The organism is Streptomyces coffeae (assembly GCF_016741875.1).
GTDB classification, from domain to species: domain Bacteria; phylum Actinomycetota; class Actinomycetes; order Streptomycetales; family Streptomycetaceae; genus Streptomyces; species Streptomyces coffeae.
The window spans coordinates 113595-171265 of the sequence record NZ_JAERRF010000016.1 but is presented as its reverse complement, the minus strand read 5'-3'; the positions used below and the strand labels follow the sequence as shown (position 1 = coordinate 171265).

Here is a 57671-nt window from a genome sequence, read left to right as displayed (position 1 = left end):
GGGCAGGCCGGCCGCGCCACCTCGATCGGGGTGGCGATGCTGATCGTCACCATGATCTTCGCGGTCATCGTGTCCAAGCTGGGCCGGCGTGAACGGCTGGAGTACTGATGCCCGGGCCATCCATCGCAGACCACGACCGCCGCCCGACCGCCGATCTGGGGGTATCGCAGTGACCTCACCAGCACAGCCCTCGGAGCTCCGCGGCGCCGCCAAGGACGACGCCGCCCCCCGTGAGCCCGCCGGGGACCAGCTGCCCCCGCGCTACACCCCCGAGGGGCGCGTCGGCAGCGAGGGCAAGGTCCTCAATGTCTTCTCCCACGGGATGCTGGTGCTCTGGGCGCTCCTGGTCACCATGCCGCTGCTGTGGGCGGTGATGAGCTCCCTGAAGACCGACAAGGAGATCTTCACCTCTCCCTGGGGGCTGCCCGGCAGTCTGCACTTCGACAACTGGTCGCGCGCCTGGAGCAAGTCCAACATCGGCGACTTCTTCGTCAACACCCTCGTGGTGGTGGGGTGCTCGCTGGTGGGCACCATGCTGCTGGGCGCCATGGCGGCGTATGTCCTGGCCCGCTTCGAGTTCCCGGGGAAGCGCGTCATCTACTTCATGTTCGTGGGTGGGATGAGCTTCCCGATCATCCTGGCGCTGGTGCCGCTGTTCTTCGTGATGAAGAACCTGGCCCTGCTGAACACCTTCCACGGGCTGATCCTGGTCTACATCGCCTATTCGCTGCCGTTCACCGTCTTCTTCCTGACCTCGTTCTTCAAAACCCTGCCGAGCTCGGTGGCGGAGGCGGCCCTGATCGACGGGGCCTCCCAGACCCGTACCTTCTTCCAGGTCATGCTGCCGATGGCGAAGCCGGGCCTGATCAGCGTCGGGATCTTCAACTTCCTCGGGCAGTGGAACCAGTACATGCTGCCGACGGTGCTGAACACCGAGGAGGACAAGCGGGTGCTCACCCAGGGGCTGGTGCAGCTCGCCGCCAGTCAGCAGTACAAGGGCGACTGGTCGGCGCTGTTCGCCGGGCTGGTGCTGGCGATGCTGCCGGTGCTCGGTGTCTACATCATCTTCCAGCGGCAGGTCCAGGCCGGTCTGACGGCGGGCGCGATCAAGTAGACCCGTCTCCGGCACCCGACCACGGGGCGTCCCCGCCGTTCGGCGGAGGCGCCCCGTACCCTTGCGGACAAGCGGCGCCCCGGTGTGGAACGTCGCACATCAGTGCACTGATCACATATCGGTGCGGCGCCGTGCCTGCCGTCAGGACCGTGAGCCGTCCGGAAGGTGTCAAGGACTTGACGTGGAACAACCGGGGCGGCTCATCTTAGAGTTCACATGTTGGAGACACTGTCGGGCCTCACTGCTGCGGCCCGGCCGGCGGAGCGGCCGTCGTGCCGCCCGTGAAGGCGGGAGTGGATGGCGTGGAGACTCCGGGATCGCAGTCGTCGCTGCACCGGGCCAACCTCGAGCGGGTGGTGCGGGCGGTGCGCATGGCGGGCTCGCTCACCCAGGCGGAGATCGCCCGGAGCACGGGGCTGTCCGCCGCCACCGTCTCCAATATCGTCCGTGAGCTCAAGGACGGGGGAACCGTCGAGGTCACGCCCACGTCGGCGGGCGGCCGCCGGGCCCGCAGCGTCTCCCTGAGCGGGGACGCGGGCATCGTCGTCGGCGTGGACTTCGGCCATACGCATCTGCGCGTCGCCATCGGCAACCTCGCCCACCAGGTGCTGGCCGAGGAGTCCGAGCCGCTGGATGTGGACGCGTCCGCCGCTCAGGGGCTGGACCGGGCCGAACAACTGGTCAGCAGGCTGGTCGCGGCCACCGGGCTGCGCCAGGACAAGGTGGTCGGCGTCGGGCTCGGCGTGCCCGCGCCCATCGACGTCGAGACCGGCACGCTGGGCTCCACGGCGATCCTTCCGGGCTGGGCGGGCACCAATCCGCGGGATGACCTCGCCCAGCGGCTCGGGGTGCCGGTGCACGTCGACAACGACGCCAACCTGGGCGCCCTCGGCGAGTTGGTGTGGGGCTCCGGGCGTGGGGTCGCCGACCTCGCGTACATCAAGGTCGCCGACGGTGTCGGCGCCGGTCTGGTGATCAGTGGCCAGATCTACCGCGGCCCCGGCGGTACGGCGGGCGAGATCGGGCACATCACCCTGGACGAGTCGGGCCCGGTCTGCCGCTGCGGCAACCGCGGCTGTCTGGAGACCTTCACCGCGGCCCGCTATGTGCTGCCGCTGCTCTACTCCAGCCATGGCATGGATCTGACCGTTGAACGCATGGTGCAGCTGGCCCGCGAGGGCGACCCCGGCTGCCGACGGGTGATCGCGGACGTCGGGCGCCATATCGGCAGCGGAGTGGCGAATCTGTGCAATCTGATCAACCCGAGTCGCGTGGTGCTCGGCGGTCAGCTCGCCGAGGCGGGTGAGCTGGTGCTCGCGCCGATCCGGGACTCCGTGTCCCGGTACGCCATCCCCAGCGCCGCACGGCAGCTCTCGGTGATGCCCGGGGCGCTCGGCGGCCGGGCCGAGGTGCTGGGCGCGCTGGCGCTGGTGCTGAGCGAGATGGGCGATTCGACGCTGCTGGACGGGGCTTCCGGCGCGGTTCCGGCCGGAGCGCCTGCCCTGACCTGAGCACCTTTGTCCGGTCACGCTGCGTCTATGCGGTGTCGTCCCGCTGCGTTCACTCAGATAACGAATGGCACCGTTGCCATCTCGTTAAGGATTTACTTCTTGACGCCATGCGGGCGGCCGAGTTGACTTCCAGCCACCTCGGCCGCTTGGACGCGGCCTCGTCAGGGAGGCACCCCCAATATGAACGCAACGATGCGCCGCGTCGCCATCGCCAGTGCTGTCGTGTCCATGGCGGTCTCTCTCGCCGCCTGCGGTTCGGCGAAGGAAGCCGACAACGACAAGTCGGACCAGAAGAAGAAGACCGGTCCGCTCACCATCGGCCTGCTCCTGCCGGAGGACCAGACCGCGAGATACGAGAACTTCGACCGGCCGCTGATCACCAAGAAGATCAAGGCGCTCTGCGCGGAGTGCAAGGTCGTCTACGTCAACGCCAAGTCCGACACCGCGCTCCAGCAGCAGCAGGTCGACTCGATGATCACCAAGAAGGTCGACGCGATCATCCTGGACGCGGTGGACTCCGAGGCCATCGCCAGCTCGGTCAAGAAGGCTGACGAGGCCGACATCCCGGTCGTCGCCTACGACCGGCTCGCCCAGGGTCCGATCTCCGGGTACACCTCCTTCGACAACGAGAAGGTCGGCAAGGTCCAGGGCGAGGCGCTGCTCAAGGCGCTGGGCAACAAGGCCAAGGACGGCAAGGTCGTCATGCTCAACGGCTGGGAGGCCGACCCCAACGCCGCCATGTTCAAGAAGGGCGCGCTCTCCGTCCTCAAGGGCAAGGTGGACATCGGCAAGCAGTACGACGTCGACCGCTGGCTCGCGGACAAGGCCAACGAGGCCATGAACGGCGCCATCTCCTCCCTCGGCAAGAACAACATCGTCGGTGTCTACTCGGCCAACGACACCATGGCCGGTGGCGCGATCACCGCGCTCAGGAGCGGCGGCGTGGACCCGCTGCCCCCGGTCACCGGACAGGACGCCGAACTCGCCGGTGTGCAGCGCATCCTGGCCGGTACCCAGTACATGAGCGTGTACAAGCCGTACGAGCCGGAGGCCACCGCCGCCGCCGAGATGGCCATCGCACTCGGCCGCGGTGAGAAGCCCAACGAGTCCAACACGGTGGACAGCCCGACCACCAAGGGCATCCCGGCCACCCTGATCACCCCGGTCTCGCTGACCAAGGACAACATCAAGGAGACCGTCATCAAGGACGGCCTCTACAAGGCAAGCCAGATCTGCACGGCCAAGTACAAGGCCGCCTGCGAAGAGGCCGGTCTCCTCAAGTAGCAGCCCCGGTGGGGCCGCCCGCGCCCTCGATGCGGCGGGCGGCCCCGCGACGGCCCCCTGACACCCCCCAGCCGAGGGGAGAGAGCGCTCTCCCCTCCGTCAAGCAGCAGGGCTCCCCCTGCCCGGAACGGAGATGGCCATCGTGCCGAACGAACCCGTGTTGGCGTTGCGCGGGATCTCCAAGCGATTCGGCGCTGTCCAAGCGCTGAGCGATATCCACCTGGAGGTCCATGCCGGTGAAGTTGTCGCCCTGGTGGGCGACAACGGCGCGGGCAAGTCCACCCTCGTCAAGACCATCGCCGGAGTCGGCCCAGCCGACGAGGGCGTCCTCGCCTGGCAGGGCAAGCCCGTCCAGATCAGCCGGCCGCACGACGCCCAGGACCTGGGCATCGCGACCGTCTACCAGGACCTCGCCCTCTGCGACAACATCGACGTCGTCGGCAACCTCTTCCTCGGCCGCGAGATCCTGCGCGGCGGAGTGCTGGACGAGGTCGAGATGGAGCGCCGCTCCCGTGAGCTGCTCCAGACCCTGTCGATCCGGATCCCCAGCGTTCGGATCCCGATCGCCTCGCTCTCCGGCGGCCAGCGGCAGACCGTCGCCATCGCCCGCTCGATGCTGGGCGAGCCCAAGCTGGTGATCCTGGACGAGCCGACCGCCGCCCTGGGCGTCGAGCAGACCGCCCAGGTCCTGGACCTGGTCGAGCGGCTGCGCGAACGCGGTCTCGCCGTGATCCTCATCAGCCACAACATGGCCGACGTCAAGGCCGTCGCGGACCGGGTCGCGGTGCTGCGCCTGGGCCGTAACAACGGCATCTTCGACGTCCGGTCCACCTCTCAGGAAGAGATCATTTCCGCCATCACCGGCGCCACGGACAACGCCGTGACCCGCCGCAAGGCGCGCACCGGGGAGGTCGCGAAGTGACCACCAACGTCCACAAGAGCAACGGCGGAAGCCACGCCAAGCGCGGCCCGGCCGACGCCAACCCGGTCGCGAAGGACGCGGTCACCGCGGTGGACCCGCGGCTGCTGGTGCGTCAGGAGGGCTTCAAGGGCTATCTGACCGAGTTTGTCCGCAAGATGCGCAGCGGTGATCTGGGCGCGGTCCCGGTCATCGTCGGCATCGCCATCATCTGGGCGGTCTTCCAGGCGAAGGACAGTGCCTTCCTCTCGCCCAAGAACCTCTCCGATCTCTCCATCCTGATCGGCGGCACCGGCATGATCTCGGTCGGGATCGTGTTCGTCCTGCTGCTGGGTGAGATCGATCTCTCCGTCGGCTCGATCAGCGGTCTGGCCGCGGCCACCCTGACGGTGCTCAATGTGAACCACGGGGTGCCCGAGGGGATAGCCGTGATCGCCGCCCTGGGCGCCGGTGCCGTCCTCGGTGCGATCCATGGTTTCTTTTTCGCCAAGATCGGCGTCCCGGCCTTTGTGGTCACCCTGGCCGGTCTGCTGGCCTGGAACGGACTGATGCTCCAGGTGCTGGGCACCACCGGCACCATCGGCATCGACGACGACAGCTTTGTCCGCACCCTCACCGATCACTACTTCAGCCAGCTGATCGCCGCGTACGGGGCGGCGACGGTCGCGGTGGCGGGCTTCTTCCTCGCCCAGTTCATCGACAGCAGGCGGCGCAAGGCGGCCGGTGTCCCCTCCCGGCCGCTAAGCGAGATCCTGGTGCGCACCGCGGTGCTCGCCGCGATCGTCTTCACCGCGGCGTGGCGGCTGAACGAGTACAAGGGACTGCCGCTCGGCCTGGTGATCTTCGTGCTGGTGCTGGTGCTGCTGGACTTCGTGGTCCGCCGCACCTCCTACGGACGCAAGGTGAACGCGCTCGGCGGCAGCGTCGAGGCGGCGCGCCGCGCGGGCATCAACGTCGAGGCCGTACGGATGTCGGTCTTCGCCCTCTCCGGGCTGATGGCCGCCTTCGGCGGGCTCATGATCGCCTCCCGGGTGGGCTCCGCCAGCCAGCAGGCCGGTACCGGCAACCTGCTGATGGAGGCCATCGCGGCCGCGGTCATCGGTGGCACCAGCCTCTTCGGCGGCCGGGGCTCGGTCTGGTCGGCGATGCTCGGCATGCTGGTCATCGGCTCGATTTCGTCCGGTATGAACCTTCTGGGGGTGGCCAACTCGGTGCAGTACATGATCACCGGTGGGGTGCTGCTGGCCGCCGTCGTGATCGACTCGGTGTCGCGCAGAACACAGCGCTCGGCCGGACGCGGCTGATCCGCCGCGCCCGCAGGACCTGGCCCGGCACCGCCCCGCGAGGCGGTGCCGGGCTCGTCCGTTCGCGTGACCGACATCGCATGGGCCGGGGTCTTCGGCACGGAGCGGAACACTAGACTCGTGCGGACGGCAAGGCTCGATGGAGACGCTCGAAGCAAGGAGGCACGGGTGCTGCTGACCGGCATCAGGGGACCGCGCGATCTGGACCGGCTCGCTCCGGAGGAGCTGAACCAGCTGGCCGCGGAGATCCGCACCTTTCTCGTCGACGCCGTCTCCAAGACCGGTGGCCACCTCGGCCCGAACCTCGGTGTGGTCGAGCTGACCATCGCCCTGCACCGGGTCTTCGACTCGCCCCGGGACAAGGTGCTGCTGGACACCGGCCACCAGTCCTACGTCCACAAGCTGCTCACCGGCCGCCAGGACTTCTCCAGGCTCAAGAGCAAGGGTGGGCTGTCCGGTTACCCCTCGCGCGCCGAGTCCGAGCACGACGTCATCGAGAACAGTCACGCCTCGACCGTCCTCGGCTGGGCCGAGGGCCTGGCCAAGGCCAATGAACTGCTCGGCAAGCAGGACCATGTGGTCGCCGTGATCGGTGACGGGGCGCTCACCGGCGGAATGGCCTGGGAGGCGCTGAACAACATCGCCGCCGCCAAGAACCGTCCGCTGGTCATCGTCGTCAACGACAACGAGCGCTCCTACGGCCCGACCATCGGCGGTCTTGCCAACCACCTCGCCACACTGCGCACCACCGACGGCTACGAGCGCTTCCTCGCCCGCGGCAAGGACCTGCTGGAGCGCACCCCGGTCGTCGGCAGGCCGCTGTACGAGACCCTGCACGGCGCCAAGAAGGGGCTGAAGGACTTCATCACCCCGCAGGGCATGTTCGAGGACCTGGGGCTGAAGTACGTCGGACCGATCGACGGCCATGACATCGAGGCGCTGGAGTCCGCGTTGCAGCGGGCCAAGCGGTTCGGCGGCCCGGTCATCGTGCACTGCCTCACCGAGAAGGGCCGCGGCTACCAGCCCGCCCTCCAGGACGAGGCGGACCGCTTCCACGCCGTCGGCAAGATCCACCCGGACACCGGGCTGCCGATCTCCGCGGGCGGCGCCGACTGGACCTCGGTCTTCGGTGAGGAGATGGTCAAGCTCGGTGAGGAGCGCGAGGACATCGTGGCCATCACCGCGGCCATGCTGCACCCGGTGGGGCTCACCGAGTTCGCCAAGCGGTTCCCGGAGCGGGTCTACGACGTCGGCATCGCCGAGCAGCACGCCGCCGTCTCGGCGGCTGGCCTGGCCACCGGCGGTGTGCACCCGGTCTTCGCGGTCTACGCCACCTTCCTCAACCGCGCCTTCGACCAGGTGCTGATGGATGTCGCCCTGCACAAGTGCGGGGTGACGTTCGTCCTCGACCGGGCCGGGATCACCGGGACCGACGGGGCCTCGCACAACGGCATGTGGGACATGTCGATCCTCCAGGTCGTCCCCGGGCTGCGGATCGCGGCCCCGCGCGACGCCGACCAGGTCCGCGCCCAGCTGCGCGAGGCGGTGGCGGTCGACGACGCGCCGACCGTGGTGCGCTACTCCAAGGGCGCGGTGGGCCCGGCGGTGGCCGCCGTCGGCCGGATCGGCGGGATGGACGTACTGCGCGAGCCCGCGCGGGCCGACCGCGAGCAGCCCGATGTGCTGCTGGTCTCGGTCGGTGCGCTCGCCCCGATGTGTCTGGAGGTCGCCGACCTTCTCGACAAACAGGGCATTTCCACCACTGTGGTGGACCCGCGCTGGGTCAAGCCGGTCGACGAGGAACTGCCCGCGCTCGCCGAGCGCCACCGCGTCGTGGTCACCGTCGAGGACAACAGCCGGGCCGGCGGTGTGGGTTCCGCCATCGCCCAGGCGCTGCGCGACTCCGGCGTCGATATGCCGGTGCGTGACTTCGGCATCCCGCCGCGCTTCCTGGACCACGCCTCCCGCAAGGAGGTCATGGCCGAGATCGGGCTGACCGCACCGGATATCGCCCGGCAGGTCACCGGTCTGGTCTCGCGGATCGGCAACCGCGACGACAACGAGGCCGCCGAGGCCGCCGGATCCACCGGAGCGGACCGGGACGCGCAGGTGACGCAGCCGACGTCCGCCGGTGAGCCGGTGCGCGACTAGGCCGGGCCCAGGCGCTCCGCGGGACGTGCCGCGAGGTGCGGTCGTTCGTCCGCGGCTGCGTCGTGGCCGACCGCGCCCACGCGGCGGAGCCGCACATCGACACAGCCCCGCGCCCCTTCGGGGCGCCGAACCGCACCGAGTCTCAGCGAGGCCGCCCAGGCCCTCGGACAGGGCCTGGGACCCGTCCGCCACTGCCTTTGCCCGCGACACCTCCCCGCCGGGCCGGTCGGAGCTTTCGTGCTCCGACCGGCCCAGCGCGTATCCCACGGGCCCGTCCCATCGGGTGAATCGGCGGGCGCCCGGAGTGTGCCCCACCCCGCTCCCCACCGGTTGGCTGAACCATGGGCCCGCACGGGGCACGGGCAGGCGTGGAGGTGGCACCGGTGAGCGAGCAGAAACCCGACCGCGGCTCCGGCGGCCGCGGTGCCGAGGCCAAGGCCAAGGCCCGGCCGGACTTTCTGCGGACCAAGTCCGTCGAGCAGTCCATCCAGGACACCGAGGAGCCCGAGCACGCGCTGACCCGGTCCCTCTCCGCCCTGGACCTCACCGTCTTCGGCGTCGGCGTCATCATCGGGACCGGCATCTTCGTCCTGACCGGAGCCGTCGCCAAGGAGCAGGCGGGCCCCGCGACCGCCCTCGCCTTCGTCGTCGCGGGCGTCGTCTGCGCGCTCGCGGCCCTGTGCTACGCGGAGTTCGCCTCGACCGTGCCGGTGGCCGGATCGGCGTACACCTTCTCGTACGCCTCGCTCGGCGAACTGCCCGCCTGGATCATCGGCTGGGACCTGGTGCTGGAGTTCGCGCTCGGCACCGCCGTGGTCGCGGTCGGCTGGGCCGGGTACATCCGCTCACTCATGGACAACGCCGGCTGGCACCTCCCGCTCGCCCTCTCCGGCCCCGACGCGGCCCACGGCTTCGCCTTCGACCTGCTCGCCTTTCTGCTGGTGCTCGTGCTCACCGCGATCCTGGTCCTGGGCATGAAACTGTCCGCCCGCGTCACCTCCGTGGTCGTGGCGATCAAGGTGACGGTGGTGCTGCTCGTCATCGTCGCGGGCTCCTTCTTCATCAAGGCGGAGAACTGGTCCCCCTTCGTCCCCGAGCCCGAGGGCACGGTGTCGGGCTCGGGCCTGACCGCGCCGCTGATCCAGCTGATGTTCGGCTACGAGCCGACGACCTACGGCGTCCAGGGCATCTTCGCCGCCGCCGCGGTGGTCTTCTTCGCCTTCATCGGCTTCGACATCGTGGCGACCGCGGCCGAGGAGACCCGCGTTCCGCAGCGGGACATGCCGCGCGGCATCCTCGGCTCGCTCTTCATCTGCACCGTGCTCTACGTCGCCGTGTCCGTGGTGGTCACCGGGATGCAGAAGTACACCCGGCTGTCGGTCGACGCCCCGCTCGCCGACGCGTTCAAGGAGACCGGGCACCCCTTCTACGCGGGCCTGATCAGCTTCGGCGCGGCCGTCGGCCTCACCACGGTGTGCATGATCCTGCTGCTCGGCCAGACCCGGGTGTTCTTCGCGATGAGCCGCGACGGGCTGCTGCCGAGGGTGTTCTCCAAGGTGCACCCGGAGTTCGCCACGCCCTACCGCTCCACGATCCTGCTGGGCGTGATCATCGCCATCGTCTCGGGCTTCACCAGCATCTCCGAACTGGCGTCGCTGGTGAACATCGGCACCCTCTTCGCCTTTGTCGTGGTCGCCCTCGGCGTGATCATCCTGCGCCGCACCCGCCCCGATCTGCACCGCGCCTTCCGCACCCCCTGGGTGCCGGTGCTGCCGGCCGTCTCGGTGGCGGCCTCGCTGTGGCTGATGCTCAATCTGCCCGCCGAGACCTGGCTGCGGTTCGGGGTGTGGATGGTCATCGGCTTCTTCGTCTACTTCTTCTACGGACGCGGCCACAGCCGGATGAACCCCCAGGCCCGCCGCTGACCCCTCACCTCCCGGGCCGGACCGCCCGCGGGCCGACGACCTCCGCGCCCAACTCCCGCACCCGGGCGCGCAGGCCCCGGTCGGCGGTCACCACCAGGCACCGGCGGCCCGGCTCCCGCTCCGCGACGACCTCCACGATCCGGTCGTCGCCGCTGCCCGGCGCGGTGTCCACCCGGACCCCCGCCACCGGCTCCACCCCGCGGGCCGCGCCCTCGACCACCAGGACGATGTCCAGCGGCGGGCGGGTCGCCCACGCGGGGCCGCCCGCGCCCTGGGCAAGCCCGTCGAGCGCGAGGGCGGCCAGCCGGTCGCGCAGCCGCTCGGCGGCGCCGCGGCGGTCGCGCCACCAGCCGTCGGGTACCGAACCGACCACATTGGCCGCGTCCACGACCACCAGACCGGCGGCCGGAGCGGGACCGGCGTCAGAACCGTTCATAGACCAGGCAAAATACTATGGACGGGGTAGGGGACACGGCCATGGGCCGGGGAAGGTTGGCGGCGGGCCATGGCGTTGCGGTTGCTCCGCGGCAAGGAAGGCAGGCTCACGGCCTACGCACCGGTGGCGGGAGGTGTCGCCCGCTGGACCGAGGACCGCCCGGGAGGGCCGTCGTGGACGGGCCCCTGGCCGATAGCGGCCCCCGAGGTCAGCGCGGTGACGGTCGCTCAGGGTGCCGATGGCTATGCGCATCTGGTGGGGCTGCGGCGCAAGCCCGGACCCAAGGGCGAGCCCCCACGGGTCGATGTTGTCCACGCCACCCAGTATCAGACGGGCCGTCCGCTGACCGCGTGGCACGCGCTCGGCACCCCGCACCCCAAGGACCGCGGCAAGGCGGCGCGCACCGGCGCCCCCGCCGTGGCCGTGGACTCCTCGGGCTCGGTGCACGTCTTCGTGCGCAACGCCGGGCGCGGAGTGAGCTGCCGCCGCCAGGACGCCAAGGGCAAATGGGGCGGCTGGACCGATCTGAAGGGCAAGGACGTGCTCGACGGGCTGTCGGCCGCCGCGACCGCCGACGGCCGGGTCGAGCTGCTCGCCCCGGCCGGTGCGGACGCGGCGCTGCGCTGGTACCAGCCGGAGCCCGGCGGCACCCTGCGGCGCGGCGAGGACATACCCGCGCGCGTCCAGGCGTGGTCCGCCTCCGCGGTGGAGAGCAGCCGGGACACGGTCACCCACTACTGGCGGGACGCGGACGGCGGCGGGCTGTTCTCCTGGCGCCCGGACACCGATGCCCTCGCCTCGCTGGGTGGCGAGGGAGGCGCGGGGCCGGTCGCCGTGCTCCGTGCGCCGGTGGACGGCCACGACTGCACCGTGCTGGCCCAGCGCGACACCGAGAGCGGCCGGGTGTCCGTCGCCGCCCATCCGACGGAGGACGAGGGGGCGGGCATGTGGTGGACGCCCTCGGGCGAACAGGGCGCCCACGACCCGGCGCTGGCCCTCGACGGGCTGGGCCGGGTGGTGCTGGCCGCCGTCTCCCTGGACGGCGCGCTGCTGGTGGCCCGTCAGAGGACCGATGAACGCGGACTGGCCCTCCGGGCCTGGACCCGCGTCGGCGGCCGCTGAGCGGGCCGCTGGAGGTCCGTCAGGCGCCCCGAACGCCGACGGGCGCCGGACGGAACGGACCGTCAGGGGTCCATCCGTCCGGCGCCCGTGGATCAGGGCCGGGGAAGCCGGGCCGCCAGGCCGCCGGGACTAGGCCGCCGGGACGCTGGCCACGCCCGGAGCCAGGAACCGCTTCCCGTTCACCCGCTCCGAGACGTCCTCACGGTCCAGGTACGGCGTGATGCCGCCCAGGTGGAAGGGCCAGCCCGCACCGGTGATCAGGCACAGGTCGATGTCCTGCGCCTCGGCGACGACGCCCTCCTCCAGCATCAGGCCGATCTCCTGCGCGACGGCGTCCAGCACCCGGGCGCGCACCTGCTCCTCGGTCAGCACGGTGTCGCCCTGCCGCATCAGCGCGAGCACCTCCGGGTCCAGCTCCGGCTTCCCGGAGTCATGGACGTAGAAGCCGCGCTTGCCCGCCTCGACCACGCGCTTGAGGTTCTCCGAGACCGTGAAGCGCTCCGGGAACGCGCCGTGCAGCGTCTCGGAGACATGCAGACCGATGGCGGGGCCGACCAGCTCCAGCAGCACCAGCGGGGACATCGGCAGCCCGAGCGGCTCGATGGCCCGCTCCGCCACGTCGACCGGGGTGCCCTCGTCGATGACGTTCTGGATCTCGCCCATGAAGCGGGTCAGGATCCGGTTGACGACGAACGCCGGGGCGTCCTTGGTCAGGACGGCGGTCTTCTTCAGCTTCTTGGCCACGGCGAAGGCGGTGGCCAGCGACGCGTCGTCGGTCTGCTCCCCGCGGACGATCTCCAGCAGCGGCAGTACGGCGACCGGGTTGAAGAAGTGGAAGCCCACGACCCGCTCGGGGTGCTTGAGCTGGGACGCCATTTCGGAGACCGACAGCGAGGAGGTGTTGGTGGCGAGGATGGCGTGCTCCGGCACGACCGCCTCGACCTCGGCGAACACCGTCTGCTTGACGCCCATCTCCTCGAAGACGGCCTCGATGACGAAGTCGGCGTCCCCGAACGCGGCGGCCTTGTCCAGGGAGCCGGTGACCAGAGCCTTGAGCCGGTTGCCCTTGTCCTGGTTGATCCGGCCCTTGAGCAGCAGCTTGTCGATCTCGCCGTGGACATAGCCCACGCCCTTGTCCACCCGCTCCTGGTCGATGTCGGTCAGCACGACCGGCACCTCCAGACGGCGGGCGAACAGCAGCGCCAGCTGCGAGGCCATCAGACCGGCGCCCACGACGCCCACCTTGGTGACCGGGCGGGCCAGCGACTTGTCCGGTGCGCCGGCCGGACGCTTGCCGCGCTTCTGCACCAGGTTGAAGGCGTAGATACCGCTGCGCAGCTCACCGCCCATGATCAGGTCGGCCAGCGCCTTGTCCTCGGCGTCGAATCCGCGGGCCAGATCGCCGTTGCGGGAGGCGTCGATGATGTCCAGCGCGCGGTACGCGGCCGGGGCCGCGCCGTGCACCTTGCTGTCGGCGATGGCGCGGCCGCGGACGACGGCCTCGTGCCAGGCGTCGCCGCGGTCGACCTCGGGCCGGGAGATCTCGATCTCCCCCTTGAGGACGGCCGCGGTCCAGATCAGCGACTGCTCCAGGAAGTCCGCGCCCTCGAAGATCGCGTCCGCGATGCCGAGTTCGTAGACCTGCTGCCCCTTGAGCTGCTTGTTCTGGTTGAGCGAGTTCTCGATGATCACCGAGACCGCGCGGTCGGCACCGATCAGGTTCGGCAGCAGCGCGCAGCCGCCCCAGCCGGGGACCAGGCCGAGGAAGACCTCGGGCAGCGAGAAGGCGGGCAGCGCGGCCGAGACCGTGCGGTAGGTGCAGTGCAGCCCGACCTCGACACCGCCGCCCATCGCCGCGCCGTTGTAGTACGCGAAGGTGGGCACGGCCAGCGAGGACAGCCGCTTGAAGACCGCGTGCCCGCCCTTGCCGATGGCGAGCGCGTCCTCGTGGCTCTTGAGCAGCTCCACGCCCTTGAGGTCGGCGCCGACGGCGAAGATGAACGGCTTGCCGGTGAGGCCCACACCGACGATCGAGCCGTCCGCGGCCTCCTTCTCGACCTGGTCGAGCGCCGTGTTGAGGTGGGCGAGCGAGGCCGGGCCGAAGGTGGTCGGCTTGGTGTGGTCCAGGCCGTTGTCCAGGGTGATGAGCGCGAAGCGGCCCGCGTTCCGGGGGAGGTCGAAGTGGCGGACGTGCGCCTGGGTCACGACCTCGTCCGGGAACAGCTCGGCGGCTCCCTTGAGAAGCTCTGCGGTGGTGGTCACTTGTTCCCCTCGAAGTGCGGGTTCTCCCAGATCACGGTGGCGCCCATGCCAAAGCCGACGCACATGGTGGTGATGCCGTAGCGGACCTCGGGCTGCTCCTCGAACTGGCGGGACAGCTGGGTCATCAGACGGACACCGGAGGAGGCGAGCGGGTGGCCGTAGGCGATGGCGCCGCCGTACTGGTTGACGCGCGGGTCGTCGTCGGCGATGCCGTAGTGGTCCAGGAAGGACAGCACCTGCACGGCGAACGCCTCGTTGATCTCGAACAGACCGATGTCGTCGATGGTCAGCCCCGCCTTGGCGAGAGCCTTCTTGGTCGACGGCACCGGGCCGTAGCCCATCACCTCGGGCTCGACACCCGCGAAGGCGTAGGAGACCAGCCGCATCCGCACCGGGAGCGCCAGCTCACGGGCGACGTCCTCGGCGGCCAGCAGCGAGGCGGTGGCGCCGTCGTTGAGACCGGCGGAGTTGCCCGCGGTGACCCGGCCGTGCGGACGGAACGGGGTCTTCAGCCCGGCCAGGTTCTCCAGTGTGGTGCCCGGGCGCATCGGCTCGTCGGAGGTGGCCAGGCCCCAGCCGGTCTCGCCGCCTTCGGGGCTGGTGCGGCGCACCGAGATCGGCACCAGGTCCTGCTGGATCTTGCCGTTGGCGTACGCCTTGGCGGCCTTCTCCTGGCTGCGCACCGCGTACTCGTCGGCGCGCTGCTTGGTCAGATGCGGCAGCCGGTCGTGGAGGTTCTCCGCGGTCATGCCCATGAACAGGGCCGACTCGTCGACCAGCTTCTCCGAGACGAAGCGGGGGTTGGGGTCGACCGCCTCGCCCATCGGGTGGCGGCCCATGTGCTCGACACCGCCCGCGATCACCGCGTCGTAGGCGCCGAAGGCGATGGAACCCGCGGTGGCGGTCACGGCGGTCATCGCACCGGCACACATCCGGTCGATGGAGTAGCCGGGGACGGACTGGGGCAGCCCGGCGAGGATGCCCGCGGTGCGGCCGAGGGTCAGGCCCTGGTCGCCGATCTGCGTCGTCGCGGCGACGGCCACCTCGTCGATGCGCTCCGGCGGCAGGTCCGGGTTGCGGCGCAGCAGCTCCCGGATGCACTTGACGACCATGTCGTCGGCGCGGGTCTCGTGGTAGATGCCCTTCGGGCCCGCCTTGCCGAATGGGGTGCGGACGCCGTCGACGAAGACGACGTCCCTAGCGGTACGAGGCACGTTGGCTCTCCTCCAGGTGCGGGATGGCACTGCTGCGGGCACGCCGGTGACGGCGTGTCTCCACACCCTCATGCTACTTATGAGTAACCACGGTGCCCAGTCCCCGCCGCCGGAGCGTCGAAGGTCACAGACCCGACCGGCCGCACACCCCCGCCGGTCCCCGTGCCCCACCTCAGGCCGGGGCCGCCTCCAGCGCCCCGGTGAGCACCTCGGCCACCTGGTCGATCTGCCAGGCGCGTGCGCCATGGCCGGCCAGAACGGTGGCAACGGCCTCCGTGGTGGACTCCGCCGGAGGCTCCCAGCACAGCCGCCGCACGGTGTCCGGGGCGATCAGGTTCTCCTGGGGCAGATTCAGCCGCTCGGCCAGCGCGGTCACCGCGGCGCGGGCCGCGGAGAGCCGCGCGGCCGCGGCCGGGTCCTTGTCGGCCCATGCCCGGGGCGGCGGAGGACCGGCCACCGGCTGGCCCGGCTGGGGGAGTTCCGTCTCCGGCAGGGCCCGCGCCCGGTCGACCGCGGCCTGCCACTGCTCGAGCTGGCGGCGGCTCATCCGGTGGCCGAAACCGTTCAGCGCCGACAGTGCCCGCACGCTGGTCGGCACCGCGAGCGCGGCCTCGACGATCGCCGCGTCCCCCAGCACCTTGCCCGGGGACACATCGCGGCGCTGGGCGATCTGGTCCCGCGCCGTCCACAGCTCGCGCACCACGGCCATCTGTCGACGCCGGCGGACCTTGTGCATCCCCGACGTACGCCGCCAGGGGTCCTTGCGCGGCGGGGCGGGCGGGGCCGCGGCGATCGCCGCGAACTCCTGGTGCGCCCAGTCCAGCTTCCCCTGGCGGGTCAACTCCTCCTCCAGCGCGTCGCGCAGGTCCACCAGCAGCTCCACATCGAGCGCGGCGTAGTGCAGCCAGGGCTCGGGCAGCGGGCGGGTGGACCAGTCGACGGCGGAGTGGCCCTTCTCCAGGGCGTAGCCGAGGATGTTCTCGACCATGGCGCCGAGCCCCACCCGGGCGAACCCGGCCAGCCGGCCCGCGAGTTCGGTGTCGAAGAGCCGGGCCGGGACCATGCCTATGTCACGCAGACACGGCAGATCCTGGGTCGCGGCATGCAGCACCCACTCGGCGTCGGCGATCGCGGCCCCCAGCCCCGAGAGGTCGGGGCAGCCGACGGGGTCGATCAGTGCGGTCCCCGCTCCGGCCCGGCGCAGCTGGACCAGATAGGCCCGCTGTCCGTAGCGGTAGCCGGAGGCACGCTCGGCGTCGACGGCCACCGGTCCGTGGCCCGCGGCGAAGGCCGCCACGATCTCGGCGAGGCCGTCCGCGTCCGCGGTGACGGGCGGGATGCCCTCGCGCGGCTCCAGCAAGGGGACCGGCGCCGGGGGGAGGTCGTCCGGAGGAGCGCCCCCGGTGGTTCGCAGTGTCGTCTCTGCTGCGGTCTCTTGGGCGTCGGTCACCTGTCAAGGGTAGCTGTGCACGCCGGGTACGCAGGGCGCCCGTCGACGGAACGTTCCGTCGACGGGCGCGGGAGCGGGTGGGGCGGCGCGGTGGCCGGGCGGGGGAGTGGCTCAGTGAATGATTCCGGTACGCAGTGCGACCGCGACCATTCCGGCCCGGTCGCCGGTGCCCAGCTTGCGGGCGATCCGGGCGAGGTGGCTCTTCACGGTCAGGGCGGACAGGCCCATCGAGACGCCGATGGCCTTGTTGGACTGGCCCTCCGCAACCAGCCGCAGCACCTCGACCTCGCGCCCCGACAGCTCCCGGTAGCCCCCGGGGTGGCCGGGCGCGCCCGGCGGGCGGCGGTGCATCCGGGCGGCGGCGCCGAGCGGGGCGGCGCCCGGACGGCCCGGGATGCCCAGGTTGGTGCGGGTGCCGGTGACGACATAGCCCTTGACCCCTCCGGCCAGGGCGTTGCGCACGGCGCCGATGTCGTCGGCGGCGGACAGGGCGAGGCCGTTCGGCCAGCCCGCGGCCCGGGTCTCGGACAGCAGTGTGAGGCCGGAGCCGTCGGGGAGGTGGACATCGGCGACGCAGATGTCCCGCGGGTTGCCGATACGGGGACGGGCCTCCGCGATGGACGACGCCTCGATGACGTCGCGCACCCCTAGGGCCCACAGATGACGGGTGACGGTGGAACGGACGCGGGGGTCGGCGACGACGACCATGGCCGTCGGCTTGTTCGGGCGGTAGGCGACCAGGCTGGACGGTTGCTCGAGGAGAACAGACACCAGGCCTCCTGGGGAAGTGGTGGGACGGGTCACCACGTCCTTCGGCACCGATACGGCCCGGCTTTAGAGAATGATCACGATTTGGTGAGTAACAATTCGGGCAATTAGGACGGCTTTTCGATCACGGGTGTTCTTTTTCGGAGGCTCGGCCCTGCCCGGCCACGGTGAGGTGCCCCGCCGAGCGCTGACGCCCGGCGAGTGAGCCGAAGGGACGTGCGGCGCCCCGGAGGTGAACCGGGCCCGGAACGTCAGCGCGGCTGCGGGCCGCGGCGCTGGGGCAGCGAGACGACGCCCGCCTCGGCCGCCCCCGCCGGGGGCAGCCCCGCGATCTGGCACAGCAGATCGCACCAGGCGGCCAGATGCGCCCCGGTGTCCGGCACGCCCGGCACCCCCGGCTCGCCCGCGTCCCCGCCCGCCCGCTCCTCCGGCCGACGCCCGGGGCGGGCCGGTTCGGGGGCCGGATGTTCCGAGGGGGTCCACGAGGCGCGGATCTCGATCCGGGTCGAGGGCTCCCGCTCGCTCATCGCGCCGAAGTAGTGCGAGCCGGCCCGGGTCACCGTGCCGCTGGGCTCGCCGTAGGTCAGCCCGCGCGCCTCCAGCGCGCCGGTCAGCCAGGACCAGCACACCTCGGGCAGCAGCGGATCGGCCGCGATCTCCGGCTCCAGATCCGCATGGACCAGCGTGACCAGGCGGAAGGTCCCCTGCCAGGCGTCGTGCCCGGCCGGGTCGTGCAGCAGGATCAGCCGCCCCTCGGCCAGCTCCTCGTCCTCGTCCGCGCCGTCCGCGGTGACCACGGCCTCCAGTGCGTACGAGAAGGGGGCGAGCCGACGCGGTGGTGGGGTCGGGTCGATCTCCACCTCGGGCCGCACCCGCACACCGCGCAGCCCGGCGACCGCACGCCGGAAGGCGGGCGGGGTGCCCTCCCCGCCCGCGTCCGTGCCGTCAGCGCCGTCAGCGCCGTCAGCACCGTCAGAGAGCTGTCCTTGAACCGCTGCCATGCCCGGAAGACTAGGCGCATCGAGGGCCGCAACCGGGGAGGAACACCCGGGTTGGCGGGTCACTCGTTCGGCCCGTGCGAAGATTTGGGACATGAGCGCCACAGAGCGGCCCTCGGGCCAGCAGCAGACCGGTCGCGACGCGGCCCGTGCCACCGCCGATTCGGCATTTCTGCGGGCCTGCCGGAGGGAGCCGGTACCGCACACGCCGGTGTGGTTCATGCGGCAGGCCGGGCGCTCGCTCCCGGAGTACCGCAAGGTCCGCGAGGGCACCGCGATGCTGGAGTCCTGTATGCGGCCCGACCTGGTCACCGAGATCACCCTCCAGCCGGTGCGCCGGCACCAGGTGGACGCGGCGATCTACTTCAGCGACATCGTCGTACCGCTCAAGGCCATCGGTCTCGATCTCGACATCAAGCCCGGCGTCGGCCCGGTCGTGGAGCAGCCCATCCGCACCCGCGCCGATCTGGAGCGGCTGCGTCCGCTCGAGCCCGACGATGTGAAGTACGTCACTGAGGCCGTCGGGATGCTCGTCGGCGAGCTCGGCGCCACCCCGCTCATCGGTTTCGCGGGCGCGCCCTTCACGCTCGCCAGCTATCTCGTGGAGGGCGGCCCCTCGCGCAACCACGAGCACACCAAGGCCCTGATGTACGGCGACCCCGAGCTGTGGGCCGATCTGCTGGACCGGCTCGCCGACATCACCGCCGCCTTCCTGAAGGTCCAGATCGAGGCGGGCGCCTCGGCGGTCCAGCTCTTCGACTCCTGGGTCGGCGCCCTGGCCCCGGCCGACTACCGCCGCAGTGTGATGCCCGCGTCCGTGAAGGTCTTCGACGCCGTCGCCGGATACGGCGTACCGCGCATCCACTTCGGTGTCGGCACCGGTGAGCTGCTCGGGCTGCTGGGCGAGGCCGGGGCGGATGTCGTCGGCGTCGACTGGCGGGTGCCGCTGGACGAGGCCGCCCGCCGGGTGGGCCCCGGCAAGGCGCTCCAGGGCAATCTCGACCCCGCGGTGCTCTTCGCCCCGCGCGAGGCGGTGGAGACCAAGGCGGCCGAGGTACTGGACGCGGCGCAGGGCCTGGAGGGGCATGTCTTCAACCTCGGCCACGGGGTGCTGCCCACCACCGACCCGGACGCCCTGACCCGGCTCGTGGAGTACGTCCACACCCGCACCGCGCGCTCGGTCTGACGGTCCGACGGCCGGAACCACGGCCGGGGTGCCGCGCGTCGTTGTGATCATGAATGACTTGGACGCCGCCGCCGTCGAGGAACTCGCGGACACCTGGGACGGGATCCGCGAGGACTACGACACCGTCGAGAACGACGACTACGACCGGGCGGCGCTGGACTGCGCCGCCCGGCTCGCGGCCGATCCGGGCGGTCCCTCGGCGTACGTCTGGACCCTGGGCCTGGTGATGATGGCGCCCTATGTCGGCTATCTGCCGGGCAAGGGGGTGGCCACCGCCGTGACGGACGCCCTCGCCGCCACCGACGGCGCCCTGCGGGACCGGCCCTGCGAGCACGCCTCGCATCCGTATCAGACGCACTACGACGACAACGACGAGGAACTCGCCGAGGAACTGCGGCTGATAGCCGACGAGACCGCGGACGAGGAGCCGTCGGCGCCCCGCGAGGAGTGGCGCTGTCCGCGCAACGTGGCCGGTTTCGCCCGTATCGCTCTGGACATCGTGGACGCCGGTTCGGCCGAGGACATCCCGCCACGGCTGCCGATGGAGGCCCGGAACGCGATCGAGACCCTGTCGGCGCTTCTGCACGGCTATCCCAAGCCGTGGACCGACATCAACGACGAGGTGGAGTCGGCGGGACGGGGTCTCCGCCTCGCCGACGATCCGCTGGACAAGGCCGGGCATGTCATGGTCGTCCGGGCGGTGACCTGGTACGCCGTCTCCGGGATGATCCGCGCCAAGTCGGTCCTCGACGACCTGGTCGAGGTACTGGAGGAGACACTGCCCGAGTTCGACCGCGCCGAGTGCGGACACGAGACGCATCCGAAGCTGCCCGACAGCGGGCCGGACGCCGCGGAACTGGGCATCGTCCTGAGCAGCCCCGGCGGGCGGCGGGTCTTCGAGTACCAGTGGGGGAACAAGGGGGCGCTGGAGGCCATGCTGTGCCCGGCCTTCATCGCCGGGCTCGCGGCGGAGTCCCTGAAGCTGCTGCGCGAGCGCCGCGAGGAGTTGTTCGGACGCCCCGACACCTCCCGGCTGGACGCCGAATACCTCCGCCCGGACGGACGGCTGGAGATCGACAAGCTCGTGGAGCGGATCGACAACAAGCCCTGGAACGAGCGGTACTCCCTGGACCTGGGGCTGTGGGCGGCCCGCCGGTACACCGAGGTCACCGACGAGCGCGAGCGGACCGTGCTGCTGCTGACCCTCGGTCAGACGATGCAGACCGCCTACCCGGACCCGCCGGTCTCGGTGCTCCGCGAGATCGTGCCGGTACTGCGGAGTGCCGTCGCCGCCCGGCCCGCGGAGGACTGTGCGCACCCGGCCCATCCGCCGCTGCGGCGGGGCGGGTGGCTCGGCGGACTGCCGCATCTGTACGCCCCCGGGGAGCATCCGGCGCCCGGGGACGCGCTGAGTCCCGACGCCTGGACCTGCCCGTGGCTCCTGGCCGGGTACGCGGAGGACCGGCTGAGCTCCCTGGAGGGGCTGCTGGACGGGGACGGCTAGGACTCCGCCGCCCGTACCGCCGCCACCGCCTTGCGCGCCGCCACCTGCACCGGGTCCCACACCGGTGAGAACGGCGGCGCGTAGCCCAGGTCCAGCGCGGCCACCTGGTCCACCGTCATCCCCGCGGTCAGCGCGACCGCCGCGATGTCCACGCGTTTGCCCGCGCCCTCCCGGCCCACGATCTGCGCGCCGAGCAGCCGCCCCGTACGGCGCTCGGCGAGCATCTTCACGGTCATCGGGCGGGTGCCGGGGTAGTAGCCGGCCCGGCTGGTCGACTCGGCCGTGACGGTCACGAACCGCAGCCCCACGGCCGCCGCCTCCGCCTCCAGCAGCCCGGTGCGGGCGATCTCCAGGTCGCAGACCTTGCTGACCGCCGTGCCCACCACACCGGGGAAGGTGGCGTAACCGCCGCCCACATTGGTGCCGATGACCTGGCCCTGCTTATTGGCGTGGGTGCCCAGGGGGATGTGCCGGGTGCGGCCGGAGACCTGGTGGAGCACCTCGACGCAGTCGCCGCCCGCCCAGATGTGCTCATGGCCGCGGACCCGCATCGCCAGATCGGTCAGCAGTCCGCCGGACTCGCCCAGCGGCAGCCCCGCCTCGCGGGCGAGCACCGTCTCGGGGACCACCCCGAGGCCCAGCACCACCAGTTCGGCCGGGTATTCGCTGACCTTCGTGGCCACACCCCGCACCCGGCCGTCTTCCCCGGTCATCACCTCGGTGACCTCCGCTCCGGTGACGGCGTCGATGCCCATTCCGGTCATCGCCTCGCGCACCAGCCGCCCCATGTCGGGGTCGAGCGTGGCCATCGGCTGCTCACCCCGCTCCAGGACGGTGACCCGGCAGCCGCGCCGGATCAGGGCCTCGGCCATCTCCACCCCGATGTAGCCCGCGCCGACCACGACCGCCCGCTCGACCCGGGTGCCCTCCAGGGTGTCCAGCAGGGCCCGGCCGTCGTCCAGGGTCTGCACCCCGTGCACCCCGGGCGCGTCGATCCCTGGCATGGAGGGGCGGCGCGGCCGGGCGCCGGTGGCGATCACCAGATCGTCGTAGCCGTACCAGCGTTCGCCGTCGCCGCGCGGATCGAGATCCCGGACCAGGACCCGCTGTCCGGCCGGATCGATCTCGATGGCCTCGGTGCGCAGCCGGACGTCGATACCGCGCCCCCGGTGGGTATCGGGCGTCCGGGCGACGAGGGCGCCGGGGCCGTCCACCTCGCCGCCGACCCAGTAGGGGATGCCGCAGGCCGAGTACGAGGTGAAGTGGCCGCGCTCGAAGGCGAGGATCTCCAGATCGCCCCGGCTGCTGAGTCTGCGTGCCTGGGACGCGGCGGACATCCCCGCCGCGTCGCCCCCGATGATCACCATCCGCCGCGCCGCCATGGCCCGTGCCCCTCCGCCGCCGTGTGTCCCTCTGCCGGGACCACGCTACGTGCGTGCCGGGCCCTCGCGGACGAGGCCGTAGAGCACGGCACTGGCGAGCATCAGCGCTCCGTCGATGGCGACGGCCTGCGTCCAGCTTCCGTAATGGTCGAAGAGGGTGCCGCTGAGGGCCGGGCTGATCACCGCGCCGATCTCTCCGACCAGGTTGAACAGGCCGAAGGCGGCGCCCCGTTCGGCGGCGTCGACCACATCGTTGAGCAGCGCGTGCGCCATCGGCTGGAGGGCGTTGAAGAACAAGGAGGTGATGAAGAGCAGGACCGACATCACCCACAAGGAGGGCTTGCTGTGGGTGTGCAGATACCCGGCGAAGACCAGCACCAGCGTTCCCTGGACCACGGTGAAGGCGATCAGCAGCGGCCGCCGCCCCCACCCCCGGGCCTTCACCCGGTCCGACAGCCAGCCTCCGGCGGGGAAGCCGAGGATGCCCGCGCCCGCGTTGAAGGTGGCCACCAGCGCGGCGTTCTGGAACGAGCTGTGGGCGGCGTCGGCCACGATCGACACCGACCAGAAGCTGAAGAACCACAGGTTCCACATCACCGCGATGAAGGCGAAGCTGAGCAGCAGCACCTCGCGGTTGCGGGAGACGGCGCCCATCCGCCCGCCGCGCCGGGCGAAGACCGCCCCGATGAGGAGGAACGCGAGCACACACTCCAGGGCCGCCACACCCCAGCTCGGCAGCCCCGCCCCGTCGGCGATCAGATAGACCGCCATGACGGCGACGCACAGCACCGCCGAGGTCCCCAGCAGCCGCAGGGCGGAGCCGGTGGCCTTGAGCGGGCCGCCGATCCGGCGCATATAGACCGCGGTGGCCCAGCCGAACGCGAGCGTCGCCCCGCCCAGGACCAGGAACGGCATCCGCCAGGCGTCCTCATGACCGAACACCTCCGCGCCCCAGTCGATCAGATGGGGTGCGGAGATGGTTGCCACCGTGAGCCCGATGGACAGTCCGGTGATGGCGACGCCCATGCCGAGTCCGGCCTTGGCGGGCGGGGTGCGCTGGGCGATCAGCGACCGGTCGTTGGAGTAGAAGACGCCCTCGCCGAGCCCGGTCAGCACCCGCAGCACCACGAACGCGATCAGCCCGGTGACCATCCCGCTGGCAAGCGTGGTCAGCCCCGCCCACACCAGCGAGATCGCCAGCATGGTGCGATGGCCGAACCGGTCCCCGAGATAGCCGCCGGGGAACTGCGTGAGCATGTAGCCCGCGAAGAACAGACTGCCGATCAGACCGCCGAGGGCGTGCGGATTCTCGGCGGAGCCCAGCATGCCGTGGTCGTTGTCGATCAGCCAGGTGACGACCGGGCCGGTGATGGTGCGGTCGGCGTAGGAGAACAGCCAGCCGCCGAGCAGCATCGCCCAGAGTGTGTGGTACGGCTGCCAGCGCCCGGCCCGGGGTGGCAGGGTCTCGGTCTCGGTGGTCGCGTCGGGCATGTCCCATGTCCCCCTTCGAGCCCGGGAGTCCGGGCGTGAAGTGTGGTGAGTGGTGGGTGGGGTGGCCCACAGAATCCGGCCCGGAACAGGGGGCGGCAAGGGCACTTTCCATCAGCCGGAAAGGTCCGCCGGCATCCCGTCGCCCCAGGCGGCGGCGAGGGTGCGGGAGATCCCCTGCGCGGCCACCCGCACCGCCGGAACCAGCGCCGGAGCCCGTCCTTCCGCGACCGGTACGACCACCGAGAGCGAGGCCACCACCTCGCCGCCCGGTCCGCGCACCGGGGCCGCCACCGACAGCCCGTCCACGGTGATCTGACGGTCGCTGACGGCCACCCCGGTGCGCCGCACCTCGGCGAGGGCGGCTCGCAGCCGGGCGGGGTCCTGGATGGTGAACTCGGTGAAGCGGCGCATCGGCCGGGCGCACACCCGCTCCAGCAGCCGCGCCGGACCGTAGGCGAGCAGCACCAGACCGACACCCGTGGCGTGCAGCGGCAGCCGCCCGCCGACGCGGGTGCGCACCCGCACCGCGGACCGTCCCGAGATCAGCTCCACGTACACCACGTCCAGCCCGTCGCGCACGGCGAGCTGGACGTTCTCATGGGTGGCCTCGTACAGGTCCTCCATGAACGGCAGCCCCGCCTCGCGCACCCCGACCCCGCGCGGTGAGAGCGTCGCCACCTCCCACAGCCGCAGTCCGATGTGGTACGCGCCGGTCGTGTCCCGCTCCAGGGCGCCCCACCGGGTCAACGAGGCGACCAGCCGGTGCGCGGTGGCCAGCGGCAGTCCGGCGCGGCGGGCCAGGGCGGTGAGCGAGAGCGAGCGGTGGGTCGCGTCGAACGCGTCCAGGACGGCCAGCACCCGGCCCGCGACCGAACGGCCTTCGGACGGGCCACCGCCCTCGAGGGCGTCGACGGCCGGGGGACTCGGCGCCGTCATGACAGCGGGAGGCCGACGTAGTTCTCGGCCAGCTCGGCGGAGGCGGTGGCGGACGTGGCGATCCGGTCCAGCTGCGCGACCTGGAGGCGGTCCTCGAAGGGGCTCTGGTCCGGGCGCGGGTGGAGCGTGTCCGTCATGAAGAACGAGAAGCGCTCGGCCTGCCACACCCGGCGCAGACAGGTCTCGGAGTAGCCGTCCAGCAGTTCGGTGGAGCCCGTGCGGTGGTGCTGGACGAGGGCGCGGGCCAGGGTGAGGACGTCGGAGACGGCCAGGTTGAGCCCCTTGGCGCCGGTGGGCGGCACGATATGCGCCGCGTCGCCCGCCAGGAAGAGGCTGCCGTGGCGCATCGGCTCCTGGACGAAGCTGCGCATCGGGGTGACCGACACGGCGGAGATCGGGCCGCGCTCCAGCGGCCGGGCCCCGTCCGCGCCCAGACGGACGCTCAGCTCGTCCCAGATCCGCTCATGGGACCACTCGGCGGGGTCCGTGCCGTTGTCCACCTGGAGGTAGAGCCGGGAGACGTGCGGCGAGCGCATGCTGTGCAGGGCGAAGCCGCGCTGGTGCCGTGCGTAGATCAACTCCTCGCAGGACGGCGGCACATCGGCCAGCACCCCCAGCCAGGAGTACGGATAGGTCCGCTCGAAGGTGCGCACCCGCTCGGCCGGGACCGCACGCCGGGCGATGCCGTGGAAGCCGTCGCAGCCCGCCACGACCTGGCAGACCAGGGTCCGTTCGCGGCCCTCGTGGCGGAAGCGGATCTCGGGTGCGGCGGAGTCCGGCTTCTCCACGGCCAGCGCCTCCGCACCGAAGAGCAGCGGCGGTCCGGCCTCGCCGTTCTCGCCGAGCTGGAGCGCGATCAGATCCTTGACCAGCTCGGTCTGGGCGTAGACGGCCACCGACCGGCCGCCGGTGGCGGTGGGGAAGTCGATGCGGTGCCGGCGGCCCTCGAAACGCAGCTCGATGCCGTGGTGGATCAGCCCCTCGCGGTCCAGCCGCGCGCCCGCGCCGCATGCGCGCAGCGCGTCCACCGTGCCCTGCTCCAGGATCCCGGCCCGCTGGCGCTGCTCGGCATAGGCCCGGTCCCGGCTCTCCAGCACCACACAGTCGATCCCCGCCCGGTGCAGCAGCCGGGCGAGCAGCAGACCGGAGGGGCCCGCGCCGATGATGCCGACGGTCGTGCGCATCGCTTACGTCCCTTCGTCCGGGCCGCGATGTGCTGCGAGACGGCTCCGGCTCTTGTTCGCCCAGTGAAACTTTGTTCATAATTGGCTTATGGTGAGTCTCAGCCCGGTACCCCCGCCTGTCAATGGCCCCGTCGGCCCGCTCGAGCGCGGCCTCGCCGTGCTGTGCGAGCTGACCGGGCTGGCCGCGCATGAGGGCCGTGCCACGGTCCGGCCCGGCGATCTCGTCCGCGGTACGGGGCTCGCCCGGTCCGTCGTCGACCGGGTGGTGGCCACCCTCGAGCAGCTGGGGTACGTCAGGCTCGACGGGCGCGACATCGGCCTCGCGGCCCGGCTGATGGAGCTGGGCAACGCCTATCTCGCGGCCTGCGGACTGCCCGACGCGCTGCGGCCGTTCGCCGAACGGCTCGCGGACCGGCTGGACGAATCGGTCTCGGTGGCCGTGCCCGACGGTGACGGAGTGCGCTTTGTCGTCCAGGCCACCCGCCGCCGCACCATGTCCCTCGCCTTCCGGATCGGCGAACTGCTCCCCGCCGAGCGCTGCGCCCCGGGCGCGCTCTTCGCCGCGGGCTGGGACGGACCGGCCTGGGCCGCCTGGCGCACCCGCCGCGCCGGTGATCCGCTGAACACCGCCTTCCCGGCCGTCCCGCCCCGCCGGTCGCCCGCCGCGGACGGCGACTTCGAGGCCCGCGCCGAGGCCGCCGCCCGCGACGGCTGGTCCATCGACGACCAGCTGATCGAACCGGGCCTGGTGGCGGTGTCGGTGCCGGTCCGGGACGCGGCGGGCCGTACCGTCTGCGCGGTCAACGTGGTCAGCCACACCAGCCGCCATGACGCCGCGTCGCTGCGCGCTGCCGTCCTGGACCCGCTGCGGGCCGAACTCCCCGCGATGGAGGCGGCGTTGGCCGCACCGCGAGGGAGGGGCGGGGTGGCGCGGTCCGGCCCGCTGGGCGCCCCGGGGGAGGATCCCGCGCGGGCGGTCAAACGGGAGCTGGGGGCCGGGTTCCTCCAGTCCCTCGCCCGGGGGCTCGCCGTCCTGCTGTCCCTGGGCGCGGCCGACGCCGCCACCGGCGGGCTCGCCCTCACCGCCGTCGCCGAGGCCACCGGGCTGCCGCGGGCCACCGCCCGCCGTTCGCTGCTGACCCTCGTCGAGCTGGGCTACGCCGCGGCCGACGACCAGGGCTTCCGGCCGCTGCCCAAGGTGTTGGAGCTCGGTTACGCGCCCCTGGCCGACCTCACCTTCACCGACCTCGCCGCGCCACATCTGCGCGAACTGGTCCGCACCGTCCAGGAGTCGGCGTCCCTGGCCGTGCTCGACGGCGGCGACATCCGGTACATCGCCCGGGTGCCCACCGTGCGCATCATGAGTGTCAACATCACCATCGGCACCCGCTTCCCCGCCTATGCCACCTCCATGGGGCGGGTACTGCTCGCGGGGCTTGACGAGCGGGCCCGCGCCGCGTATCTCGCGGGGGCGGCTCCCGAGCCGCTGACCCGGCACACCGTGACCGCCGTGCCCGAGCTGGCCCGTCTGCTGGAGCGGACGGCGGCCGACGGACACGCGCTCGTGGACGAGGAGTTGGAGGAGGGGCTGCGGTCGCTCGCCGTGCCCGTACGGGCCGCGGACGGGCGGGTGGCGGCCGCGCTCAACGTGGCGACCCACGCGGGCCGCGGCACCGTGGAGAGCACCCGCCGTGAACTCCTCCCGGCGCTGCGCGCCGCCGCCGCCCGGATCGAAGCCGACCTGGCCGTCGCCGCCGCCTACCGCCCGCTCGGGACGGGCCATCCGGAGCCACCCGCGCCCCGCGGCCCGGGACCGGGGTCTGAGACAGTGGGGGCATGAGCGCAGCGAGCACCCCTGGGGCGGGGCGTACCGGTCATGTGGTCGTCATCGGCGGTGGAATCTCCGGTCTGGCGGCGGCCCACCGGCTGCTGGAGGCCGGGGCGCGGGTGACCGTCCTGGAGGCGTCGGAGCGGCTCGGCGGCAAGCTGCGCGCGGGGGAGGTCGAGGGCGTCCCCGTGGACCTCGGCGCCGAGGCGATGCTCGCCCGGCGGCCGGAGGCGGTGGAGCTGGCGCGCGCGGTCGGCCTCGGTGAACGGCTCCAGCCCCCGGCGACCGCGAACGCCTCCCTGTGGACGCGAGGCGAGCTGCGCCCGCTGCCCAAGGGGCATCTGATGGGCGTGCCCGGTGATCTCGCTCCGCTGGCCGCCTCCGGGGTGGTCTCGGACGACGGGCTCGCGCGGATCGCCCGGGAGCAGACCCTGCCGGCCACGGAGGTCGGCGAGGACGTGGCGCTCGGCGAGTTCATCGCCGCGCGGCTCGGCCGGGAGGTCGTCGACCGGCTCGTCGAGCCGCTGCTCGGCGGGGTGTACGCGGGCGATGTCTACCGCACCTCGATGCGGGCCTCGGTGCCCACCCTCTTCGAACTGGCCCGCTCCGACCGCCCGCTGACCGAGGGCGTACGGGAGCTCGTCGAGCGGGCGGCGCGGCGCCAGGGCGGCCCGGTCTTCATGGGCATCGACGGCGGCATCGGACGGCTGCCGCTCGCGGTGGCCGACGCGGTGCGCGCGGCGGGAGGCGAGATCCGCACCCACACCCCCGTACGGGAGCTGCGGCGGACCGCCGACGGCTGGACCGTCGCCACCGACAGCGGCGCGCTCACCGCCGACGCGGTGGTGCTGGCCGCCCCCGCGCCCGCCGCCGCGCGGCTGCTCGCCGCCGACTCCCCGGCCGCCTCCGCCGAGCTGGCCACCGTCGACTACGCCTCCATGGCGCTGGTCACCATGGCCTTCCGCCGGGCGGACGTGGACGCGCTCGCCCGGGGCAGCGGCTTCCTGGTGCCACCCGTCGACGGCCACACGATCAAGGCGGCCACCTTCTCCAGCCGCAAATGGGGCTGGCTGTGGGACACGGACCCCGAGCTGTTCCTCTTGCGTACCTCGATCGGGCGGTTTGAGGACGACGACGACCTGAAGCGCGACGACGCCGATCTGGTAGGGCTGTCGCTCGCGGATCTCGGCGAGGCGGTCGGCCTGGCCGCCCGGCCCGTCGCGGCCCGGGTCGACCGCTGGGACGGCGGACTGCCCCAGTACCCCGTGGGCCATCTGGACCGGGTCGCCCGGATCCGCGCGGAGGTCGCCAAGCTGCCCGGGCTGGGTGTGTGCGGCGCGGTCTACGACGGCGTCGGCATCCCCGCCTGCATCGCGAGCGCCCGCCGGGCGGCCGATGAGCTGCTCGATCACATCGGGGCCACCCTGGGGCCGGGCGGCGGAGGCCGAGAGCGAGAATGGGGAGCATGACTGCTGTTCCTGAGAAGACTCCCCACGCCGGCAAGAAGGCCAAGGACCTCAACGAGGTCATCCGCTACACCCTGTGGTCGGTGTTCCGGCTGCGCGATGTACTGCCGGAGGACCGCACCGGCTACGCCGACGAGGTCGAGGAGCTCTTCGCCCAGCTCGCCGCCAAGGACGTCACCGTGCGCGGCACCTACGACGTCTCCGGGCTGCGGGCCGACGCGGACATCATGATCTGGTGGCACTCGGAGACCTCCGACGCCCTCCAGGAGGCGTACAACCTCTTCCGCCGCACCCGACTGGGGCGGGCGCTGGAGCCGGTGTGGTCGAACATGGCGCTGCACCGCCCGGCGGAGTTCAACAAGTCGCACATCCCCGCCTTCCTCGCGGACGAGCGGGCGCGTGACTACGTCAGCGTCTACCCCTTCGTGCGCTCCTACGAGTGGTATCTGCTGCCCGACGAGGAGCGCCGCGCGATGCTCGCCGACCACGGCAAGATGGCGCGCGGCTACCCGGACGTGCGCGCCAACACTGTCGCCTCCTTCTCGCTCGGCGACTACGAGTGGATCCTCGCCTTCGAGGCGGACGAGCTGCACCGGATCGTCGACCTCATGCGCCATCTGCGCGGTTCCGAGGCGCGCCGCCATGTGCGCGAGGAGGTGCCGTTCTTCACCGGACGGCGCAAGGAGGTCTCCGAGCTGGTCGCCGGGCTCGCCTGACGGCGACGCCGACACCGCGCCCGGCATCCGAGGGGTGCCGGGCGACCGGGGCGTCAGGGCCTCACGGGGTGCCGGGCAGCGCGGCGGGCCGCTTGCCGGAGTCGGGCAGCGGGGCCGCTTTCGGCCGCGGTTCCGGCTCCGCGCGGGCGGCGCAGTCGGCGCTCCGGCCGGGGGTCTTCCCGGTCAGCAGATAGGTGTCGACATGCCGGTTGACGCAGGTGTTGGGGCCGCCCCACAGCCCGTGCGTCCCCGCGTTCCGCTCGGTCACCAGGGAGGAGCCGGGCAGCCGCCGCCACAGCTCCTTCGCCCCCGCGTAGGGGGTGGCCGCGTCACGCTCGGCGGACAGCAGCAGGACCGGCGGCAGGGTGCCGCGGCCCGGTCCGGTGCCGAGGCCGGTGCCGATGCCGATGTCAACGGGGCGCTGGTGGCCCAGCGGCCAGTACGCGCACGGCAGGTTCATCGCGACGTTGTCCCAGGTCTCGAACGGCGCCCGGCGGGCCAGCGCGGTGTTGTCGCGGTCCCAGGTGGCCCAGGTGCGCGGCCAGGGGGCGTCATTGCACTCCACGGCCGTGTAGACGGCGTTGCCGTTCTCCTCGTCCGCCGCCGTGGCGGGGTCCGGCGAGGCCAGGTCGGCCAGCGGGGTGGGATCGCCGCGCAGATAGGCGGCCAGCGCCCGGGCACTGGGGTCCCAGTACGCGTCGTTGTAGCCGGTCCGCAGGAACGCGTGCTGGAGCTGGGCGGTGCCCACCGGGCCCGCGGGCTCCCGCGTCAGCCGCGCCCGCGCCTTCTCGTACGAGGCGAGCACGCGCTCCGCGGTGGTGCCGAGGTGGTAGACGCCGTCATGACGGGCCACCCAGGCGCGCCAGTCCCGCCAGCGGCGCTCGAAGGAGAGTGACTGCTCGAGGTTGTTGCGGTACCAGATCTGCCAGGGGTCGGGGTTGACCACGCTGTCGAAGACCATCCGGCGCACATGGCCGGGGAACAGCGTGGCGTACACCGCGCCGTAGTACGTGCCGTACGAGGCGCCCATGAACGTCAGTCGCCGCTCGCCGAGCGCGGCGCGCAGGACATCGAGGTCACGGGCGTTGTTGAGCGTGGTGTAGTGCGCGAGCGCGGATCCCGCGCGGCGGGCGCAGCCCCGGGCGTAGGCCCGGGCCCGCGCCACCATGCGCTTTTTGAAGCCCGCCGACGGACGCGGCGGGGAACTGGTGGGCGCCTTGACGAAGGCCGTGGGCGACTGGCACGACAGCGGTGCGGAGCGGCCGACCCCGCGGGGTGCGTAGCCGACGAAGTCGTACACCTTCGCCACCCGCCGGAAGTCCTCCTCGGACGCGTACGAGGGAAACGCCATTCCGGAGGCGCCGGGTCCGCCCGGGTTGTAGACCAGCGCCCCCTGGCGCCGGGCCTTGGGCCCGGTGGCGCGCACCCGGCTGACGGTGAGCGAGATCTTCGGGCCGTCGGGCCGGGCGTAGTCCAGCGGGACCGAGACCGTGCCGCAGGTGACCGGGGCGGTCAGCTGCTCGGCGCGGGGGCAGCGGCCGAAGTCGATCCCGCGGGCCGCGGCCCGCCGGGCGGCGAGCGCCACGCCCTGGGCCTCGGCCGCACGGCCGAGGGGAGCCGCGGCCAGCGCGGGGGAGGCGGGTGAGGTGGACCAGGCGGGCGCGGCGGCCAGGGGAGTGGCGGCGGCCACGGCGGTGGCGGTCCCGGCGGACGCGGCGGCCCGGGCCCGGACGACGGCGGTGCCGGTGGTGTGCGGTGCGCCGGGCGCGGCCAGCGGACGGCCGGTGGCCGGGGTGGCGAGAAGCGCGGTCATCCCGAGCGACAGGGACAGCGGTCCGAGGATGCCGTACAGCGCTGCTGCTCTCACAAGCCATCCCTTTCCGCGGTGCGCGATGATGCGTTACGCGATAAAAGGCATATTTCGTGGGGTTGTTGGCTGTGTAAAGCACCGCGCGGCGGTGTCGGGGTCATTGACCCCAATGCGCTTTCAGCGCCGCGCGCAGGGCGGGGTCGGGGAGCACGGCGGTGCCGTGGACCGCGACCGCGGTGAGCAGCTCACCGTCGTCACCTCCGGCGTCGGCCGCCCCACCGCCACCCCGGGCGGCGGCCCGCCGCGGGGGGATGTCGATCCGGCCCAGGAGCTGCTGCCCGGCCGGGGACGCCCACCGCGAGTAGGGATGCGCCTCGACCCGGGCGATCACCAGACAGCTCGCGGTGAGGACCAGCGGCAGTGCGAACCACGCGGCCACCGGCCCGTGCCCCGGTGCGGGCGGCACCAGCAGCAGCGCGCCCGCCGCCGACAGCAGGACCAGCACACACGCCGCCCCGACCTGCCGCACCGCGGACGCCACGTTCGACCGCTCGGCGGCGGAGACCGCGAGCCCCGCGCCCACCAGCCGGTCGGCCAGCGCCCGTACCGGTTCGGCGGCGGTGAGGGCGGTCCGGACGGCCGGTACGGGCGACTGGCCCTCCGGGCCGATCGCGGAGATCACCGAGCGCTCCAGGTCGTTCCGCCCCTCGGGGTCCACGACCGTGACCCACCCGGTGTGCGCGAGCAGCAGCCGTCGCTCGCGGTACATCGTCACCAGCGCGAGATCGCCGACCCGGTGCGGACCGCCCGCCAGAAAGGCCGTCTCGTACAGGCCCAACGCCGCCGAGCGCACGGCCGGGTCGGGATCCAGGGGGTGGGCGGCGGCGACCGCTGCCCGGCACAGCCGGGCGCAGCTGACGACCGCGACACCCCAGGCGACGAGCAGGAACGGGACCCACAACATGGCCGAGTTTCTACTGGACCGGGCCTGCGTGCGCCACAGTTTTCACGATGTGGAACGGCGCGTGCGGTTTCCGCTCCCCTTGCGGTGACCGCTCCGCGCGGCTCCGGACGGCTCAGCCGCCGCCGCAGCCTCCGCCGCCACCCCCGCAGCCGCCGCCTCCACCGCAGCTGGAGCCACCGCCACAGCTGGAACCTCCGCCCCCGCCGCACGATGAGCCGCTGCCGCAGGAGGAACCGCCACAGCCCGAACCGCCCCCGCCGCACCACGAGCCGTCGGAGGAAACCACGGAGAAGCTGACGTCCCCGCCGTAGCCCCCTGCGCCGACCGGCATCCTGCCCGCTTCCAGCAGCTGGTCCCGCAGCACCTGGTCCTCGGCCAGGGCGGTCGCGCCGCCCAGCGCGACGGCGACCGCCACGGCGGCCACGGCCTGGGTGGCGTACCCGTGGTGGTGGCCCGGTCCGGGGTCCCCCGGTCCGAACTGCCCCACGCGGTGGTCCGGCAGGGCGGCGGGCGTGGGAGCGGTCGCGGTGTCCGCGGTGTACGTCCGAAGCGCCCGCCTTCCGGCGCCGGTCACCCGGCGCCTGCTCGCGGTCGCGCAGGCCGCGCCGATCACGAAGCCGAGGAACAGCGCGGGGAGGACCTCGACGATGAACGGCAGCTCGTGCAAGCTGTCGCTGTCCTGCTTCGTCGTCCCCCAGCCGGCCGCGAACGCCCCCAGCCAGCAGGCCACGATCTGCGTGATGGCCCAGCGCCGCCAGAAGCGGATGGCCTCGGGCCGCACCATCAGCCCGCGGCGCGCCAGCCCGTCGCCGATCGCCTGCACCTCCAAACTGCGCATCAGCTTCCGGCGCAGCAGGGCCAGTCCGCCGTGCTCCGCGTCGGCGCAGTGCCTGAGCAGCGCGTTCTCGACGGGGTGATGCGCGACCGGCTGGCGTACCGAGACCACCCCGGGGCCACCGACCGCCAGCCGTCCGTCCTCGTGCATCGTGCTGATCACGGTGTCCGCCACCCGGCCCGGCCCGCCCGCCAGGAACGCCGCCTCCAGGACGTCGTGTGCCCGGGCGTACACCTGGCCGTCGGCCGCCCTGCGGGAGCGGACGGTGCCCACGATGAGGGCCACCGAGGACGCCGCGACCGCCACGTAGATCAGAACCGCTGCCGTATCCATGTCTCTCACCTTCCGCTCAGCGCGTGGCGCAGGGCGCGGGCGAACCGCACCGCGGGGTTCACCGGCAGCGGGGCGGGCCCCGACCGCTCCTTCCACCACTGGGTCAGCCGCCGTCGTGCCGCCGGGTCCCGGGGCAGGTCGTCGGCGAGCAGGTACTCGGCGAACGACAGGGCGTCGCGGCGGTAGCCGCCGGTCATCGGGCGGCGGTCCGCGTACGCCAGGAAGGCCGGGCGGAATCCGTCGCCCAGGATCTCCGGCAGCTCGGGCGCCACATGGGCGATCACCGAGACCCGCTTGGCCGTCAGCGCCGTGCTCTGGACGCGCAGCCGCCGCCGGTCGAAGCCCTCGGGGCCCGGAGTGCCCGCGACGAGGGCGGACAGCAGGGAGGTCTGGGCGAGCGCGAGCCGCTGCCGGGCGGCGTCGAGCGCGGCCTCGCCGGGGCCGTCCATCACCGGGGGAGCGTCCGGGGACGCCTCCGGGGTGCACGGGGTCGCCGTCCCCGCCGCCGTCACCGCGCGGATCGCGTCGAGTTCGCCCGCCAGCTCCTCGGCCGCCGGGAAATCCTCGTCGCGCTCCAGCAGCACGCCGGGCGGTACGGTCCGCGCGCACAGCTCGGCGAGGACGTCGAGCACGGGCTGGGTCACCGGATGGGCATGGCTGTCGTGCCAGACCCCGTCCCGTTCCACACCGCCCGCCACATGGACATAGGCGATGGCCTCGGTCGGCAGCTCGTCCAGAGCCCTGGCCGGGTCCTCGCCCCGGTTGACGTGGTTGGTGTGCAGATTGGCGACATCGATCAGCAGCCGCACCCCGGTCCGTTCCACCAACTCGGCCAGAAACTGCCCCTCCGTCATCTCCTCGCCGGGCCAGGAGATCAGCGCCGCGATGTTCTCCAGCGCGAGCGGCACCGGCAGGGCGTCCTGCGCGATCCGGACGTTCTCGCAGAGCACGTCGAGCGCGTCCCGGGTGCGGGGCACCGGCAGCAGATGGCCCGCCTCGATCACGGGTGACGCGGTCAGCGGGCCCCCGGCCCGTACGAACGCGATGTGCTCGGTGACCAGGGGCGCGCCCAGCGCCTCCACCCGCTCGCCGAGGGCCTTGAGCCGCTCGGGGTCGGGCGGTTCGGCGCCGCCCAGGCCCAGTGAGACGCCGTGCGGCACCACGGTGGTCCCGCGCTCGCGCAGCCGCTCCAGCGCGTCGGGCACATGGCCGGGGCAGACGTTCTCCGCGACCACCTCCACCCAGTCGATGCCGGGCAGTCCCGCGATGTCATCGGCGATTTCCGGTCGCCAGCCGATTCCGGTACCGAGGCGCACCATGGCTCCCCCTCCTCGTTCCGTCCCGCGTTCCGCGCGGTGTGTTCTCGCGTGCCGGGGTAATGACCCCACAGGGAGAGGACGAATCCCCGGGCCGTCCGGTTCAGAGGTTCATTTGAGCTTCTGCCGCTCACCCCGGCAGGTGCCGCGGGGGCCGGGGCGCGGACGGTCCGGGCGCCCCGGCGGCCCGTCCTCGGCCGCCGCGGCGGGGGTGCCCGGGTGGGGCGAATGATCACCGGCTGTCCCGAGTTGCCGAATATCGTCACTGTTACAAAATTTTGGACCCCTGTGGCGACAGGTGTTCGGAGGGGAAAATAGGATCGTGTGGTCATGGGGGGAAGGAAGATCACCTCTTTGTGCCGCGCCCGCGCGCGGAGTGAGCGTGGGGGAAAAGAAGTGCAGGGCAGCAGCGACAGCAACGCGGCGGGGAAGCATCGGAAGCACCGCCGTGCCGCTCCGCCGAAGATCCGCCGCGGACCGGCTTTCCCGGGCCGCCGCCGTCGTTTGGCCCCCTCGGGGCGCAGGCTCATGCTGCTGCGTCGCTGGGCGGCCGGGAGCGTCCGGCTGGACTATCCCCGGGCGGGCCGGCGGGGGGTGTGGCGCTGGCTGCCGTCATGGCGTCAGACGTCCCTGTTCTTCCTCTTCTGTCTGGGCATCATGACCGGGCTGCTGAGCTTTCTCTATATGCGGACCGAGATACCCGAGGACCTGAACGACTTCGCCACCCAGCAGGACAATGTCTACTACTGGGCCGATGGCAGCGAGATGGCCCGCACCGGACCGGTCAACCGCCAGGAGGTTCCCCTCGACAAGGTGCCGGAAAAGGTCCAGTGGGCCGTGCTGGCCGCCGAGAACGCCAGTTTCTACTCCGACAGCGGGGTCTCGCCCGCCGGGCTGATGCGTGCCGCGACCCGGATGGTGACCGGCGGGGAGACCCAGGGCGGCTCCACCATCACCCAGCAGTATGTGAAGAACGCCTATCTGAATCAGCGCCAGACCTTCTCCCGCAAGCTCACCGAGATGTTCATCGCGATCAAGCTGGACGACCGGATGAGCAAGGAGGAGATTCTCGAGCAGTATCTGAACACCAGCTGGTTCGGCCGTGGCACCTACGGTATTCAGCGGGCCTCCTACGCGTACTACGGCAAGGACGTCTCGCGGCTGAATCCGAGCGAGGGCGCGCTGCTCGCCTCACTGCTCAAGGGCGCCGGGTCGTTCGACCCCACGCTCGGCGAGAAGAACCGCCAGCGCGTGATGGACCGCTGGAAGTGGGTGCTCGACCGCATGGTCGAGATCGGAAAGCTCTCACCCGAAGAGCGCGCGAAGTACACCAAGTTCCCCGAGCCCAAGGCACCGCCCAAACCCGAGGGGCTGACCGGACAGGTCGGTTATCTGGTGGAGACCGCCCGCGCGTATGTCAGTTCCCACACCGATATCTCCGACGCCGACTTCGACCTCGGCGGGTACCAGATCCACACCACCTTCGAGAAGCCGAAGGTGGACACGCTGGCCAAGGCCGTGAAGAAGGCGCGCGCCTCGTTCGACCCCAAGGACCGGCGCGGCGATCGCCATGTGCGGATCGGCGCCGCCTCCGTGGCGCCGGACGGCAGGATCGCCGCGCTGTACGGCGGCCCGGGCTATCTGGAGCAGGGGTTCAACGATGCCAACGCCTCCAACGTGCCCGCCGGTACGGCCTTCACCCCGTTCGTCTACGCCGCCGCGCTGCGCGACGGGGTGCTGCTCGACCGCGAGGGCCCGCGTAAACCCGTCACCCCCACAAGCCTTTACGACGGCAACAACAAGGTGGCCGTGCGGACGCCCGAGGGGCCGTACTGGGACCGCAGCGGGAAGATCGTGCGGGCGGCCAACGACGCTGACAGGTCCTATGGGCAGGTCAGCCTGCGCCAGGCGATCGTGCAGTCGATCAACACCCCGATGATGCAGCTCGGTATGGACGTCGGCCTGGACCGGGTCCGTCAGGCGTCCATCGACGCGGGGATGCTGCCCAGCAGCTTCGGCGCCCGGGTGCCCGCGTTCTCGCTCGGCACCGCCACCCCCAGCTCCATCCGGATGGCCAGCGCCTACGGGACGTTCGCCGCCAAGGGCATACACACCCCGCCGTACTCGGTCAGCGGGCTCACCCGTAACGGGCAGAAGTTCCAGCTGCGGAGGGACCGTACGCAGCGGGCGTTCAGCGAGACCGTCGCGAACCAGGTGGACGACGCGCTGCACGGCGCCGTCCAGAGCGGGACGGGCTCGGCGCACGCGGCCGGCGCCGCGGGATCCGATGTGGCCGGGAAGCGCGGGATGGCGCAGGACGGCACCTCGGCCTGGTTCGTCGGCTACACCAAGAAGCTGTCCACGGCGGTGTCGCTGTCGCGGGTGGACCCCAAGACCCAGGAGCTGCTGCCGCTGGAGGACTTGGGCGGGCCGGGCGCGGTCCCCTCGGTGGACACCTATCCGCTGTCCATCTGGACGCGCTATATGACCGCTGCCGCCCGCGAATGAGACGCGATCACCCCCGGGGAGGATTCCCCGGGGGTGAGGGAGGAGCAGCAGCCGGACCGGCTATTTCTTGGTGAAGGTGCGCCAGTCCGGGGATTCCGCGGGATCCAGCATCCGCAGTTTCGCCAGCACTTCGGGGTCCTGTACATCGAGCCAGTCGGCGAGCTGCTTGAACGACACACAGCGCACGCCCTTACGAGGGCAGACATCGCGCATGACGTCTTCGACGGCCTGCATATAGATGCCGCCGTTCCAGGTCTCGAAGTGGTTCCCGATGAACAGCGGGGCGCGGCTGCCGTGATAGACGCGCTCGAAGCCGTTCAGATAGCCCTCGCGGGTCAGCCGCTCCCACTCCGCGTATTTTGCCGGATCGCCTTCGGTGCTGTCCCCGGACTGCTTGTCGAGGAAGTTGAAGTCCATCGACAGGACCTGCTTCTCGGTCTCCGGGTAGGGCACCAGCTGAAGCGGGAAGTTCCAGATGTCATTGAGCTTCGACGGCCACATCTGGAAGTCTCCCGGTGAACTGGCGTCATAGCGCCAGCCAAGCGATTTGATCAACGGGAGCAGATTCTTCTGTCCCTCCAGGCACGGCGCGCGCCCGCCCGTCAGTTCCACGTCGTAGTCGAAGGGCAGCGGTTTGACGTCGGTGAAACCGGTGTTGGTCTTCCAGTTCTTCACAAACGAATACGCCTGCTCGGTCTCGCTCTTCCACTCCTCGGTCGTCCAGTCCTCGCCGCCCTTGGTGCCGCAGAAATGGCCGTTGAAGTGGGAGCCGATCTCATTGCCCTCCTGCCAGGCGCCGCGCAGCTGTTCCAGCGTCTCCCGGATGTGCTCGTCGGTGGGGAAGGAGATGGCGGCCGATCCCTGCTTGTGCTGCGGCGGCCGATACAGATCGCTCTTCGACTTGGGCAGCAGATACATACCGCTCAGGAAGAACGTCATCGTGGCATTGCTCTCCCTGGCGACCTGGCGGAATCGCGCAAAGAGATGATCGTCGCCCTCCAGCGCACCGTCCCAGGAGAACACCACGAACTGCGGCGGTTTCTCGCCCGGTTTGAGCTTCCGCGGCTTCAGCTGTTTCGGCTGCCGGCCGGTGTAGGAAGTGGAGCCGTCACCAAGGACCTTGACCTTGCCGTCCCAGTCGGCGTACTTCTCCTTCTTCTTTTTCGCCTCCTTGGGCAAACGGTCCGACCTCGGGGAGGCGGCGGCCGCCGGGACGTCTCCGTCCGGGGCGTCCTCCGCGCCTCCGCGCGAGGTCAGGGCTATCAGCAGGGCCACGACGACGGCCACGGCCGTGAGCGCGCCGAGGGGCCCCACCACACCGTGGGCGCTCCGCGCGATGAAAACCTTCCACGCCTTCATGATCTTCAGCGCCTTCAACGGGTCCGCCCCCAGCACCAGTACAGATGTACATCCCCCTCCAGTATCACAGAAATATCACCTGCCCTTCACATCGGCACCCTCACCATCCGGTCAACAGCAGATGATTGACCAGAAGTGCCACCGTGGCCTGGACCATGAGCCAATGACGCCGGTCCCGTGCGGGCAGCAACGCGGCCCCCGGCAGCAGCCAGAGGAGGAACGGCAGCCAGATGCGCTCCGTCTCCGCCTTGCTCATACCGGACAGATCGGCGACGGTCAGCGCGAGCAGCGCGGCGAAGGTCAGCACCACCAGACTGTCCGGCCCGCCCGAACCGCCTCCGCGCAGCCGCCGTACCGCCCCCGGGGCGGCCACCACCACCCGGCGCGCCCCGGCCACACAGGCCGGACCGGCGGCGACCCCCGCGACGGCGAGATTGGCCCACACCCAGTAGGCGTACGGCCGGTCCGAGGCGACGCCCTGGTAGTAGCGGTCCACCAGCAGGTCGTACCCCTCCCACCACGCGAACCCGGACAGGGTGAACACCCCCGCCACCGCGGCCACTCCGGCCAGCGCCCAGGGCAGCGGCTTGGCCGTACGGGCGAGCACCAGCACGGCCAGGGCGGGCAGCGCCAGCAGGGTGAGCCCGTACGAGAGATACGCGGTGAACCCCAGCAGCAGCCCCGCGGCCAGCGCCACGGCCCCCGGGGCGCGGACCGTACGCCGCGCCGCCAGCGCCAGCAGCGCCAGACCCCACGCCGCCACGGCCGCGAAGTAGCCGTCCGCGGAGGCCCCCACCCACACCGCCGTCGGGGCCGGCACCAGGAACGGGGCGGCGGTGCGTGCCGCTCGTTCCTCGCCCAGCGCGCGCAGGGCGACCAGCACCGCGACCGCCGCCGAACTCCCCACCGTGACGCAGAACGTCCCCGCCCACGCCCCGCCGCCCAAGCCCAGCCGGTCCAGCCCGACGAAGGTGAGCACCGCGCCCGGCGGATGGCCCGCGATATGCGCCGGCCAGTGGTCGGGCTGGGTCAGCAGGATGTGATCGGTGAACCCGCGCAGCGTCGCGCCGATGTCATGGAACCGGTCCACCCCGCGCAGATACTCATGGCGCTGGGTCAGCCGCCCGGCCACGCCCCGGCCCCAGCCGTCGACCAGCGCCAGCGACCACGTCCACACCATGGCCGTCCCCCACACCGCCGCCAGCAGCCCGCGCCAGGGCAGCCGCAGCGCCAGCCGCGGCCCGTGGACGACGACGGCCGCGGCGACGGTCAGGGCGGCGGGTGTACCGGGCCCCACATGGGGCAGCCAGTCGGCGTACAGCGGCGCCCAGTCGACGTACAGGGAGTGGTCGGCGCGCTGGATCAGGGTGCCGACGACGGCGGCCACCGCGAAGAGGACGGCGCCCGCCACGGCGGTCAGCACATCCGGGCGGCGGCCGGTCCGCCCGGGGTCCGCGGTGGGACGGGGCTCGCCGGCGGTACGGAGGGGGAGTTTCACGGTGCGGAGGGGGAGCTTCACGGTGCGGAGAGGGAGTTTCACGACGTCACGCTAAGTCGCGGAACCGGGCGTCGGGCGGTCGCGGCGCGCCCTGTCATCGAACCGTCAGATCCTGGCGGCACGCCCCGAGCCGACCGCCCTGACGTCAGACTTTTGTCATCGGTTCAAGCCCCCGGAAAGCGCCCGAGCGGTCCTACGGTCGAGCCATGAGCAACCCTCCCCACCTCGGCCGCGGGCACCGCACCCCGTGGCGGAGCCCCCTGCGCGGCCCCTGGCTGACCTCCGTCTTCGGCCTGGTGCTGCTCGTCGGCATCCCCGTGCTCTTCGTGACCGGTCTGCTGTCGTACGCCGCCTACAACCCCGATCTGTCACCGGTCAACGACAAGACACCGGACAAGGGGCTGCTCGGCTTCTATCTCTTCTCCTGGCCGACGCACCCCTCCTGGCTCTACGGCGTCAACCAGGGGGTCCACGTCACGCTCGGTATCGTGCTCGTCCCCGTCCTGCTGGCGAAGCTCTGGTCGGTCATCCCCAAGCTCTTCGAGCGGCCTGCCGTGCGCTCCGTGGCACACGGGCTGGAGCGGCTCTCGCTGCTGGCGCTGGTGGGCGGCGGGCTCTTCGAGTTCGCCACCGGGGTGCTCAACGTCCAGCTGGACTACGTCTTCCCGGGCTCCTTCTACCCGCTGCACTTCTACGGCGCGTGGATCTTCATGGCCGCTGTTGTCGTCCATGTGGCCTTGCGCTTCCCCCGGATGGTTCGTGCGCTGAAGGGCCGTGATCTGCGGGCGGAGCTGCGTACGCCGGTCTCCCGCACCCGGCCCGAACCGCCCGACGACACCGGTCTGGTGAGCCCCGACCCGGCCCCGCCCACCATGTCGCGCCGAGGTGCGCTCGGGATGGTCGGCGCAGGGTCGGCCGCCCTGCTGGTGGTGACGGCGGGCCAGAGCATCGGCGGCCCGCTGCGCGAGACCGCGCTGCTCGCCCCGCACAACCGTGAACCCGGCCGCGGCCCCAATGGCTTCCAGATCAACAAGACCGCCGCGGGCGTCGGGATCCGCGCCCGCGACATGGGCTCCGACTGGCGGCTGGTGGTACGCGGCGGGGACCGTGAACTCGTCCTCACCCGGCAGCAGGTGCTGCGGCTGCCCCAGCACGGCGCACGGCTGCCCATCGCCTGCGTGGAGGGCTGGTCCACCCCTGACCAGCGGTGGGAGGGGGTACGGCTGGCCGACCTCGCCGCGCTCGTCGGCCACCGCGACCGACCGCCGGGCGTCCTGGTGGAGTCCGTACAGCGACACGGTTCCTTCCGCACCGTCGCCCTGCGCGACAACCAGGTCCGCGACCCGCGCTCACTGCTCGCCCTGAAGGTCAACGGCGCGGATCTGTCACCGGATCACGGCTATCCCGCGCGCATCATCGTCCCCGGCGCGCCCGGTGTGCAGAACACCAAATGGGTCGGGCGGCTGAGCTTCGGGGAGACGCTGTGAGGGGGCGTTACGGGGCGTCCCCGTGGCATCTGCTGTTGCTGCTGTGCTCCTTCGCGCTGACCGCCTACGCCGGTGTCCGGCTGCTGAGCGGCGACTGGTTCGGCATCGCCCTCTGGATCGTGGGCGCGGCCCTTCTGCACGACCTGGTGCTGCTGCCGCTGTACGCGCTCGCCGACCGGGCGGTCAGCGCGGTCCTGCCCGCCCCCGCCGTCTGGATCAACCACATCCGGGTACCCGCCTTCGTCTCCGGGCTGTTGCTGCTGGTCTGGTTCCCGCTGATCCTGGGTGAGCAGACACGGCGCTACGAACGTTCGACCGGGCTGTCGGCCGATATCTTCCCGCGGCGCTGGCTGCTGATCACCGCGGTGCTGTTCGCCGTGTCGGCCCTGTGGCTGGCCCTGCGGCGGTGGCGCGCACGCCCCGGCCGCGCGCCGGAGGTGAGCCCCTGACGGACTCCTCGCCCCTTGCGACGCAGCGCCCGCCCGCGCCTCCCCGCCGTCCGGCGGGGGCGCGGGCGCTGTGCCGACCGCAGCGGCGGACGCTCACCGCCCCGACGCGGTGGGCCCCTTGGGGGCCCGCCGAGTGGGTTGGGGTCCGCTTGCCTGCGGGGAGGCGCTGCGCCTGCGGTACGTGGCGGGGTGCGCTTCGGGCGTTCGCCGTCGATGGGCCCGCCCGTCAGCGTGCTGCGACGGGAGCGCACCCGCCACGTGCCCTGGGCGCGCCGCGCGGCCGGAGGCCGTGGCAGCGGTCCGAGCGCTTCGGCGGGGGCATTCGTATGCGGTTGGCCGCGCGCCGTGGGCTCCGCCTGCCGCGACGGGCGGGTCGTCCGGGTGTGGTGGTGAACGTGTGCCGTGGGCACCGGGCTTCGCAATGGGCGGTGAGGCTCGGGTCTGGTGGTGGCCGCGCGCCACGACGGCGGGTCGCCCGGATGGGGTGGCGAACGTGCGCCGGGGGCACCGCGCTGTGCAACGGGCGGCGGGGTCCGGGTCTGGTGGCGGCCGCGCGCCGCGACAGGTCGGCCACCCGGGCGAGTACGCGAACGCGGGCCGGAGGGGCGGCCGTAGGCCGGTCGGCGGTGCGGGTGGGAGGACACCGCACCGCCGACCGGGGTCGCGGGGCCGGACAGGGCTCAGCGTTCGGTGGCCCCGCGGGGTCCGGGCGTCGTGCGGCGCAGGGCCACGAAGTCGCGGTCGAGCGCCGACCAGCGCTCGATGGCGGTCCAGCCCGCCGCGCGGGCGTGGCGCAGCAGGGCCGGGGTGCCCACCCGGGCCCAGGGGAAGTCCGCGCCGACGCCACCGCGTCCGTTGTCCACCCGTACCCGCACCCGTTCGTCGATGTCCTCCGGCGCCACTTCCACCAGCAGCAGTCCGTCCGGGGCGAGCACCTGGCCGACCCGGGTGAGCAGGGCCCGCGGATCGCCGCCGATGCCGATGTTGCCGTCGATCAGCAGCGCCGTACCCCAGCGCCCCTCACCCGGCATCGGCTCGAACACCGAGCGGCACAGCGCCGGGCCGCCCGCCCCGACCGTGCGGGCGACCGCCGCGCGGCTCACATCGATGCCCAGGCACGGACGGCCGAGCACGGCCAGCGCGACCACCAGCCGTCCGGGGCCGCAGCCGATGTCGAGGACGGGGCCCCGGCACCGCTTCAGCACGGTGCGGTCGGCGGCGTCGGCGTCCGCGCACCAGCGCTCGACCTCCAGCGGCAGCAGCAACCCGTCGGCACGGCGCAGGAACAGCGGCCCGCGTCCGGCGCGCAGCGCTCGCGTATAGGGGTCGGCACGCCAGGAGGTGGGGTTTCCCCGGCCGTTGGAGCCGGTGAGCCGCTCGCGCAGCGAGGTGTCCGTCGCCGGCCCGTTCCGTATGGACCCGGCCGCGGTCATCGGGTGGCCGCCCGTGCCGACAGCCGGGCGAGGGTGCGGGCGAACCGGCCGCCCGGGGCGGCGGCCGCCACCTCCAGGGCGTCGCTCGCCGTGTCGACGTCGCGCAGCGTCGGCAGATCGCGCACCCGCAGCCCGGCATCGGTGAGCCGACGCCGCTGTACGGCACCGGTGGTGGCGGTGGACATCGGCACTCCGCGCAGCAGCCCGGGATCCGGTTCGGCCAGCCCCAGGGCCCAGAAGCCGCCGTCGGCGGCCGGGCCGAACCACGCGTCGCAGCCGGTCCAGCCGCCGGCGTCCAGGACCGGGGCGAGGAGGGCGGGGGTGATCTGGGGGGTGTCCATGCCGATCAGCAGGGTGGGCCCCCGGCAGCCCTCGAACGCGCCCGCCAGCCGCTCGTCGAGACCGCCGCCGCACTGCGGCACCACCTCGATGCCCGGCGGCAGCCAGCTCCCCGGACGGCCGTCGAGCGCCAGCACCCTGCGCCGCGCGGGCATATCGGCCACGGTCCGCAGGGTGTCGGCGAGCGCGGCCTCGGCGAGTGCGGCGGCCTCCGCCGGGGTGTACGGGGGAGTGAGCCGGGTCTTCACCCGGCCCGCCACCGGCTCCTTGGCGATGACGAGCAGGGTGATCCCCCCTCCCGCCTCGTTCCGCGCGGGGCTCACCGGGCGGTCCTCGCCGGGCCGTTCACCCTGGCGACGGGCGCCGACGACCGGTCGTGGAGCACCGCCCGCATGTCCCGCACCGCGTGCCAGGTGCCCCGCCAGGTGCCGGTGACCTTCGACCTCCCCGCGCGCGGCAGATACGGCACATCGCGCTCCTCGATCCGCCACCCCGCGTCGGACGCCCGCACCACCATTTGCAGCGGATAGCCGCTGCGCCGGTCGGTGAGGCCGAGGTCCAGCAGCGGTTCGCGCCGCGCGGCCCGCAGCGGGCCGAGGTCGTGCAGCGCGAGGCCGGTCCGGCGGCGCAGCATCCGGGCGAGGGCGAGGTTGCCGAGCCGGGCGTGCACCGGCCAGGCGCCCGGCCCTTGGGGACGGCGGCGTCCGAGCACCAGGTCCGCACCGCCCTCGGCGAGGGTGGTGACGAAGCCGGTCAGCAGCCCGGGGTCGAGCGTGGCGTCACAGTCGCAGAAGCAGACGAACTCCGCCTCGGCGGCGAGCAGTCCGGCGTGGCAGGCCGATCCGAAACCACGGCGGGGTTCGTACACGACGGTCGCGCCGTGAGCGCGGGCGACGGCGGCCGAGCCGTCGGTGGAGCCGTTGTCGACGACGATGGCGCGCCAGCCGTCGGGGATACGTGCCAGCACCCAGGGCAGGGCGGCGGCCTCGTCCAGGCACGGCAGGACAACATCGGCACGGGGGACGTCGGCTCGGGGAGGGATCGCAGGTCTCACGCGCTCCACACTACGAAGAACAAAGCGGCATTTCGGACTTCGCGTCCTTACAAAACGCGGACGTCGCCCCGCCCCCGCCCGCCCCGGGGTGGGCCCGGGTCCGGCCTGGTGCGAGGGTGTGGGCATGCAGCAGACCCCCAACCCCGGCCGGGTTCTCGTGGTGGACGACGACCCGACCGTCGCCGAGGTCGTCGCCGGATACCTGGACCGCGCCGGCTATGACGTCGACCGGGCCGCCGACGGCCCCGAGGCGCTCGCCCGCGCCGCCGCCCGCTGGCCCGACCTGGTCGTCCTCGATCTGATGCTGCCGGGCATGGACGGACTCCAGGTGTGCCGCACGCTCCGCGACAAGGGGCCGGTGCCGGTCATCATGCTCACCGCGCGCGGCGACGAGGACGACCGGATCCTCGGCCTGGAGATCGGCGCGGACGACTATGTGACCAAGCCGTTCAGCCCGCGCGAACTGGTGCTGCGTGTGGAGTCCGTACTCCGCCGCAGCCGCACCGGCCCGCGCGCGGTCCCCCTCGGCGGGGCGCCCGACGGCGCGGGTGGCGGTCCCGCGCGGCCGGACGGGGTGCTCCGGCACGCCGGGATCACCCTCGACCCCGCCGCCCGCCGGGCCACCCGGGACGGCCGTGAACTCGCCCTCACCCTGCGCGAGTTCGACCTGCTCGCCCACCTGCTGCGGAACCCCGGTGTGGCGTGCACCCGCGAGGAGCTGATGCGGGACGTCTGGGGCTGGGACTTCGGTGATCTGTCCACCGTCACCGTCCATGTGCGGCGGCTGCGGGGCAAGATCGAGGTCGATCCGGGCGCGCCGCGTCTCATCCAGACGGTCTGGGGCGTCGGCTACCGCTTCGACGCCCCGTCCGAGACCGCGCGGCACGAGGGCTGATCACCATGCATGACGTGCTGCTGATAGCCCTGTTCGCGTTCCTCGGCGCTGCGGCGGCCGGTCTGCTGGGCGCGCTGGCGCTGCGGCTGCTGCGCGGACGGTCCGTCGCCGTGTCCCTCGCCGTCGTCGCCGCCGTCACGGTGACGGCCATGCTCGCGGGCACCCTCGCCGTCGCGTGGGCCATGTTCCTGTCCCCGCACGACCTGACGGTCGTCACCACCGTCTGCGCCATGGCCGCCGTGGTGTCGATGGCCACCGCGCTGCTGCTGGGCCGCTGGGTCGTGGCGCGGAGCAACGCGCTGACGCAGGCCGCCCGCTCCTTCGGCGACGGCGGCGACTTCGCCGCCCCCGACGGCCAGGCCACCGCCGAACTCGCCGCCCTCAGCCGCGCACTGGCCGACACCAGCGAAAAACTGGCCGCTTCGCGGACACGTGAACGGGCCCTGGAGTCCTCGCGCCGTGAGCTCGTCGCCTGGATCTCCCACGATCTGCGCACCCCGCTGGCCGGGCTGCGGGCGATGTCCGAGGCACTGGAGGACGGGGTGGTCCCCGACCCGGAGCGCTATCTGCGCCAGATCCGCACCGAGGTGGAACGGCTCAACGGCATGGTCGGCGACCTCTTCGAACTCTCCCGCATCCACGCCGGTGCGCTGTCCCTCAGCCTCACCCGGATCTCCGTCCACGACCTGGTCGGCGACGCCCTCGCGGGCGCCGATCCACTGGCCCGGGAACTGGGCGTACGGCTGATCGGCGATCCCGTCGACGCCGTTCCCATCGAGGCCGACGGCAAGGAGATGACCCGCGTCCTGGGCAACCTCCTGATCAACGCCATCCGCCGCACCCCGGCCGACGGTACGGTCGCGGTCGCCGCCCGGCGGGAGGCGGAGCATGTCGTGCTGTCGGTCACGGACGGCTGCGGCGGCATCCCCGAGGAGGACCTCCCGCGCGTCTTCGACACCGGCTGGCGCGGCAGCCACGCCCGTACCCCACCGGCAGGCGCGGGCCTGGGCCTCGCCATCGTCCGCGGCATCGTCGAAGCCCATGAGGGCCATGCGGCGGTTCACAACGTCGACGGAGGCTGCCGCTTCGAGGTCCGTCTCCCGGCGGCGCGCGGGTAGCCGGGACGGCGTCCGGCCCGGGGGTGGTGGGCGACGGCCGGTCCGGGGGTGGTGGGCGACGGCCGGTCCGGGGTGGTGGGCGACGGCCGCGCCGCTCCCGTACGCCCCGCCGGGTCTCGACGCCGACGGGGGCGCACAGCGCATCGGTGTGGCACCGAGGCCGCGGGCACACGGCCCGTACGGCAGCGCCATCGCGCACCGGCCCCCGAGGGGCGGGCGACCGGGTCGCTTCCGCGTCCTGAGGGCGGCCGGCCCTCGCCGGCACGACGGGGCGGACTCCGCCACCGCGGGGCCCGGCCGTGGCCCGCACGGCGGCGAGCCGGGGTGCCGGGCGTCGGGAGCAGGGCGGCCCCTTTGACGACGGACCCCTACGGGACCGGGTCGGGCCGGAGCCCGGCCGCGCGCTGCGGGGCGCGGGCGAACTCGGTCATGCCCTCCGCGAACGGCACCGTCGCCCGCCACCCCAGCCGCTCCCGGATCCGCCGCGACGAGGCGGTGATGTGGCGGACGTCCCCCAGCCGGTAGTCGCCGGTGACCACCGGCGCGGGGCCGCCGTGGGCCTCCGCCAGGGCCGCGGCCATCTCGCCCACCGTGTGCGGCTCGTCGCTGCCCGTGTTATACGCGGTCAGCGCACCCACGGGCGCCGCGTCCGCCCCGTCCGCCGCCGCCTCCAGCGCGGCGACATTGGCTTCGGCCACATCGCGCACGTGGATGAAGTCCCGGCGCTGTCCGCCGTCCTCGAAGACGGTCGGCGCCTCCCCGCGCGCGAGCGCGGAGCGGAAGAAGGAGGCGACACCCGCGTAGGGGGTGTCGCGCGGCATCCCCGGCCCGTAGACGTTGTGGTAGCGCAGGGACACCGCGCGGCCGCCCACCGACCGTGCCCACGCCGCCGCCAGGTGTTCCTGGGCCAGCTTCGTCGTGGCGTACACGTTTCGCGGATCGGCCGGGGCGTCCTCGCCGACCAGACCCGCCGCCAATGGGGTGCCGCACTCCGGGCAGGGCGGTTCGAAGCGCCCCGCCCGGAGATCGGCCTCCGCGCGCGGTCCGGGGCGCACCCATCCGTGGCGGGGGCAGTCGTAGCGCCCCTCCCCGTACACCACCATCGACCCGGCGAGCACCAGCGTCCGCACCCCGCGCTCGGCCATCGCCGCCAGCAGGACGGCCGTACCCAGGTCATTGCAGCCGACGTAGTCCGGCGCGTCCGCGAAGTCCTTGCCGAGGCCGACCATCGCCGCCTGGTGGCAGACCGCGTCCACCCCGCGCAGCGCCGCGGCCACCGCCCCGCGGTCCCGTACGTCGGCGTGGATCCACCGGGCATCGGGCAGCGGCGGCGGTGCCGGGTGGGCGGCCGGGAGCAGGGCGTCGAGGACGACCGGCTCATGGCCGTGGGCGGTGAGAGCGGTGACGATGTGCGAGCCGATGAAGCCCGCGCCTCCGGTGACCAGTACGCGCATGGTGGCGACGCTAGGCCCGGGAGGACCGCGCGGCCCGCGTACGCGCCGTGCCGTCACCGGTCCGTAAGGACTCCCGCGGACCCGCGTCTCGCGTCCGGGCCCCGTCCGTGATGCGACCCCGCCACTCCTGCGGGATCCTGTGATGACCAGCGTTGAGAGGCAACGATGCCGATGCGCACCACAGGTCTGACATCCCGCACGCTGACCGCCCTCCGCGCCAAGAGGCCCTATCCGGCGGTCACCATCACCCTCCCGACCCACCGCCGCGAAACCCACAACGCACAGGATTCGGTGCGGCTGCGCAACCTCGTCGCCGAGGCCAAACGACGACTGGAGGCGGCTCCCGACGTCCCGCGCGGGGCCCGTTTCGACATCAGCGGGCAGCTCGACCGCGCGGTGGCCGACGCGGACCTCCGCTACGCCCTGGACTCGCTGGTGATCTTCGCGGCGAAGGGCGAGTACGAGGTCTGGTCACTGCCGAGAACGGCGCCCGAGCGCGTCGTGTTCAGCGACACCTTCCTCACCCGCAATCTGGTCGCGGCGCGCGAGCGGAGCCGCCCGTACTGGGTGCTGGCCGTCGCCTCGGACCGCACCGTGCTGTGGGGCGGCTCCAACGGCTCGCTCCAGCAGGTGCGCGCGGCCGGATTCCCGATGGAGCCCGAGCCGGGCGACAACGAGGACGTGGAGCGCGAGGAGCGGATCGGCAACGCGCCCGGCATCTACGACGACGAGCGCACCCGGCAGTATCTGCGGCAGGTCGACACCGGGCTGGACTCCCTGCTCGCGACCGATCCCCGCCCGCTCTATCTGGTCGGGCTCGCGCCCGCGCTGAGCCTGCTGGACGAGGTGGGCTCGGCGGCGAAGGCCGCCGTGAGCCGGGTGCCCAAGGGCGGACTGGCCGGTGGCCCCGCCAGGGCGCTGGCCGAGGCGCTGCGCCCGGCGCTGGGCGAGCAGGCGGCCCGCCACGCCGAGCGGGTCATCCAGCGCACCGAGCAGGCCCAGGGGCGGCGTGCCTTCGCCGCCGGCCTCGAGGAGATGTGGCAGGTGGTTCGGGAGGGCCGGATCGATCTGCTGGTCGTCGAGGAGAACTACCAGCAGCCGGTGCGGGTCACCGACGAGCATCTGGTGCCGGTCGACGCGGCCGAGATGAGCGCCGCCGAGCACGGCCCGGCGGTCCAGGAGGACATCGTGGACGAGATCATCGAGGCCGCGCTGGATACCGGCAGCGAGGTCGCCTTCGTCCCGGACGGGGCCCTGTCCGGATACGACCGCATCGCGGCGGTCCTCCGCTTCTGAGCGGTCAGCGGGTCCCCCGAAGTCTGCCTTCACGTCGATTTCCGGCCATCCAACGCCCCGCTATGCCCAGGTTCGCCATGGTATGGCCATCACTTCGTCTCGCATTTTCGGTCACACAACACACACAACAGGGACCCTCCAGCGTTGCCTTCCACTGTCAGCGTGGCGGCCACTCACGTCTTCCGGACGTCGCTCCGAACGCCACGAATGCCACGCACACCACCCGCACGCAACCGAGGAACTGAGAGCAGCATGACGGCCACCACCGCGCGAGCAGCGCAGCGTCCCCGCAGCCTCAATGACGTCAAGGGGTGGTTCCCCAGCCTTGACCAAGTGCTCTTCGACCGCTTCCTGACCCGCCAGGAGCGCCACGAGCAGCACGGGGACCTCCTGGAGATGGGCGCCTACATGGGCAAGAGCGCCATCTTCACCGCCGCCTATCTGGGCGATGACGAGTGCTTCACGGTCTGCGACCTCTTCGACGCCGACGCGCCGGACGAGCGGAACGCGGCGGAGGCCCGTAAGTCGTACGCCACCCTCACCCGCACCGCCTTCGAGCAGAACTACCTGGCCTTCCACGACGAGCTGCCCCGTGTCATCCAGGGGCCGACCTCCGTGGTGCCGCGCCATGTCGGCCCGGACAGCTGCCGCTTTGTGCACGTCGACGCCTCACATCTGTACGAGCATGTGGTGGGCGACATCGACACCGCGCACAGCGCGCTGGCCCCCGGCGGCCTGGTCGTCCTCGACGACTTCCGCTCCGAACACACCCCGGGCGTCGCCGCCGCGGCCTGGGAGGCGGTGTTCACCCGGGGGCTGCGGCCGGTGTGCCTCAGCACCCAGAAGCTCTACGGCACCTGGGGCGACCCCGGGCCGTTGCAGGACGAGTTGCTCGCGGACGAGGAGTGGCGGTCGACGATGCACACGAGCGTGCAGGAGATCGCGGGGCGGCGGGTGCTGCGGTTCTCGGGCAAGCCCCCGAACCCGGCCGCGCCGCGCTCCCGCTACGCCGATGTGCCCCGGGAGTCCTCCGTGGGCTCTTCCGGCTCCGTGCCGGCACCGGCCCGCCCCGCGCCCTCCCCGGTCCGCCGGCTCGCCGCCGATGTGCTGCCGCCGGTGGTCACCCGCGCGATCCGCCGCAGGCGCCGCACCACCTGAGCGCCGACGCCGGTCGCGTCGACCATCCGTCGCCGCGGCGGTCAGCGCCGCCGCAGCGCCGGGTGGTCCGCCACCACCGTGCAGGACCCCGGGGCGACCTCGGTGAAGCCCGCGTCCCGCACCACCGGCAGTCCGCTCGCCGTCAGCTCCGCCCACCGCTCGGGCGAGGGGGTACGCACCGCCAGCGGAAAGCCCGCCGCGCGCCAGGCCGCCCGCGCCGGGCCCGTCAGCTGCCACCAGGCGAGCTGTGCGCCGTGCCCGGCCTGGGCCATTGCCTTGCCCGCCGACATGTCGATATGCGGGTTCATCCACAACACCGGCCCGGCCGGGTCGGGCACGGCCGGTGGTTCCGGGTCGTCCAGTTCGGTGCCGGACACCTGGAGCTTGACCAGCTCCTTCGGCCAGCCGTCCAGCGGCACCGGCGGAAACACCCGTACCTCGGCCGCCGGAGGGGCGCCCCCGCCGTCCTCCCCGCCGTCGTGGGTGCGTCCACCGTGTCCCGTGAGCGTGATGCCCGGCAGCGTCCCGGCGCGCCGCCACTCCGCGCCGCGCGCCCGTCGTACGACCTTGCGGATCCGGGCGTCCTGCCAGGCCCGTACGGCCTCGGCCCACTCGCCGTCCGCCGCGGTCGCCCGCTCGTCCGACAGCAGCACCAGCACGGCGCGGGCCGCCGTCTCCAGGGCGTCGGTAAGGGCCGGGGGCGCGGCCTTCTCGATCCGGACCACCAGGGGCAGGACGAACTGCGGCGCGGCGTCCCGGTCGGTCTCCGCGGGACGGAACGGGCTGGTGCGCGGGCCGGCCTCGGAGCGGATCGCGGAGTGGGTTTCGGAGCTGGTCACGCGCCCCAGTCTGCCAGCAGGGCGCCGGTCCGGGGCCGGGCCGGATATTGCTGAAGAATCGGTAACCCCGGAATTATGTGGACATGCAGAGTGATCTCTTCTCCCCCGAGTACATGGCCCAGTTCGCCACCGCGCCGGGGATGACCCTTCAGAACGCAAAGTCGATCAAGTACGCGGTCAACGGCGAGTGTTACGCCCGCCAGGGCGCCATGGTCGCCTTCCGCGGCAACCTCGCCTTCGAGAAACACGGCCAGGGCGTCGGCACGTTCCTCAAGCGCGCGGTCACCGGTGAGGGCCTGGCCCTCATGGTCGTCCGCGGTCACGGCGAGGCGTGGTTCGCCCATGAGGCGGCCAACTGCTTTCTGGTGGACCTCGCCCCGGGCGACAGCATCACCATCAACGGACGCAACGTCCTGTGCTTCGACTCCTCCCTCGCCTACAAGATCGAGATGATGAAGGGCGCGGGGATGACGGGCGGCGGTCTGTTCAACACCGTCTTCAGCGGCAGCGGACGGCTCGGCCTGATATGCGAGGGCAACCCCATCGTCATCCCGGTCACCCCGACCGACCCCGTGTGCGTGGACACCGACGCCGTCGTCGGCTGGAGCACCGCCCTGCGCACCTCGCTGCACCGCTCGCAGAGCATCGGCTCGATGCTGCGCGGAGGTTCGGGCGAGGCCGTCCAACTCCGGCTGGACGGGGAGGGGTTCGTGATCGTGCGCCCGAGTGAGGCCAAGCCGGAGAAGAACGGCGGCAATTGACCCGTGACGGCGGCCGATCCGCCGGTTGCCTATGCTCAACCGCCATGAGACTGCGAGGAGTCGGCCGCCGCTACGGTCTGCGCGGGCCCTGGGTGCTGCGCGGCGTCGACCTCGAGCTGCCGCCGGGCTCGCTGACCCGGGTGGAGGGCACCAACGGCAGCGGGAAGTCCACCCTGCTGCGGCTGCTCGCCGGGATCGACGCACCGAGCACCGGCAGCATCACCGGCCGCCTGCGCACCGCGTACGTTCCCGAGCGGTTCCCGGCCGAACTCCCTTTCTCCGCCCGCGGCTATCTCACCCATCTCGGCCGGATCCACGGGCTGGGGCGGGCGGCGGCGGAGCGTGGGGCGGGGGAGTGGCTGGAACGGTTCGGCGCGGCCGAACACGCCGACACCCCGCTCGCCGAACTGTCCAAGGGCACCAGCCAGAAGGTGGCCGTCGCACAGGCGTTGCTCGGCGCCCCCGGGCTGCTGGTCCTCGACGAGGCGTGGACCGGCCTCGACCAGGCCGCGCGCACCGTACTGGACGCGGCCGTCGCCGAGCGGGTCGCCGACGGCGGCGCGGTGGTCTTCGTCGACCACGACACCCGGCGGCTGTCCGGTGCCGCCGACGCGGTGTTCCGCGTCGCCGACGCCCGGCTGACCCCATGCGACGCCGAACTGCGGCCCGCCGCACCGGCTTCGGCCGCCCCCAGCGCACCGTCGGCGCAGAGCGAGCGACGCCCGGGCGCCGCGGAGAACCGTCCGCCGGTGGCGGGGCCGCGCGAGCACGTACCGCACGCGCCGCGAACGGCCCCGACGGGCGATGCGGGCCCGCGGGTGGCGGTCGTCGCCGAGGGCCCGGCGGACGCCGACCTGCCGCCGGACCTGCCCGGCGCGCCGCACCGCGAGCCCGGTCCGCCAGGGTGTGCCGACGGACAGATGACGCGGCGAACCGCATCGCCCGGGAGCCCGGGCGAGGTGCCTGGCCGGGAGCCCACCAAACCGGTGGACATCGCCTCGGTGGGCGCCGCGCCGCACGGCGATGGGCACCCGCGGGCCGGGGAAGCCGCCGGCCGGGCACCGCTTGCCGGCGGCTCCGCGCGGCGCACCGTACGGCTGAGCGTCGGCGCGGCCCACTCCGACGCACTGCTGCGGGCCCTGCTCACCGCCCGGCCACCGTGGCACATCCGCTCCGTGGCGGAGGTGCCGCACACGCGGTCCGGGGCACCGACGACGAGGCCGGAGGTCTCATGACCGCACTGCTGCGCTACCAGGCCGCCCTGCTGGCCCGCTCACAGCGCTGGCTGCCGCCGGTGCTGCTCTACGCCGCGTTCATGGTCATCACGGTGCAGGCCGGGGATCCGATCCTCGACTCCTTCGGCTATGCCGCCGCCGCGCTGCTCCCCGTGGCGGCCTGGCTCGTGAGGGTGTGTGCCACCACCGAGCCCGCCGCGGCACGCAACTGCGCGGCCGCGGCGGCAGGACCTGGCCGGGTGCATCTGGCCTATGTGCTCACGGCGCTCGGCGCTGCGCTCGCGCTGGGCACCGTCGGGACCCTGTACGTCGCCCTCATCAGCGACCCGCGCACCGCGGATCACCAGATCGGGATCCCGGTGGTGAAGGCGACCGCCGCGGGGTTGCTCGCCGCGTTCGCCTGCGCGCTGCTCGGCACGGCGGTCGGCGCGCTGTGCAACCGGCCGCTGCTGCGCAGCCCCGGCTGGGCCATCTGCTCCACCGCGGTCACCGCGCTGCTGGTGCTGGTGGCCGGCGCCTCGCCCGCGAATGCCGCGGTGTCGGGGCTGGTTGCGGGGTCGCACAGCGGCGCCGTACCGCTGCCCCTGCTGCCGCTGGCCGTGACCGGCGCGGCCGCCGCCGGGGCGACCGCGCTGGCCTGCGTTCTCAGCTCGCGACGGACGTGAGGGACGTCAGCGGGCGGGGGCGGGACCCTCGGGACCCTAGTGCTGCCAGGGCCCCGTCACGGCGAAGGTGGTCCCCGGGGTGTAGCAGTTGACGTACATCGTCCGGCGGTCCGGGGCGAAGGTGACGCCCGCGAACTCACCCCACTCCGGCTCCTCCGGGGTGCCGATGTTCTGCCGTCCACGGGCCATCGGATAGACCTCGCCGCTCCGGGTCAGCCCGAAGACGTGCTGGGCGCCCGCGCCGTCCTCGCAGACCATCAGGCCGCCGCTGGGTGCCAGCGTGATGTTGTCCGGGGACTCGCCGGGCAGTTGGAGGTCGGTGTCCGGGCCGAAGACGATCACCAGGGTGAGCCGCCGCCGCTGCGGGTCGTAGCGCCAGATCTGGCCGTAGTGGTCGGCCGCCGAACCGTCCGCGCTCTTGGCGAAGCTGGAGACGAAGTAGACCGACGACCCGCCCCAGTAGCAGCCCTCCAGCTTCTGGGCGTGGGTGATGCCGCCGGAGCCGAAGTCCTGGAAGCGGATGGGGGTTTCCTTGGCGAGCGGATCGGGCACCGTCACCCACTCGATGTGGTCGAAGGTGGTGCCGGTCTCCTGGACCGTCGACAGGTCGCGTACCCCCGGCACCCGCATCGCCTGGAGCTCTCCGCCCGCGCGCAGCGAACCGGTGCCGCCGAGCGGCTTCTTCGGCCGGAACCGGTAGAACAGCCCGAACGGCTTCTCGAAGGCGTCCTCGGTCTCGTAGACGATGCCGTTGCGCGGATCGACCGCGATGGCCTCGTGCTGGAAGCGGCCCATGGCGGTGAGCGGCACGGCGCCGGTGCGGCGCGGGTCGTAGGGGTCGACCTCGAAGATGAAGCCGTGGTCCTTGGTGTAGCCGTGGGTCCCGGCCCGGTCCTCGGTCTCCTCGCAGGTCAGCCAGGTGTGCCAGGGGGTGGGCCCGCCCGCGCAGTTGACCGCGGTGCCCGCGATGGCGACGCGTTCGGACAGGACGTGGTTGCGGGAGTCGAGCTCCAGGGCGGTACAGCCGCCCAGACCCGCCGGGTCGTAGGTGAGGCCCTGGACGGTGGGGACGCGGATCGCCGCGTCCACGCGGTTCTCATGGTTGCGGACCAGGTGGGTGCGGCTGTGCTTGCCGCTGGAGCGGCCGGGGAAGGCGGCCATGCCGTCGCAGTGGCTGGGGACCTTGCCCTCTCCGGAGCGCAGTTCGTCGCCCTCCCGGGACAGCACCCGGTAGCGGAACCCCTCGGGGAGGTCGAGGAGGCCGTCGGGGTCGGGGACGAGCGGGCCGTAGCCACCGCCCGCGGTCCCGCCGGCGGAATCGGACCCGGCGGCCGCGGCCGTACCGGCGAAGAGCTCCGGGATGCTTCCGGTGAAGGCGATGGAGGCGCCCAGCGCACCGGTGCGTCCCAGGACCTGACGTCGTGTCGCTGACATGCGATAACTCCCTGCTGGCGGACAGGAAATATGACCGCACGTGTGTATCACGCGCCCCGCGCGCGCGGGAACCATCTGATCCGTGTCGGTTGCGCGCGCCGCCCCGATGCCACCCGTACCGGGGATCCCGGCGGCTCAGTGCCCGCTGTGCCCCTCGGCGAGACCCTTCGCGTCCCGGGCCAGCGCCGTGAGCCGGGATATCGCCCGGAAGTACTTCTTCCGGTAGCCGCCGCGCAGCATCTCCTCGCTGAACAGCTGGTCGAACGGGACACCGGACGCCAGCACCGGCACCTCGCGGTCGTAGAGCCGGTCCGCCAGCACCACCAGCCGCAGTGCGGTCGACTGGTCCGGCACCGGGCCGACCCCGGTCAGACACACGGCCTGGACGCCGTCGCACATCGCGCCGTAGCGGCTCGGGTGCACCCGGGACAGATGCTCCAGCAGGGAGGGGAAGTCGTCGAGCGAGGCACCGGGGGTGCGGTATGCCGCACGGGTGACCGTGTCGTCGGAGTGCGGGGCGGGGGCCTCGGGCAGTCCGCGGTGCCGGTAGTCCTCGCCGTCGATGCGCAGGGTGCGGAACCGGGCGGACAGCCCCTGTATCTCCCGCAGGAAGTCGGCGGCGGCGAACCGGCCCTCGCCCAGCTTGCCGGGGAGCGTGTTGGAGGTCGCGGCCAGCGCCACACCCGCCTCGACCAGCTTGCCGAGGAGCGTGGAGACCAGCACGGTGTCGCCGGGGTCGTCCAGCTCGAACTCGTCGATGCACAGCAGCCGGTGGCCGCTCAGGGTCTGCACGGTCTGCTGGAAGCCGAGCGCGCCGACGAGGTTCGTCAGCTCCACGAAGGTGCCGAACGCTTTGAGCTCGGGGGCGGCCGGGGTCGCGTGCCAGAGGGAGGCCAGCAGATGGGTCTTGCCGACGCCGTACCCGCCGTCCAGATACATCCCGCGCGGGCCGCTCGGGGTGGTGGGCCGGGACTCCCGCCGGAACCAGTGTCTGCGCCGGCCGTCCTTCGCGCTCGCCCCGCCGAGCCCCTCGGCGAACCCGCTGAGCGTCTTGACGGCCTCGGCCTGGCTGGGCTGATCGCGGTCCGGTATGTAGTTGTCGAAGCTGACCGTGGCGAAGCGGGGCGGCGGCACCATCTCGGAGACCAGGCGCTCGGCCGGAACGTGCGGAGCGCGGGCGGTGAGGGCGACCGGGGCTTCGGCGGCTATCGGGCCTGCCGAGCCGGAAGTGGTGGTTGGTGCAGACACGGAAGTCCAGGGTAGTCGCTTTTCATGGAGCC

Annotated in this window: 46 protein-coding genes and 1 pseudogene (1 of these 47 only partly in view); 24 read left to right on the top strand and 23 right to left on the bottom strand. The window is 72.5% G+C overall.

The features are described from left to right. The 8 genes from JK363_RS25745 to JK363_RS25710 all read left to right on the top strand — a co-directional run. A protein-coding gene (locus JK363_RS25745; protein WP_372444843.1) for a carbohydrate ABC transporter permease crosses the window boundary here: on the top strand, positions 1 to 108 show its final stretch. 897 nt of this gene lie to the left of the window's left edge; only the last 108 of its 1005 coding nucleotides appear in the window; its start codon lies beyond the left edge, outside the window; its stop codon occupies positions 106 to 108. Positions 109 to 169: 61 nt separating this feature from the next. Then, positions 170 to 1114: a carbohydrate ABC transporter permease gene (locus tag JK363_RS25740; RefSeq protein WP_372444842.1), complete on the top strand. Its 945-nt coding sequence runs from the start codon at positions 170 to 172 to the stop codon at positions 1112 to 1114. 302 nt (positions 1115 to 1416) lie between these two features. Beyond that, the gene (locus tag JK363_RS25735) at positions 1417 to 2625 is read left to right on the top strand and encodes an ROK family transcriptional regulator (protein ID WP_201877649.1); all 1209 of its coding nucleotides are present in this window, start codon (positions 1417 to 1419) and stop codon (positions 2623 to 2625) included. Between the two features lie 180 nt (positions 2626 to 2805). Continuing rightward, complete coding sequence (locus JK363_RS25730; protein WP_201877648.1) at positions 2806 to 3909, top strand: substrate-binding domain-containing protein; 1104 nt, start codon at positions 2806 to 2808, stop codon at positions 3907 to 3909. 133 nt (positions 3910 to 4042) lie between these two features. Next, on the top strand, positions 4043 to 4831 hold the full coding sequence (locus JK363_RS25725) for an ATP-binding cassette domain-containing protein (protein WP_201877647.1): 789 nt from the start codon (positions 4043 to 4045) through the stop codon (positions 4829 to 4831). Continuing rightward, positions 4828 to 6132 carry a sugar ABC transporter permease gene (locus JK363_RS25720; RefSeq protein ID WP_201877646.1) on the top strand — a complete coding sequence of 435 codons (1305 nt, stop codon included), beginning with the start codon at positions 4828 to 4830 and terminating at the stop codon, positions 6130 to 6132. The genes JK363_RS25725 and JK363_RS25720 overlap by 4 nt, the downstream gene beginning before the upstream one ends. A gap of 168 nt (positions 6133 to 6300) precedes the next feature. Further along, entirely contained in the window at positions 6301 to 8283 is a 1983-nt protein-coding gene (gene dxs / locus JK363_RS25715) for a 1-deoxy-D-xylulose-5-phosphate synthase (protein WP_201877645.1), read from the top strand. A 458-nt stretch (positions 8284 to 8741) separates the two neighbouring features. Continuing rightward, a complete protein-coding gene (locus tag JK363_RS25710; RefSeq protein ID WP_236076106.1) occupies positions 8742 to 10208 on the top strand; it encodes an amino acid permease in 1467 nt (488 codons plus the stop codon). 4 nt (positions 10209 to 10212) lie between these two features. On the opposite strand, the gene JK363_RS25705 is transcribed toward JK363_RS25710, so the two are convergent. Beyond that, a complete protein-coding gene (locus tag JK363_RS25705) occupies positions 10213 to 10644 on the bottom strand; it encodes a PIN domain-containing protein (protein ID WP_201877641.1) in 432 nt (143 codons plus the stop codon). A 69-nt stretch (positions 10645 to 10713) separates the two neighbouring features. Between JK363_RS25705 and JK363_RS25700 the strand changes: the two genes are divergently transcribed. After that, positions 10714 to 11766, top strand: a complete 1053-nt coding sequence (locus JK363_RS25700) for a PLL family lectin (protein ID WP_201877639.1) — start codon at positions 10714 to 10716, stop codon at positions 11764 to 11766. A 129-nt stretch (positions 11767 to 11895) separates the two neighbouring features. On the opposite strand, the gene JK363_RS25695 is transcribed toward JK363_RS25700, so the two are convergent. The 5 genes from JK363_RS25695 to JK363_RS25675 all read right to left on the bottom strand — a co-directional run bounded on the left by JK363_RS25695 (position 11896) and on the right by JK363_RS25675 (position 18461). Next, the gene (locus JK363_RS25695; RefSeq protein WP_201877637.1) at positions 11896 to 14028 is read right to left on the bottom strand and encodes a 3-hydroxyacyl-CoA dehydrogenase NAD-binding domain-containing protein; all 2133 of its coding nucleotides are present in this window, start codon (positions 14026 to 14028) and stop codon (positions 11896 to 11898) included. After that, the gene (locus tag JK363_RS25690; protein ID WP_201877635.1) at positions 14025 to 15242 is read right to left on the bottom strand and encodes a thiolase family protein; all 1218 of its coding nucleotides are present in this window, start codon (positions 15240 to 15242) and stop codon (positions 14025 to 14027) included. Before JK363_RS25690 ends, JK363_RS25695 begins: the two co-directional genes overlap by 4 nt. A 172-nt stretch (positions 15243 to 15414) precedes the next feature. Then, complete coding sequence (locus tag JK363_RS25685) at positions 15415 to 16692, bottom strand: ribonuclease D (protein ID WP_201877633.1); 1278 nt, start codon at positions 16690 to 16692, stop codon at positions 15415 to 15417. 111 nt (positions 16693 to 16803) lie between these two features. Further along, positions 16804 to 17463, bottom strand: coding sequence for a response regulator transcription factor (locus JK363_RS25680; protein WP_014175686.1), 660 nt, complete (start codon positions 17461 to 17463; stop codon positions 16804 to 16806). A gap of 248 nt (positions 17464 to 17711) precedes the next feature. Next, entirely contained in the window at positions 17712 to 18461 is a 750-nt protein-coding gene (locus tag JK363_RS25675; RefSeq protein ID WP_201877631.1) for a DUF3000 domain-containing protein, read from the bottom strand. Positions 18462 to 18552: 91 nt separating this feature from the next. Here JK363_RS25675 and hemE point away from each other — a divergent pair, with 91 nt between their 5' ends. Together hemE and JK363_RS25665 are read left to right on the top strand one after the other, a co-directional pair. Beyond that, on the top strand, positions 18553 to 19644 hold the full coding sequence (gene hemE, locus JK363_RS25670; RefSeq protein WP_201877629.1) for a uroporphyrinogen decarboxylase: 1092 nt from the start codon (positions 18553 to 18555) through the stop codon (positions 19642 to 19644). A gap of 49 nt (positions 19645 to 19693) precedes the next feature. After that, on the top strand, positions 19694 to 21148 hold the full coding sequence (locus tag JK363_RS25665) for a hypothetical protein (protein ID WP_201877627.1): 1455 nt from the start codon (positions 19694 to 19696) through the stop codon (positions 21146 to 21148). Here JK363_RS25665 and JK363_RS25660 read toward each other — a convergent pair. From JK363_RS25660 to JK363_RS25645, 4 genes are all read right to left on the bottom strand, one after another. Next, positions 21145 to 22530: an FAD-dependent oxidoreductase gene (locus tag JK363_RS25660; protein WP_201877625.1), complete on the bottom strand. Its 1386-nt coding sequence runs from the start codon at positions 22528 to 22530 to the stop codon at positions 21145 to 21147. The genes JK363_RS25665 and JK363_RS25660 overlap by 4 nt on opposite strands. 45 nt (positions 22531 to 22575) lie before the next feature. Continuing rightward, positions 22576 to 24021, bottom strand: coding sequence for an MFS transporter (locus JK363_RS25655; protein ID WP_201877622.1), 1446 nt, complete (start codon positions 24019 to 24021; stop codon positions 22576 to 22578). Positions 24022 to 24132: 111 nt separating this feature from the next. Continuing rightward, complete coding sequence (locus tag JK363_RS25650) at positions 24133 to 24957, bottom strand: IclR family transcriptional regulator (protein ID WP_215911273.1); 825 nt, start codon at positions 24955 to 24957, stop codon at positions 24133 to 24135. After that, positions 24954 to 26141 (bottom strand): 4-hydroxybenzoate 3-monooxygenase, encoded by a 1188-nt coding sequence (locus JK363_RS25645; RefSeq protein ID WP_201877620.1) that lies wholly within the window; start codon positions 26139 to 26141, stop codon positions 24954 to 24956. Before JK363_RS25645 ends, JK363_RS25650 begins: the two co-directional genes overlap by 4 nt. Positions 26142 to 26229: 88 nt before the next feature. Here JK363_RS25645 and JK363_RS25640 point away from each other — a divergent pair, with 88 nt between their 5' ends. From JK363_RS25640 to hemQ, 3 genes are read left to right on the top strand one after another with little or no spacing between them, the layout of a single operon-like run. Continuing rightward, positions 26230 to 27981, top strand: a complete 1752-nt coding sequence (locus JK363_RS25640) for an IclR family transcriptional regulator domain-containing protein (RefSeq protein WP_201877619.1) — start codon at positions 26230 to 26232, stop codon at positions 27979 to 27981. Continuing rightward, positions 27978 to 29438, top strand: a complete 1461-nt coding sequence (hemG, locus tag JK363_RS25635; RefSeq protein ID WP_201877613.1) for a protoporphyrinogen oxidase — start codon at positions 27978 to 27980, stop codon at positions 29436 to 29438. Before JK363_RS25640 ends, hemG begins: the two co-directional genes overlap by 4 nt. After that, positions 29435 to 30151, top strand: coding sequence for a hydrogen peroxide-dependent heme synthase (gene hemQ / locus JK363_RS25630; protein WP_201877612.1), 717 nt, complete (start codon positions 29435 to 29437; stop codon positions 30149 to 30151). Before hemG ends, hemQ begins: the two co-directional genes overlap by 4 nt. A 61-nt stretch (positions 30152 to 30212) precedes the next feature. On the opposite strand, the gene JK363_RS25625 is transcribed toward hemQ, so the two are convergent. From JK363_RS25625 to JK363_RS25610, 4 genes are all read right to left on the bottom strand, one after another. Beyond that, a complete protein-coding gene (locus JK363_RS25625; protein ID WP_307821866.1) occupies positions 30213 to 32018 on the bottom strand; it encodes an alpha/beta hydrolase in 1806 nt (601 codons plus the stop codon). 100 nt (positions 32019 to 32118) lie between these two features. Continuing rightward, positions 32119 to 32925 carry a TIGR04222 domain-containing membrane protein gene (locus tag JK363_RS25620; RefSeq protein WP_201877611.1) on the bottom strand — a complete coding sequence of 269 codons (807 nt, stop codon included), beginning with the start codon at positions 32923 to 32925 and terminating at the stop codon, positions 32119 to 32121. Positions 32926 to 33037: 112 nt separating this feature from the next. Continuing rightward, positions 33038 to 34093 carry a TIGR04222 domain-containing membrane protein gene (locus JK363_RS25615; protein WP_201877609.1) on the bottom strand — a complete coding sequence of 352 codons (1056 nt, stop codon included), beginning with the start codon at positions 34091 to 34093 and terminating at the stop codon, positions 33038 to 33040. Positions 34094 to 34098: 5 nt separating this feature from the next. Continuing rightward, positions 34099 to 35412 (bottom strand): MbnB/TglH/ChrH family RiPP precursor modification enzyme, encoded by a 1314-nt coding sequence (locus JK363_RS25610; RefSeq protein WP_201877607.1) that lies wholly within the window; start codon positions 35410 to 35412, stop codon positions 34099 to 34101. Positions 35413 to 35937: 525 nt separating this feature from the next. Between JK363_RS25610 and JK363_RS25605 the strand changes: the two genes are divergently transcribed. Further along, the gene (locus tag JK363_RS25605) at positions 35938 to 37917 is read left to right on the top strand and encodes a transglycosylase domain-containing protein (RefSeq protein WP_201877605.1); all 1980 of its coding nucleotides are present in this window, start codon (positions 35938 to 35940) and stop codon (positions 37915 to 37917) included. Between the two features lie 60 nt (positions 37918 to 37977). On the opposite strand, the gene JK363_RS25600 is transcribed toward JK363_RS25605, so the two are convergent. Both JK363_RS25600 and JK363_RS25595 read right to left on the bottom strand, forming a co-directional pair. Beyond that, positions 37978 to 39276 (bottom strand): polysaccharide deacetylase family protein, encoded by a 1299-nt coding sequence (locus JK363_RS25600; RefSeq protein ID WP_215911290.1) that lies wholly within the window; start codon positions 39274 to 39276, stop codon positions 37978 to 37980. Positions 39277 to 39376: 100 nt separating this feature from the next. Further along, positions 39377 to 40774 (bottom strand): hypothetical protein, encoded by a 1398-nt coding sequence (locus JK363_RS25595; RefSeq protein WP_201877707.1) that lies wholly within the window; start codon positions 40772 to 40774, stop codon positions 39377 to 39379. Positions 40775 to 40980: 206 nt separating this feature from the next. Here JK363_RS25595 and JK363_RS25590 point away from each other — a divergent pair, with 206 nt between their 5' ends. Beyond that, positions 40981 to 42261 (top strand): molybdopterin-dependent oxidoreductase, encoded by a 1281-nt coding sequence (locus JK363_RS25590; protein ID WP_201877602.1) that lies wholly within the window; start codon positions 40981 to 40983, stop codon positions 42259 to 42261. Then, on the top strand, positions 42225 to 42710 hold the full coding sequence (locus JK363_RS25585) for a hypothetical protein (protein ID WP_201877600.1): 486 nt from the start codon (positions 42225 to 42227) through the stop codon (positions 42708 to 42710). Before JK363_RS25590 ends, JK363_RS25585 begins: the two co-directional genes overlap by 37 nt. A 680-nt stretch (positions 42711 to 43390) precedes the next feature. Here the strand turns inward: JK363_RS25585 and JK363_RS25580 are convergent. From JK363_RS25580 to JK363_RS25570, 3 genes are read right to left on the bottom strand one after another with little or no spacing between them, the layout of a single operon-like run. Further along, the gene (locus JK363_RS25580; RefSeq protein ID WP_201877599.1) at positions 43391 to 44143 is read right to left on the bottom strand and encodes a methyltransferase domain-containing protein; all 753 of its coding nucleotides are present in this window, start codon (positions 44141 to 44143) and stop codon (positions 43391 to 43393) included. Next, on the bottom strand, positions 44140 to 44805 hold the full coding sequence (locus tag JK363_RS25575) for a TIGR04282 family arsenosugar biosynthesis glycosyltransferase (RefSeq protein WP_307821865.1): 666 nt from the start codon (positions 44803 to 44805) through the stop codon (positions 44140 to 44142). Before JK363_RS25575 ends, JK363_RS25580 begins: the two co-directional genes overlap by 4 nt. Further along, a complete protein-coding gene (locus JK363_RS25570; RefSeq protein ID WP_307821864.1) occupies positions 44802 to 45536 on the bottom strand; it encodes a glycosyltransferase family 2 protein in 735 nt (244 codons plus the stop codon). Before JK363_RS25570 ends, JK363_RS25575 begins: the two co-directional genes overlap by 4 nt. Positions 45537 to 45660: 124 nt before the next feature. Between JK363_RS25570 and JK363_RS25565 the strand changes: the two genes are divergently transcribed. Continuing rightward, positions 45661 to 46431: a response regulator transcription factor gene (locus JK363_RS25565; protein WP_201877597.1), complete on the top strand. Its 771-nt coding sequence runs from the start codon at positions 45661 to 45663 to the stop codon at positions 46429 to 46431. 5 nt (positions 46432 to 46436) lie between these two features. Then, positions 46437 to 47549 carry a sensor histidine kinase gene (locus tag JK363_RS25560; RefSeq protein WP_201877596.1) on the top strand — a complete coding sequence of 371 codons (1113 nt, stop codon included), beginning with the start codon at positions 46437 to 46439 and terminating at the stop codon, positions 47547 to 47549. A gap of 368 nt (positions 47550 to 47917) precedes the next feature. Here the strand turns inward: JK363_RS25560 and JK363_RS25555 are convergent, their stop codons facing one another. Then, positions 47918 to 49003 (bottom strand): NAD-dependent epimerase/dehydratase family protein, encoded by a 1086-nt coding sequence (locus tag JK363_RS25555; protein WP_201877595.1) that lies wholly within the window; start codon positions 49001 to 49003, stop codon positions 47918 to 47920. Between the two features lie 171 nt (positions 49004 to 49174). Between JK363_RS25555 and JK363_RS25550 the strand changes: the two genes are divergently transcribed. Then, on the top strand, positions 49175 to 50299 hold the full coding sequence (locus JK363_RS25550) for a baeRF3 domain-containing protein (protein ID WP_201877594.1): 1125 nt from the start codon (positions 49175 to 49177) through the stop codon (positions 50297 to 50299). Positions 50300 to 50551: 252 nt separating this feature from the next. Continuing rightward, positions 50552 to 51457: a class I SAM-dependent methyltransferase gene (locus tag JK363_RS25545; RefSeq protein WP_201877593.1), complete on the top strand. Its 906-nt coding sequence runs from the start codon at positions 50552 to 50554 to the stop codon at positions 51455 to 51457. Between the two features lie 41 nt (positions 51458 to 51498). Here the strand turns inward: JK363_RS25545 and JK363_RS25540 are convergent, their stop codons facing one another. Continuing rightward, positions 51499 to 52296 carry a peptidyl-tRNA hydrolase gene (locus JK363_RS25540; RefSeq protein WP_201877590.1) on the bottom strand — a complete coding sequence of 266 codons (798 nt, stop codon included), beginning with the start codon at positions 52294 to 52296 and terminating at the stop codon, positions 51499 to 51501. Positions 52297 to 52379: 83 nt separating this feature from the next. Between JK363_RS25540 and JK363_RS25535 the strand changes: the two genes are divergently transcribed. The 3 genes and pseudogenes from JK363_RS25535 (at position 52380) to JK363_RS25525 (ending at position 54957) form a co-directional block, all read left to right on the top strand. Then, on the top strand, positions 52380 to 53057 hold the full coding sequence (locus JK363_RS25535) for an AIM24 family protein (protein WP_201877588.1): 678 nt from the start codon (positions 52380 to 52382) through the stop codon (positions 53055 to 53057). 44 nt (positions 53058 to 53101) lie between these two features. Beyond that, a pseudogene (locus JK363_RS42730) lies at positions 53102 to 53926 on the top strand (ABC transporter ATP-binding protein); the annotation flags it as partial. A 362-nt stretch (positions 53927 to 54288) separates the two neighbouring features. Next, the gene (locus JK363_RS25525; RefSeq protein WP_201877584.1) at positions 54289 to 54957 is read left to right on the top strand and encodes an ABC transporter; all 669 of its coding nucleotides are present in this window, start codon (positions 54289 to 54291) and stop codon (positions 54955 to 54957) included. A 36-nt stretch (positions 54958 to 54993) separates the two neighbouring features. Here the strand turns inward: JK363_RS25525 and JK363_RS25520 are convergent, their stop codons facing one another. Continuing rightward, on the bottom strand, positions 54994 to 56391 hold the full coding sequence (locus JK363_RS25520; RefSeq protein ID WP_201877582.1) for an alkaline phosphatase PhoX: 1398 nt from the start codon (positions 56389 to 56391) through the stop codon (positions 54994 to 54996). Positions 56392 to 56526: 135 nt separating this feature from the next. After that, positions 56527 to 57639 carry a cell division protein ZapE gene (gene zapE / locus JK363_RS25515; RefSeq protein WP_201877580.1) on the bottom strand — a complete coding sequence of 371 codons (1113 nt, stop codon included), beginning with the start codon at positions 57637 to 57639 and terminating at the stop codon, positions 56527 to 56529. Between the last annotated feature and the right edge of the window lie 32 nt (positions 57640 to 57671).

Coding starts and splice junctions, on each gene's coding strand:
- JK363_RS25730 (WP_201877648.1), top strand. CDS start 2,806: ATGAACGCAACGATGCGCCGCGTCGCCATCGCCAGTGCTGTCGTGTCC.
- JK363_RS25725 (WP_201877647.1), top strand. CDS start 4,043: ATGGCCATCGTGCCGAACGAACCCGTGTTGGCGTTGCGCGGGATCTCC.
- JK363_RS25705 (WP_201877641.1), bottom strand. CDS start 10,644: ATGAACGGTTCTGACGCCGGTCCCGCTCCGGCCGCCGGTCTGGTGGTC.
- JK363_RS25700 (WP_201877639.1), top strand. CDS start 10,714: ATGGCGTTGCGGTTGCTCCGCGGCAAGGAAGGCAGGCTCACGGCCTAC.
- JK363_RS25675 (WP_201877631.1), bottom strand. CDS start 18,461: ATGGCAGCGGTTCAAGGACAGCTCTCTGACGGTGCTGACGGCGCTGAC.
- hemE (WP_201877629.1), top strand. CDS start 18,553: ATGAGCGCCACAGAGCGGCCCTCGGGCCAGCAGCAGACCGGTCGCGAC.
- JK363_RS25665 (WP_201877627.1), top strand. CDS start 19,694: ATGAATGACTTGGACGCCGCCGCCGTCGAGGAACTCGCGGACACCTGG.
- JK363_RS25660 (WP_201877625.1), bottom strand. CDS start 22,530: ATGGCGGCGCGGCGGATGGTGATCATCGGGGGCGACGCGGCGGGGATG.
- JK363_RS25655 (WP_201877622.1), bottom strand. CDS start 24,021: ATGCCCGACGCGACCACCGAGACCGAGACCCTGCCACCCCGGGCCGGG.
- JK363_RS25650 (WP_215911273.1), bottom strand. CDS start 24,957: ATGACGGCGCCGAGTCCCCCGGCCGTCGACGCCCTCGAGGGCGGTGGC.
- JK363_RS25645 (WP_201877620.1), bottom strand. CDS start 26,141: ATGCGCACGACCGTCGGCATCATCGGCGCGGGCCCCTCCGGTCTGCTG.
- JK363_RS25640 (WP_201877619.1), top strand. CDS start 26,230: ATGGTGAGTCTCAGCCCGGTACCCCCGCCTGTCAATGGCCCCGTCGGC.
- hemG (WP_201877613.1), top strand. CDS start 27,978: ATGAGCGCAGCGAGCACCCCTGGGGCGGGGCGTACCGGTCATGTGGTC.
- hemQ (WP_201877612.1), top strand. CDS start 29,435: ATGACTGCTGTTCCTGAGAAGACTCCCCACGCCGGCAAGAAGGCCAAG.
- JK363_RS25620 (WP_201877611.1), bottom strand. CDS start 32,925: ATGTTGTGGGTCCCGTTCCTGCTCGTCGCCTGGGGTGTCGCGGTCGTC.
- JK363_RS25615 (WP_201877609.1), bottom strand. CDS start 34,093: ATGGATACGGCAGCGGTTCTGATCTACGTGGCGGTCGCGGCGTCCTCG.
- JK363_RS25610 (WP_201877607.1), bottom strand. CDS start 35,412: ATGGTGCGCCTCGGTACCGGAATCGGCTGGCGACCGGAAATCGCCGAT.
- JK363_RS25605 (WP_201877605.1), top strand. CDS start 35,938: ATGCTGCTGCGTCGCTGGGCGGCCGGGAGCGTCCGGCTGGACTATCCC.
- JK363_RS25600 (WP_215911290.1), bottom strand. CDS start 39,276: ATGAAGGCGTGGAAGGTTTTCATCGCGCGGAGCGCCCACGGTGTGGTG.
- JK363_RS25590 (WP_201877602.1), top strand. CDS start 40,981: ATGAGCAACCCTCCCCACCTCGGCCGCGGGCACCGCACCCCGTGGCGG.
- JK363_RS25585 (WP_201877600.1), top strand. CDS start 42,225: ATGGGTCGGGCGGCTGAGCTTCGGGGAGACGCTGTGAGGGGGCGTTAC.
- JK363_RS25580 (WP_201877599.1), bottom strand. CDS start 44,143: ATGACCGCGGCCGGGTCCATACGGAACGGGCCGGCGACGGACACCTCG.
- JK363_RS25565 (WP_201877597.1), top strand. CDS start 45,661: ATGCAGCAGACCCCCAACCCCGGCCGGGTTCTCGTGGTGGACGACGAC.
- JK363_RS25560 (WP_201877596.1), top strand. CDS start 46,437: ATGCATGACGTGCTGCTGATAGCCCTGTTCGCGTTCCTCGGCGCTGCG.
- JK363_RS25555 (WP_201877595.1), bottom strand. CDS start 49,003: ATGCGCGTACTGGTCACCGGAGGCGCGGGCTTCATCGGCTCGCACATC.
- JK363_RS25550 (WP_201877594.1), top strand. CDS start 49,175: ATGCGCACCACAGGTCTGACATCCCGCACGCTGACCGCCCTCCGCGCC.
- JK363_RS25545 (WP_201877593.1), top strand. CDS start 50,552: ATGACGGCCACCACCGCGCGAGCAGCGCAGCGTCCCCGCAGCCTCAAT.
- JK363_RS25535 (WP_201877588.1), top strand. CDS start 52,380: ATGCAGAGTGATCTCTTCTCCCCCGAGTACATGGCCCAGTTCGCCACC.
- JK363_RS25525 (WP_201877584.1), top strand. CDS start 54,289: ATGACCGCACTGCTGCGCTACCAGGCCGCCCTGCTGGCCCGCTCACAG.
- JK363_RS25520 (WP_201877582.1), bottom strand. CDS start 56,391: ATGTCAGCGACACGACGTCAGGTCCTGGGACGCACCGGTGCGCTGGGC.